We start from the raw sequence: 57,671 nt of genomic DNA on the forward strand, positions 1-57,671 counted from the left end.
GACAGCGGGGAAGTCGTTACGCCATTCGTGCAGGTCGGAACTTACCCGACAAGGAATTTCGCTACCTTAGGACCGTTATAGTTACGGCCGCCGTTTACCAGAGCTTCAATTCAGTGCTTGCACACCTCCTCTTAACTTTCCGGCACCGGGCAGGCGTCAGACCCTATACGTCATCAATTGATTTTGCAGAGTCCTGTGTTTTTGATAAACAGTCGCCACCCCCTGGCCTGTGCCACCCTCTTCTGGTTGCCCAAAAAAGGGTACCCCTTCTTCCGAAGTTACGGGGTCAATTTGCCGAGTTCCTTCAACATCATTCGCTCATTCACCTACGTATGCTCTACGAATCCACCTGTGTCGGTTTCGGGTACGGTCTTAAATGTCAGGGCTATTTCCTGGAAGTTCTTCGCTGCTTGCAAAATCCAATAATAACAAACAACTTACGACCTTCGTCACCACTGACAGGTCAAGGAATATTAACCTTGTTTCCATCGACTACGACTTTCGTCCTCGCCTTAGGGGCCGACTCACCCTGCGCGGATTATCCTTGCGCAGGAACCCTTAGATTTTCGGTGGGCATGGTTCTCACATGCCTTATTGTTACTTATGTCAGCATTCTCACTTCTGATACCTCCAGCAAACCTCGCGATTTACCTTCAACGGCTTACAGAACGCTCCGCTACCGCATCTTACGATGCCCACGTCTTCGGTACACTGTTTGAGCCCCGGTACATTTTCGGTGCAAGATGGCTTAACTAGACCAGTGAGCTATTACGCTTTCTTTAAAGGATGGCTGCTTCTAAGCCAACCTCCTGGCTGTCTTGGCCTTCTCACTTCCTTTTCCACTTAACAGTGATTTGGGGACCTTAGACGGTGGTCAGGGCTGTTTCCCTTTTGACCATGGACCTTAGCACCCATGGTCTGTCTGCCAAGATAAGCATACTGGTATTCGGAGTTTGATTAGGTTTGGTAAGGATCGCTCCCCCCTAGCCTATTCAGTGCTCTACCCCCAGTAGCCATCTCTTGACGCACTACCTAAATAGTTTTCGCGGAGAACCAGCTATTTCCGAGTTTGATTGGCCTTTCACCCCTAGCCACAAGTCATCCCCGCATATTGCAACATGCGTGGGTTCGGTCCTCCATTACGTATTACCGCAACTTCAACCTGCTCATGGCTAGATCACCCGGTTTCGGGTCTCATCCAAGTAACTTAGCGCTCTATTAAAACTTGCTTTCGCTACGCCTACACCTATCGGCTTAAGCTTGCTACTCAGACGAACTCGCTGACCCATTATACAAAAGGTACGCCGTCGCGCCTCAAGGACGCTTCGACTGCTTGTAGACATTCGGTTTCAGATTCTATTTCACTCCCTTGCTCAGGGTTCTTTTCACCTTTCCCTCACGGTACTTGTTCGCTATCGGTCATCAAGGAGTACTTAGGCTTGGAGGGTGGTCCCCCCATGTTCAGACAGGATTTCTCGTGTCCCGCCCTACTCGAAGATCGACTTAACATTTACCCTTACAGGACTATCACCTTCTTTAGTTAAGCTTTCCAGCTTATTCAGGTTTTGTTAAGCCAACCATTGGCCTGGTCCGCTTTCGTTCGCCACTACTCGCGGAGTCTCGGTTGATTTCTTTTCCTCTGGCTACTTAGATGTTTCAGTTCGCCAGGTTCGCCTCTTAAACCTATGTATTCAGTTTAAGATACCACTAAAAGTGGTGGGTTTCCCCATTCGGACATTCACGGGTTAACGGTTATTCGCACCTTACCGTGACTTTTCGCAGCGTATCGCGTCCTTCATCGCCTCTTGATGCCAAGGCATCCACCAAATGCCCTTTAATACTTATTCGCATTGTACACACATAGTGTGAAATCTTTTTCTTCTTAAAAGATTTGGTTCCCTCTTTTTAACTTTTTCAATCAACTGGTTGAGACATGTTGTCTCGTGATGTCTTATATAGCTATTCGTATTTGACCTGTCAACACAATTTGCTGGTTTTTTTTGGATAAAGTGGAATTATTTTTCAACGCCTTAATTCATAAAAAAAACCACGCCCTTAAAGCGTGGTTTTAAAGAGTATAAAAGCTGCCTAAATGGGCTAATGCCTCATCAAATCCTGCAGCCCCGCAATAAGCTCATCCTTAGCAAGAGGATTTTCCTGAAAATCCCTTTCCTCTTCAACAAGGCCAACCATTTTTAGAATTTCGCCATAATCGCTAAAGTTCCGTAAAACATAGTTTCTGGTAAAAATAAAATCACTCATCATAAAATTGTCATTGTTTTTATTAATAGCTCGAAAGTCTAAACTTTTTAGAGAGTCACTTTGTTTGTACTGGCTAAAAAGAACCAAAGGGATATCTTTTTTATCCATGAGACCCTCAGCGATTATGTGCCCTTCAACATGCCAAAATTGATCAAACTCAATTCTTTTATACAAGTCTTTGTATTCATCATCTGGATGCGGTTGACGACTCTCCCTTTTAATTTCTTTACCGTCCACATAGATATGCGCAACCCTCGATTTCAAGTATTCTTTGGGAAAATCAGCTTTTGACCATTCTTTAGGCAATTCTTTCTTAACCTTATCCACTAAGTCTCGCATCATGGCTTCCTCTAGCTTTGCATCATCACTGTCATAAATTTGGCCCATCTGGGTAAGATTTTTCTGGATAAAATCATCCAAAGATGAGGGCCTTGAAAAACGGTTCTTTTCTGTATAGGACCCAACTGTCTTAAAAGCATCATTGGTGGAAAACTCGTGAAAAATAACAAAAAGTTTCATCAAAGACCGTTGACCTTCAAGCGTTGTAAGATTTAACTCATGAAGAGCCCTTAACGCTTGAGGGCCTATCTGATCAGCCCCTGACAACCGACCCAAAAGCTTTGAAAAGCTGAATCCCGTCGGCTGCAGCTCTGGCCCATACAATCCATTTGCCAAGTATGATTGAATAATCAAGGCATGTGCAAAATCGTGCGCAACCATTTCCAACGGCGATTGAACGATGCCGCCATGAACACTTGCTTCTCCTGGAGGTGTTAAAATAAACGGAATGTATCCTTTTAGGGTGTTTTCTAATAAAGGTTTAACACCCAAGTTTCCTTCCTCTTGGGAAGAAGCATACATCGGCAATAAAACCAAAGAGCTCAGAACTTTGGGGGTAAGGCCGTATTCAGCAGCATTATATCCTATGGCCCTATTCATGTATTCATCATAAAGATCCAAACTTGCTTTGTCCTCAGAGACAAGGTTTTTCCAAGCGGTACTAAAATCTTTTAGGCGATCAACAAAAATACCAATATCCGTTTCTTTGGGAGAAATTAAAGACGCCAAGTACATGTGCATTGATGAATAGGCAAACCAATCAAACTTCGCATTCTCAGTTAAAAAACTAACTTTTTCATGCGTTTTGTGAACGAGCTCCCGCGTATCTCCTGCTACTTTGCCGCCTAAATCATCGATGATTGCGGAGGCAGCTTGCGCTAACTCACCAGAATGAACATCGGGCTTTCTCTCTCTAGACAGATAGGGCTTCATCGCGTCTGTCCCTTCAAATCGTTCCGCGCCTGCGTTTACCCAAGCGGGTATTTCTGCCTCGTGCCCCTCAGCTGGATCAGCGGCCATCACCGTCAAAGGCAGCACCATATATAGAATAGCGTTAAATATTTTTTTCATTTTGATAAACCTCAGTTGTTATATGTCACATAAGTACTTTTATTTTTTAGTCAACCTCTCCAAATTAAAGGCCGCATATTAAAGATAGTTTTTATTATTAATATTTTTTATCTATTTTGTTAAATTTATATAAATATTTATTATCTTATTCAAGTTGATTTAAAAAAAAATAGAAATCGTTGCTCACTAACGGCAAAGTATTGTGCGGATTTTTACATAAGAAGTAAGGAATGAAATAAAAAGAAAGAAAGATCCCGGATTGGTGGAGGTGAACGGACTTGAACCGATGACCTCCTGCGTGCAAAGCAGGCGCTCTCCCAACTGAGCTACACCCCCAAACACGGATATCTGCTTCTTAGCATTGCCCAGGCCTGTTTGTCAACACACTTAAAGCAAAGGTTTTAAAACCAACCTGATTGCAGGCCCGCCTCTAAAACTTCAATTATTTTTATAAATGCTATTGACTATAGGAAAACCCCGCCCCTCAAGCGCGGTTTTAAAAGCCAAAAGCTGTAAGAATCAAGCGGCCACATTAAGCGCTTTAACCCCTCAATGATGTGATGTCCCTCTAACTGCTCAGGGTTAAGTTTTGGGTCAATCAATCCCACCATCTGCAAAATTTTTCCATAATCCTCAAAGTTTTTGAGTATATATTCTTTCTTTAAAAAAGAGTGGGATATTGTTGTGACAGTAATTCCCTCTTCATCAGTTCCTGTCGTCTCTTTTGAAGATATGACAAGTTCTATTCTTGAAGTTGACTGACTAAGGGGCTTGTCATCACGTGTAACAATAACATGACCGCCTTTAGAACATTTCGACTCGCAATCCTTCTCATTATTAGTACTCAGCGCCTCTAAACCCTCTGGCGTAATTTCAAAACCCAATGGATGATCTTTCAAAAAAGCCATCATATAGTCTAAATTTTGATTTTTGATATAGCTTTCAAGATGTTGTCGAGTGAAGATTTCATATGCCTGTTCAAGGCCTCCCTTATCTTGATCATAAAGACGGGCTATATGGTCAATGTTTTTCTGAAAGAAATCCCCAAAGTCTGACCCGCGCTTAATTTTAGCTTCCTTTCCCTCTATATGATCAGCATATGTTTTAAAAAGATCATTGGTTGGAAACTCATGAAAAGCCACAAAAAACTTCATTAACTTACGTTGTCCGCCTTCTGTTGCCAAATCTAACGTTGAGAGCCTATTCAAAGCCTCTTCTTTAATATAATTAAATCCAAAAAAACCATCAAAAAGTGACCGCCCAATGGATAAAAAATCATAAGATTTCAGGCTGTAAGAAAGTGCATTGAAGCGAGGAAAAAAGAGGCGATGATAAAGATATGATTGAATAATAAGGGCATGAGCTAAATCATGCGCATTCATTTCCAACGGCGATTGGACAAGGCCACCGTGCACACCACCTTTACCTGGAGGTGTTAAAATAAAGGGGATGTATCCTTCCAGGGTATTTTCTAATAAAGGTTTAACACCCAAATTTCCCTCCTCCTGGGAAGAAGCATACATCGAAAACATGGCTATAGAATCTAAACCATCGCCTGGCAGGTGATATTTTTAACGACTCTTAAAGGCCTGGCATCCTTTTTCATCCCTCTTCTTTTCGCGTGAACGGCACAAATGAAACAGGGCAGATTGTTTGAGTTTGGAGCCCTTCTTTTGTTTTCGTAATAGCAATCAACTCTTGTTGAAAGGGACCTTTTTCAAAGGGCATGATTAATCGACCATCAAGAGAAAGCTGATCCAAAAGAGGCTGCGGTACTTCCCTTGAGGCGGCTGTTATTAAAATAACATCAAAGGGAGCAAATTCAGGCCATCCAAAATAACCGTCTCCATTTTTTACTTTTACATTTTTATAGCCCAGGTTTTTCAATCGCCTTCTAGCTATTTCTCCCAGATCATCAACCACTTCAATGGTATAAACTTCTTGAGCAAGCAAGCTTAAAATTGCTGCTTGATAGCCCGATCCTGTGCCTATCTCTAAAACTTTATCGTCATCCTTAATTTGAGCACTTTCAACCATAAGCGCCACAATATAAGGTTGAGAAATAGTTTGGCCATAACCAATAGCAAGGGGGAAATCCCCATAAGCTTCACTTTGAGACTCAGGAGAAACAAAGTGATGCCTTGGAACCTTCGTCATGGCGGTTAAAACTTTTTCGTCTTTAATTCCTCTTTGTATTAATTGAGCTTGAATCATTTCATTTGATGATTCCTTTGTTGAACTAAAAAAGGCCATGATTCCTCCAATGAATATGAAAACAAAACTAAATTGCATCATTCTCGTTTAATCTGAATTTTATGATCATTTTCCTTAATAGAATTAAATCTAGGAAGAATGATCATTAAGAGACTCTTAGCAAGAGGCGCTGAAGCATTCTTTAAATACTGGCAAGCTCCTCCAAGCACGGGGTATAATAGGCCATGAAAATTCTGAAATTTTATTGTATTTTGAGGAACTGCGCGAGAAAGATTTATCATTTTTTCCCCTTTTATACTCTCTAGTATACTTATCCCAATAAATAACGTGACATTAAAGTTGAAAAAAAGAACAACTTACTTATTAACTTCCCCGTAATTCAGAGTCGCCCTGTGGCGCGCAACAGAGCGACCAAATTTTTCTGGTAGTTATCAGGTCCACCGGCAAACAAGCTTGATCCCGCAACAAGTCCTGCGGCTCCTAACTCAACAGCTCTTGGCGCTGTTTTGGGGGAGATCCCTCCGTCAACAATAATATCTATAGAAGGGTCATGAGCTAAAATTTCAGGAATTTTATCCAAAGCTTTGGCCACAAACTGGCCACCCGCAAATCCCGGCTCAACTGTCATCACCAGGACAAAGTCAATCATCGGTAAATAAGATGCTAGTTTCTCAACGGATGTTTCAGGGTTCAGGGCAAGCCCTACTTTTTTATCATGATTTTTCACTTGAGCGATCAGGGGGGTCAAATCGCCATCAAGCTCAACATGAAAACTGATCCGATCTGCCCCTGCCGCGATGAATGGCTCAATGAACATATCTGGATTTGTCACCATAAGATGCACATCAAAGGTTTTAAGAGTACAAGGTCGTATGCTTTTGATCAGACTTGGCCCCATGGTCAGATTCGGCACAAAGTGCCCATCCATCACATCAAGGTGAAAGCCATCAATACCTAACGCATCCCAACGCTGGATCTCCGCACCCAAATGGGCAAAGTCAGCGCTTAATAAGGAAGGGTAAATTTTTGTCATTGTCCTGTGTCTTCTGACTGTTGATCTTGCACTTCCGCCGCTAAATCAAGAGGCGGCTCTGTGGGTAGTGGCTTGACTGGTGCATTACCTCTAGCACTCAACAAATCACATGTCTCAACTGAAATATATCCGTTATGAACCGTTAAATCAAATAAGCTGTTCGCAAAGTCAACATGCCCTTTAACCCAAAATGTTCGAGCATCATGGGGCCCAACTTCACGATCAGGCCGCTGATCTGTATATGAAAAATGCGCCGGCGCAATGGTTAATTGTCTAATCACACACATCAAATGCGTGGGACATCGCAACGTCAGCTCCTGATCAAGCCTAAAAAATACGCCTCCAAAACTCACACGTGGATGCTCCACATCAACAGCCACAGCAGCATAAGATTTAATTTGTTCAAAGCTCATAGGCTGATAGGGGTTTTTATAAACATCACACGGCAAGGTAGATGCCTCGCCCTCATGATGATCCCGAACATAAGCATCAAAGAATAAGCCTTGCATCCTATAATCTTCTGGCTTTCTGTAACTTGCTTGAACCTTAATCTCATCCATAGGACAATGCATCTCAAGGCTGTTGCCAGGAAAACGAAAAGTGGGTCGGCGGAACCGCCAGTATAAACTTTTCTGAGTGCCTTCAGGTGTCAACAAAGAAACCTCTTCTGAGGAAATCGCTGAAAATTGACTTATTGAACTATTGAACAGGTCAACGCTTTCACCATTAACCTCAAGATAAATACCTTCAACTTTTACAAAATAAAGAAAAAGAACAGCAAAATAAAAAAGTATGGCTTTCAATTTTTGAACTCCAAAGAGACTTTATGATAGTTATCATAAGTCTCTAAGTCTCTAAGTCTCTACATGCTAGTCTGGCACATAAAGATCTTTTGTTTTTAAAGTTACCGTAGCATTTGAAATAGCGAGATTCATCATATTATCTTGAAAATTAAGAGATCCATTCACCCAAAAAATTTTAGCCGTTAAGTAGCGTGGAGCCTCTCCACCATCTATCTGCGTGGTAAAATCCATGCATTCTTCAAACTGATTAGGGGTAATAATCACTTCCTGGATAAAGCAGTTAATAAAACGTGGACATCCTATTTTTATTACTTCATCAACTCTAAAAAAGTTATTGGCAAAATTAACCCCGCTGGTCAATAATTCAATCCGAGGCGCCTGAAAGCAATGTACACGCTCAAAACTAAATATTGATCTCTCCTCATGGTGAATAAAATCTACCTGAGTTCGATAGGACCTCACGCCATCCTTTAAGCGAATTTCGGCATCAAAATAATCGTCAAAAGGCAAGCTTTGACATTGGTAGCTTAACGGTGGATAAGAAGAGGCCTGTACAATAATTTCTTCTTCCCTCTCATCTCCCCACACCAACGATACATCATTACCCGGGACTGTATAAGCAGGCTACTGCACACAAAAAGCGTGTGAACTCAAGCCACCATTTTGCAAGTAAACATGGGCTGTTCCTGCATTACTCCATTGCTTCGATGGATATTCAACCGGTATACCATTAAGAGAGATATAAACCCCGCTTGTATCAACGCTTGCAAAAACAAGTAACAGAACATAGAAAAAGAAGATTTTCATTTAAGGCACCCAGCTTAATACTGGTCATATAAGAGAAAAAAATATAAAAACAAGAGGAAACGATCTTTTATTTATCTATCAAATTTATTGAGAAATAATTAAAAGCCTTGTTTTCTGCGCATTTATGCAAAAAGAGTTATTGACAGCCAATCACAGGACTCATACCATTGCTCATGTGTTCAACCAATAAACATGAGGAAACAATGAATAAAAATGAACTAATCGCTGCCGTTGCAGAACGCGCAGGACTAAGCAAGACTGATGGAACTAAAGCTGTAGATGCATTTGTTGACGTTATAACAGCCGCTTTGAAAAAAGGGGATGAAATTCGCTTGGTTGGTTTCGGTACATTTGCCGTTACACAAAGAAAAGCAACTGAAGGTCGTAACCCACGCACAGGGGAAAAAATCAATATTCCTGCGTCAAAAGTACCTAAATTTAAGCCAGGAAAAGCTCTTAAAGAAGCTGTTTCTTAAGCCTTTAAGTCAAAAACGATATGAAAAAGGGGCTTTATAAGCCTCTTTTTTTTTTGATCTCCGGTATTTAATTCCAATCAGGCTTGCCTTTTCTCTTGATCCCATTCGCACGAATTGGTATAGCATCAATGTGCTTGTGGGCGGTTAGCTCAGCGGTAGAGCGTCTCGTTTACACCGAGAGGGTCAGCGGTTCAAATCCGTTACCGCCCACCACATATATCTTTACCTTGGCTTAAAACCATGGTAATGATCCCAACCACGGGGGTGTAGCTCAGTTGGTTAGAGCGCTGGCCTGTCACGCCAGAGGTCGCGGGTTCAAGTCCCGTCACTCCCGCCACTTAAACTCTATGACTCAAATTTTAAATCCTGATAAATTTGCAGCTTTCATTCAAGATCAAGCGCCCTCGATCTTGAGTATAGACTATGGCTCAAAAAATCTAGGGCTTGCTTATGCATCCTCACCCACATACGTCACAACGCCTTTGAATGTCCTCAAACGCACCACGCTTAAAAAAGATTTCAAAGCTTTAGAAGAAACGAGAAAAGACTTCCCCTTTCACTGCGTTGTGGTGGGGCTCCCTTTAAACATGGATGGCAGCGAAGGAGCCATGGCCCAAGCCGCCAAACAATTTGGATTTTATCTCAGCACGACTTGTCATTGGCCCGTTTGTTTTTGGGATGAACGCCTTAGCTCTGTTGAAGCAGCAGAGAGGTCTTTCCAGCGCAAACAAAAACGCCTAGATCATGTAGCAGCACATATTATTTTGGAAAGCTTTCTCAATCTTTATTTAAAACGATAGAGAAAGAATCTGTTCTTTCTTGCTCGTCTCGCTTTGTTCCTCTATTATTTTAATCGGAGGCATCATGAACGCATCTTCAACGAAACATCTTATTATTGGCCTGATTGTTATTATCGGCTTTGCCACGCTTGCCTTCACAGCGCTTAAGTTCATGCAAAAAAACCAAAGCACAGAACAAAAGATCTATCTTATCTATCTTCAAGAAACCGCGGGGGGTCTCTCTCCTGGAAGCCCCGTTAAATTTAAGGGCATTACAATTGGGCAAGTTGATCAGATTCAAATTGCCCAAGAAGATAATACTCAAATCAAAGTCACCGTTAAGATCGTGAATACCTTTGTGGTTAAAGAGGGGATGGTTGCAACCCTTGAAGTTGCTGGTATTACAGGAGAGTCGTTGATTGCCATCCGCTCTCACACATCAAGTTCAAAAGATTTAGTCCCGGCAAAAGGCCAACCGTATCCGGTTATTCCCTCTGAATCTTCATCTCTGCAAAAACTGTTTCACGCTGCGCCGGAACTTCTGACAGACACACAAATGTTGGTCACACGGCTCTCGTCTTTTCTCGATGAAAAAACGCAAAAAAATTTCCACCATCTGATTCAAAACATGCGGGCGTTTTCAGATGTATTAGATCAAAACAAACACCAATTGGGCCAGGTTTTTGAAAACACAAATCGCACCCTTGGGACTCTTGAACAGACCAGCCACAAACTTGATAAAATGCTCGATCATGGCTTCATTGATTTAAGCCAATCTCTGATTCAACTCACCCAAACATTGTCCGCGCTCGATTCTTTCATTGAAAGCCTCAATCAAAGAGTCAATCAACTGGTTCCCGATCAAAGAGGCCCATATGAACTTCAATCTTAAGCGTCAATTTTTCTTTCTTTTAGGACTCTGTTTTTTAATAAGCGGCTGTGTCCAGGTTTTTCCACCAGCCAAAAAAGTAGACGCGCTTCTTATCACCCCTCTTTCCATCAAAGAGGCGCAACAACTCAAAATGCTCCCAGCTGTGACATGGCAGCTCATTGTTTCAGAACCTTCGCTGAATGCCTACCTTGATAAAAATCTGGTGATGGTTGAAGATCAATCCGGCGTGGTCAAATATCTGGCACACGTTGAATGGCCTGAATCTTTGCCTGATTTTTTAAAGTCTCTCATTGTAGATGGTTTCATCGACAGTCAAAAGATCATGGGTGTTTCTGGTTCTCACAGCCACATTCAACCCAACTATCTTCTTCAATTGGATGTTAACAAGTGTCACATTCAGAAAACCGCGAATGGCTACCGAACAGTATTGGAAGCAACCGCCTTTCTAATAGACTTTAAGACGCGAAAAACCATTGGTGTGCAGCCATTTAGCGGTCATGTGAAGCTCAAAAGCCCTGAGAAAAAAGAGATCAAAGCTGCCTTTGAACAGTTGCTAACTCAATATATGCTGAAGCTAATTCCATGGACGCTGACAGCGCCTAAACACCAGAACAGGCTCTAATCAACAAGACTATTTACGCTTCTTACCCTTCTTTTTCCCAGAGCCTGAAGCTATCGAGGGAACTGGGTCTTTTTTAGATTCTTGATCATCCATTTGTTGTCTGGCAGATGAAGATTTCTTAGAATCTTTGTCACGCCTCTTACCATTCTTTTTCCCAGAGCCTGAAGCTGTCGAGGAAACTGAGTCTTCTTTAGATTCTTTATTATCATCCGCTGGTGGTCCGTCAGATGCAGGTTTCTCAGAACCTTCCTGACGAGTAAGGTCAAGGCGGGGTTCTCCATTCCGCCGAACACGCGGATAGTCAAAATACCCTGGATCAAACTGACCATGCGAGGCATCCATTAACATTTTTTCCTGACCTGATTCAACATGATCTGCCCAGCAGTCTGCAATTTCACGCTGATCTTTGTTACCTTTGCGGCGAGAAGGCACCAATGCCACTAATGGGCCAGACCGACTGCCATTCACACCTTCTATTATCTCTGGCTCATCTGGCAGAAGGCTAATTTTCAAAAGCTCTCCGCCATATAAAACCTCATTCTCAATCACACCATTCTTCTTGTAAGGAATCTGCTTTAAGATAGAGACTGTCAACTTACCATCTTGGGTCACCCGTATTTGCAAAGGCATCTGTGGATGGATCCAGACGTGCTGGGTTTTTCCTTTTTCCTTTGCATTTCGATTGCGCTGATCCAAAATACAAAGGTCAAACTTGTGTTGACGCAACAGATGCTCCAAATCAAAAGGCCGATTCCCAAATCCATAGGTAGTGCATTGCAAGAGCCGGGCACCAAAATTCATCACCCGATCGGTTATATAATAATAACGATCTAAATTTAAATCTTCTGGAGAAACTAAAACTTCTTGAGGGAGCTTTGGATGATTGAGGTTATAAGTTCGGAAATCAAATAAGATTTTTCTAACAGCTTCATCAATGTAATAGAGAACGTGCTCAAAGTCATCTATCCCTGGGTGATTATAAGGCACACAATCAGAACAGCGCTGTGCTAGTTGATGCATACTATTCACGTCAGGTGCTTCTTCAGATTGAACGTGGCGGTTATACAAATCAATATAATAATGAAAGAGCGATGTTTGGGCCGATGTAACTGGCATGCCATCTTGATGCCAAAAAGGATAGTCATGATGAGCCGCCAATAAATGTAACAATTTCAAGTGTCGCCTAAAAGTTTGAACATCTGTCTGCTCATTTCCTGGAAAGTTTTTGGTTAAAGAAACTAAAAAGGTTGAGGGCGCTTTGTTTTGAGTTTTTACTTTATAAATGATGTCTAAATATTCTGGATCCGTGATGAGTTTTTGTTCTTTTGCTTTTTCAAGAAGCGCTCGCTCTTCCCTAACAAATCTCTCAAACAATTGTTTTTCCCGCTCATTTTCACGGGCACGTCTCTCTTGCTCTTTTCTGCGTTCCTCTGGTGTTGTCTCTCGAGCAGGAGCAACATCAAAAATATCATAAAATTTAATAGGCCCGACACGATCTGACGATATCAAATCGCCCCCACGTGCAGCATACTCTGCTTCATCTGCCACACGAATAGCAGCAGTAACAGAGGCTGCTTCCTCGTGACACCCATCTAAACAATATTCACTATTGGGCCTATGGCCTTTGCAGGATGGTTTATAATGCCCATAAGCAGGGCATTGACAAAAATAAGAGTTATTAAATTTTTTGTTATCATAATATTCATACTTATCCTTACTTTTAAAAAAAACTCAAGTTTTTTAAGAGGCTTATCAGATAAAGTAAAAAGGGAGGCTGGCTGAACCACACCCCCCAAAAACAAATTTACAGAAGCACCTGAATTATTTTTAACTCCATCACAATAAAACACCATTCATCAGACGGGTAGGCTGTTGGACTGTTCTTTATTAAGTATTATCACTCTCTGATAGACAATAAGCAGCGATTTGTCTAAATTAAGATCAATCTATTTTTGGATGACAAAAATGACAAACCATTCTCCCGACACCATCCATATTATTACCATCAAATGGGGTCCTAAATATGAATCGGAGGAGGTAAATTCTCTTTTTAAGAGCATTCAAAACCACACCTCTTTACCCGTTTCTTTCCATTGTTTCACTGATAACCCCTCAGGCCTTGATGCCCACATCCAAAAACACCCCTTGCCTAAAATTGATCTGATCCCAACTATTTCCAAAACCTATCAAAAAGAGGCGGGGCTCACGAACATCCCAGCTCTCAAAGGGAAGCGCGTTTTCTTCTTTGATATTGATGTGGCAATCGTTGGCACGCTTGATTCTTTATTCACCCTACCTCAAAAAGATGAATTCTGGATTACTCGCGATTGGAATCACCGCTTTAAAAAAGTAGGACAAGCCTCTTTTTTCTCATATGTTGTGGGGTCAAACACCTTTGTTTATGATCATTTCATCAAAAACCAAGCAGCGATTAAAAAGAAGTATGGCACCGCCTGTCAAGAGTACCTCACAGATCAAATGGCACAACATCACAATCTTCACTTTTTTCCCAAAGACGCGATCGTGTCCTTCAAACATCACTGTCTACCCATATGGCCGCTTCGCTTTTTTAAAACGGCCGACATTCCCCCCAAAGCTAAAATTGTCTGCTTTCATGGCGATCCCAAAATAGGTCATGCCGCGCGCGGCGAATGGTCAACGCCCAGACCTCCTTTATTAAAAAGAATTTATAAATCATTTAAGCCTGTTCCTTGGCTAGCCAAATAAAGATAAAATTGATATAAGTATAAAGAGACTTTAAGAATTGACAACCCATGAATGATAAAACCCAAACCTATGAACAAAAAAATGCAGACCGGCTGGCAAAAGTCATGCGTGAGAATTTGTTAAAGCGCAAAAAGCAACAGCAACTCAAGCGTGAGCAAACAAGCCAGCAGAAAGGTGAACAATGAGCATATTATCGGATAAATGGATTCGCACCCAAGCCAAAGAAAAAGGAATGATCGACCCGTTCGTCGAACGTCAAGTAGCAGCAGGCCAAATTTCATATGGGGTTTCCTCTTATGGCTACGATGCCCGGGTGGCGCCAGAATTCAAAATTTTCACCAATGTTGATAACGCCCTTATTGATCCGAAAAATCTTCAAGAAAGCGCTTTCGTCAATCGCACCAGTGATGTTTGCATTTTACCACCGAACAGTTTTGCTCTTGGACGAACAGTCGAATATTTCCGCATTCCCAAAGATGTGCTGGTCATTTGCCTGGGCAAATCAACCTATGCCAGATGCGGCATTATCGTCAATGTCACACCCTTAGAACCTGGTTGGGAAGGGCACGTTACCCTCGAATTTTCAAACACCACGCCCCTACCCGCCAAACTCTATGCCAATGAAGGTATTTGCCAGTTTCTCTTCTTCAAGGGGAATGAACCCTGCGAAGTGGCTTATTCTGATCGTGAAGGTAAATACATGAAACAAACCGGCATCACGCTTCCCAAAATTAAAGGCTAAAAATGGATAAACTTCAAATCATCGGCGGAATCCCGCTGCACGGGCAAATAGAAATCAGCGGCGCCAAAAACGCCATTCTCCCGCTGCTTGCAGCAGCGCTGTTAACCAAAGAAAAGGTAACCCTCACCAATGTCAGTCATTTGGCAGATGTTGCAACCATGATCAAACTGATCAGCGCCATGGGATGCACCGTCTCCATGGAGGGTGGCAACAGTGATGGCGCTCAAGGTAAACAATTTTCCATCTCCACACCCGACACCCTAAGCACCTTGGCTCCTTATGAAATGGTCAATAAGATGCGGGCCTCTGTTTTGGTTTTGGGTCCTCTGCTTACTCGATTTGGTCACGCAGAAATTTCTTTGCCTGGGGGATGCGCGATTGGCACCAGACCCATTGATCTCCATCTTAAAGCTCTCAAAGCCCTGGGTGCCTCCATTGATATTGAAAATGGCTACGTAAAAGCAACCGCGCCTCAAGGATTAAAAGGCGCTGAGTTTACCTTTCCAATTGTCTCCGTGACTGGCACGGGCAATCTTTTGATGGCAGCAGCTCTGGCTGAGGGGACCACGCGTATCATCAACGCCGCCCTTGAACCTGAAATCACAGATCTGGGGAATTTGCTCAATGCCATGGGCGCTCGCATCACGGGTCACGGAACAAACACCATCACCATCGATGGGGTAACAAGCTTAAACGGCACAACCTACCGCGCCATGCCCGATCGGATTGAAGCCGGTACCTACGCTATGGCAGCAGCCATCACCAAAGGATCCATCGAAATTATCAATGCCGATTTTGACCACCTTCCGGCCACCGTTCAAGCCATGAAGCAAGCCGGCGTTGTGTTCACACCAACAGAAAAAGGCATCCGGGTTGTAGGCCCCGAAACCATTCTCCCTGTTGATATTTCAACCCAGCCATATCCAGGTTTTGCCACAGATTTGCAAGCGCAATTCTTAGCGCTCATGTGCGTCGCAAAGGGCCGTTCTGTGATTGAAGAAAAAATCTTTGAAAATCGATTCATGCATGTCGCTGAACTCAAACGTCTCGGAGCCGAGATTCGTTTAAGCAATGACCAAGCCATTGTCACCGGCGTTGATCACCTCACAGGCGCTGACGTTATGGCAACTGATTTGCGGGCCTCTGTTGCGCTGGTCTTAGCCGGCCTTGCAGCTCAAGGAACCACCACCATTCATCGGATTTATCACTTGGATCGTGGTTATGAAAACATCGAACAAAAACTCAGCCAGTGCGGGGCTCAAATCAAACGTATTGCTTAGGCGCTCTCATCCGATAAACTTTCTAGCACTCCTTTAAGGCTTGCTAGATCTTCTGGTAGATCCACTTTAAAGCGCATGGTTTTCAGTGTGATCGGGTGGATCAGTTCCAGCCAATAGGCATGCAAGGCTTGTCGGCCCTCGCGCCATGCCATTTCTGGATTTTCATCAAGCAATCGTTTTAAAATCTGGCGTTTATGACTGCGGGTAATATAGGTCAAATCTCCCAAAACACCATGCCCCTGCGCCAACATATGAACACGGATCTGATGGGTGCGCCCCGTTTCAAGGCGGCATTCAACCAAACTGGCGAACGGGTCTGCTGTATTCAGATTATACGTCTCCAGAACCGTGTAGTGGGTGATTGCTTCTTTGCCGCCAAATTGCCGAACCGCCATCCGCTGACGTTGATTGGAATCTCTTCCTATGTTGCCTTCAATGGTGCCAACCAAGGGCCAGGGTTGGCCATAAACCAAAGCCTGATAGCGCCGCTTTAAGGTTCGATCTTGGAATTGGGCACTCAACCCTTGATGGCTGGCATCATTTTTAGCCACAACCATTAAGCCACTGGTTTCTTTATCCAGGCGATGGACAATCCCCGGACGTTCAACGCCCCCAATCCCTGAAAGCTGCCCTGCACAATGGGCCAGCAATCCATGCACCAATGTTGGCTCATGGGTGCCCGCGCCAGGATGCACGACCAAGCCAGCCGGTTTATTCAGAATAATCAAATGTTCATCTTCAAAAACAACATCAAGGTCCATCTGGGCGGGGGTCAAATCCATAGGCTGAGAAGCCATGATTTCACAGGTTATCTCTGCATCCTCAGATACTTTGACCGATGGATCCATCATCACCGCACCATCAACACACACACATCCCTCGACGATATGTTTCTTAGCTTGTGTCCGTGAAAGGGCGGGAAAGCGGCTCACCACAGCTTGATCGAGTCTTTTTTTAGGCGCCGGACTCAGATCATCCATCACACTTCCTTTATTATTTTCAAACGAAGCCTAGGTGAGTTTTTTCTTCCGCACAAGAAAAATGCATCGCCCGGAAGTTGCAGACATAAAAAACTCGGCTGTGCACCTTCAAATGCCAGCTCTAAAAAAATCAAAAATACTTGCTTTTTGTTGGGGCGTCAGGTATTGATTCCTTAACGCACTCGTAGCTCAATTGGATAGAGCACCTGACTACGGATCAGGAGGTTAGGGGTTCGAATCCTCTCGAGTGCGCCATTTCCCAAAGCCAAGATCCCCTTCACAAAACCAAGCCCTTATTTCTTTCATTTCAGGATTTCATACGAATGATATCAAGTCAATAAAGTGCCTTCTATCATATCTTTGAACCCCTATAAAATTTATTGACAGAGCAGACATAGTTAGACACTGTTAATCCATTATTAACAAATTAAGGTTAACCAATGTTTAAAAAAATCTTTATCTTAGCGCTGAGCATCATAGCCGGGGGTACTTATGCTGTCCTGCCAGAGCTTCCATTTAATCCAGTCCAGGTTCAAAAAGTAAAAAGTGGGATAGAAAACCATTTTGATACTTTACCTTCCGCCGAAGAAAAGCAAAGTTTTGTGACCACGGCCTTGAATCATGAGTATATTGAAAATTTCACGAATGCAAGAAACGCTCACTTAGGTGAAGGTTTCTCAATCAATACTGCTTTACGCACATCACCCACAAACTTTGTAGAGCACTTCCGTCGACACCAAGCCCCCGTGCCTTATCTAACCCCTGCTTCAGTGGCAATCCTCTTGGGGGATAAAGACCTAACAACAAAATTTTTGTCCATTCTTCCCGATGTTAATTCACTCCAAACCCTGGTGGCGGGATATCGTCAGGTAATTAATTTAGCACAAATAGCTGTGGATCCTCATTATCCTTACTCATTGGCGTGTAATCCCCATGAGACATGGAAAGAAAACATCACAAACCTTGCTCTTCTAGGTGTTGACCTCCACTTCAATAGTCGAGATCACTACGACAACCCCCCGTTGGTTATGGTTTATGCTAATCTTTACGGACAAAGTGATAGCTATCTAGAAGAACAAAGAACAAGACCTCAAGACACTTCTAAGCTTCGGGAAGATATCCAAACTCATTTGCTTCTGCTGGGCGCCAAGCCTGAAGGTGGGTCAGCAATTTTTTTCTCTATTAATCATTTTTTAGGCCTAAATCCAGATGAAATATTAGATGACAAACCTGGTAGAATCAGAAAAAGGGTATTAGAAAATCATTATTGGCTACTCACCCACCACAAAGACTTGATCAACCCTGACAATGAAATCACAGATCTTCACTGGAAAACCCAGGCTCCTACCAGTCCTACCTTTTCAGAAGCATTAGAAAAACTCCTTGAAGGCAGCCGGCAACATATAAAGTTAAAAATAGCTCTCTTTCTCAACAACAACTTGTATAGTGACAAGATAGAGAGCTTTAAACAAAGCCTTCCACGTAAATAAAAAGCGTCATAAATTTCATCAACCTACTAAAAAAGCCCCATTCCGGGGCTTTTTTATGGAAGGGTACCCAAATCTTTCTATGCCTGATGGGGTGGCCAAACTTTGTCAAACGCCGCAAGTTTTGCTTCTCGTAATGTTCTGTGCCATCCATCTAAACGCTCCCCACTAACGCTACCCGAATAGCCACCATACCTACCTTTATAGAAAGCAAAATTGTAGCCATCTTTATTCAGGTACGGATTCCCATTCTTAGATGTTTTCCAACTTTGCAAATCTGGAAAAGCTGTTCGCCTACGCGTCCGATTTTCTAATAACTGTGCTCGCTGTTTTGCTGCTGCCACATTGGCCGCAATTGAGGCAGGGTCATCATTCTCACCCATCATGTGCCCAGCGCATATACAACCCACATCTAAAGTCAGGGGCGCCTGATTCCCATGCACCATGTGATGAATGTAACGCACCTGCTCTCGCTCACACATTTGGCATTCAGTCATGCCATCAGATCCTAAATCTTCAGCCGTTGTACATGTCCACCCCCGTTTAGGCGTCACATTATCGATCCATCGTCCACTGGCACCTTTTGATCCCGCGCGGGCCTCAAGGCAATCTTGCCGCATCCCATCACAATGAGGGCATACAGCTTGAACGCCTATCGCTAAAACAGCGACAAACAGTCCAATTAAAGTTTGATACGTCATTTATTCTCCTTTTATTCATATATTTCAAAGGTATACCACACATTTTTCAAAGCCCTATCCCGTATTTTCACGGGGCTTTTTTATGGTTTGGCATACCCATTCGTCTCAAAAAACGTTGCTTCAAATTGAATTTTTTAAAAATGAAAAATTTTTCTTGGCGCGAGCTGCTGAAAACGGTATAGATAATTTCAGAGCCGGATTAGCTCAGTTGGTAGAGCAACTGATTTGTAATCAGTAGGTCGTCTGTTCGAGTCAGACATCCGGCACCACTCCCTCCAGTTCAACCCTTTTGCTCCAAAACTTCTTTCAATGATGTGTGTCCTTGACCTGGACGTAATTGTTTTGTTTTAAGGTCACCTGGCACCCAGCCCTGTCCCCACAACAAATCAAGGGTCACCTCTCCCTTAAAACGTTTTTGCCATACGTCCTCCAGAATAACGGCAAATCGTTTGGACATCAGGCCCTTTTGCTGCCCACCATTTCTCTGCACAAAGCTCTGCTCTGCCATGCTCTTAATGTCTTGCCAAAAACAAGCCAAATCAGGGTAGTGAACTTTTTTATGATCCACATAAATCACAGGCAGAATAAATCCAGACTGCTGCATCATCTGGGCAAAATGGGCAGCTGAAACAAAAGAGATAACGCGTGCGTGCGCTCCCCTCAAAAATCTGGATCCGTTTCAAGGGCGGCTTGCTTTATTTCCTGAAGGGTCTCTTGCCCTGGAAACACACCTAAAAATAAACCATCTGCTCTCAATGCGGCCCGATACTGAAACAACAGTTCATCCCATTTCGGCACACCGTGCATGTGCATCACGGAGATAACCAAATCATAGCTACCTGGGTTGATGGGTAAAATATCATCAAAGCAAGCTGTCCATGATGAAGGTAGATGTCTCAAATCACCGCCATTCATCAGAACATCCACAACGCCCAAACGTTTCAAATACGCAATGAGCTTTCTCAAGGGAGGTCCTTGGTACAAGATTGTGTTAAAAGTCCGTTTAACGATTGAAAGCCGTGCGTGGAGTTCGTCTAAAAAATAAGTTTCCAATGCAGCAGGATAGTCAATCTGCCGTCCTTGGCGATGGGCTTGACGACGCGAGGCTGACAGCCTTAGATGCGGCGCCATTTTGTCCCGGTCACCCCATCTTCCAAAGCAATCCCCTGAGCTTGAAGCGTGGCGCGAATCTCATCAGCGCGCTGATAGTCCTTTAACTTTTTTGCCTCTGATCGCTGCAACATCTGCTGCTCAATTTGCTCAGCAGTCAGATCAACACCGGTCAAGTCATGAAACCACTGGTCTGGTGAATAGGTCAAAAATCCCAAAAAACTTGCGGTGTTGACAAAGTTTTTTTGCACCGCCGCACGCTTCTCATCCTTTGCCGCGAGCACCTCTTGCGCCATGTCTTGCAATCGCTGCAGCGCCGAAACCGTGTTCAGATCATCCAATAACGCCCGCCCGAAAGCGTGATCCAGATCACTGATCGATACCTCAGAAGCACCATCTGTAGCATCATATCCCTCAGCCGCCTGATAAAAGCGATTCAGTGTTTGGCGGCATTGGTGAACCCGGCTTTCTGTCCAGTCCAGAGGTTGTCGATAGTGGCTGCTCAACAACACCAACCGGATCAATTCTCCTGGCATGTCTTTCAGCTTATCGTTGAGGGTGAAAAAATTCCCCAGCGACTTGGACATTTTTGTTGAATTCACTTGAAGCAACCCATTATGAACCCAAAACGTTGCCAGGTCTTGATAGGAGTGGGCACATCGACTTTGAGCACTTTCGTTTTCATGATGGGGAAACAGTAAATCAATCCCTCCCCCATGGATATCAATGGGGCCTTGAAAAACCCGCTCAATCATGGCCGAACATTCAATGTGCCATCCTGGTCGGCCATATCCCCATGGGCTTTGCCAGCCCACTTCACCTGCGGCTGCAGGTTTCCACAAAACAAAATCATGAACGCTTCGCTTATACGACTCAACATCGATCCGTGCCCCGGCTTTCATATCCTCAAGGCATCGGTGCGATAAGCGCCCATAGTCTTTATCTTGGCTCACATCAAAGAGAACATGTCCCTCAGCAAGATAAGCAGCTTGGTTCTGCACCAACCGCTCAATCATGGCAATTATATCTTGAATGTGATCCGTTGCCTTTGGTTCAATGTCGGGCGCTAACACGTTTAAGGCCGTAATATGATCATGAAAGGCTGCAATCATCTCTCGGGTCAACGCCGTAATCTCTATATTCTTTTCAGCTGCGCGATCAATGATTTTATCATCAACATCGGTCAGGTTACGCGCATAGGTCACTCTTGGATACAGCGCCTGCAACAAGCGATAGAGCACATCAAAAACAACCACGGGCCGGGCATTGCCAATGTGAATGTAATCATAAACCGTTGGTCCACAGACATACATTTTCACATGCTGTGGATCCATTGGTTTAAAGATCTCTTTTAACTGCGTTTTGCTGTTATAGAGCGATAGAGTTGGCATCGAAATCAGTCATCCGTTTCTAGAAGCTTTTGCCACCAACCTTTTTTCTGATGACGGCCTTTTTGCGGTCCATTTTTGGCAGACTCATTGGCAAAAATACCCATCTCTGTTTTGTTTTCTGGCTGGGAGACGGGCGCCGCCTTTTTCTTTTCAGCAGGTTGGTGGTCTGCTTTAGGAGGCTGTTTCTCTAAATTTGGCTGACTCTCCGTGTTTCCATTCAGCTCGGTATTTTCTCTCGTGCCGGGTTTTTTATTTCTTCTTGGGCGTCGGCGGGACTTTTTAGCAGGACCCTCTCCTTGGGGCATTGCTGAATCGTCTCTATTTCCCTCATCATCACGGCGGACATTTTGATTTTGCTGAGGTTTTTCTTCCTTTGGCTGCGGCGGCTGCACAGTCTCATCGCTTTGCACGGCTTTTGGCTCTTTTCGTGGCCCCCTATCCCGGCCTTTGCGGGCCTCGCGTTGACCAGAATCAGGTGTCTTTTTGCGGTCTTTTCCACCGCTAGGCTGTGATTTAGAAGACGCAGAATCCAGCGCATCTTGACTGGTTGAGAACACCACTTCACCTTCAGTTCCTAGAATTTCAAAACCATTCCCAATGGTTGCAGAGGGCTCTAGAATAATAGATGCTTTGGTTTTCTCCTCGATGAGGCTCAGGTAATTTCGCTTGTTATTCAGGAGATAAAATCCAACCTCCTGAGGCAATTTCACCGTAATGCGATCTCGCTTGTTCAGGATAGCCTCTTCTTCAATTAAGCGCAGAAGTTGCAACCCCATGGATTCTGGCGAGCGCACATATCCTGTTCCCAAACAGCTTTGGCATTGAATGCCACTCCGCTCATGTAGGCTGGGTCGGATACGCTGACGTGAAAGCTCTAGCAATCCAAATTGGCTGATACGTCCAATTTGAACACGGGCCCGGTCATCATTTAGAGATTCGCGCATCACGCGTTCAACAGCCTGGTTGTGTTTCATTTCTGGCATATCGATGAAATCAACCACAATCAACCCTGCTAGATCACGGAGTTTGATTTGGCGGCACACTTCTGCTGCAGCTTCCATATTGGTGTTGAACGCCGTTGATTGAATGTGTCGTTCCCGGGTTGCGCGGCCCGAGTTAACATCCACAGATACAAGCGCCTCCGTTTGTTGAATAACCAGGTATCCCCCCGATTTCAACAAAACCTGACTGTAGAAAATCTGATTAATTTGTTTTGCAATCCCATACTTAAAAAACAACGGTGTGTCAGGATCATCATATTTCTGTACTCGTTTTGCGTGGCTGGGCAAAACTTTTTTCATAATGTTTTTGGCTTTCTTGTAGGCTTCGTTACCTTCAATCAGCACCTCATCCACATCGCGGGTGTACATGTCCCGCAGCGTCCGCTGAATCAGATCGGCTTCGGTATGAATCAAACTTGGCGCCACCGCCTGCATGGTCATATCGCGGATATCAGACCACAAGCTCAACAAGTATTTACAATCGCGCTTCAGCTCCGTTTTATTCCGATCCATCCCAGCGGTCCGAATGATCAACGACATTCCCTCCGGCACCTCAAAGGATGACAAGATTTTTTTCAAACGCTTGCGATCAGCAACCTTATTGATTCGCCGTGAAACGCCGCCTGTAGCATTGGTGTTTGGCATCAAAACACAATAACGTCCTGCCAATGAGACATAAGTCGTCATCGCCGCACCTTTATTATTGCGCTCTTCTTTCACCGCTTGCACAAGAACAATCTGACGGCTCTTGATAACCTCTTGAATCTTGTAGCGTCGAATAAATTCACGAACGCTTCTCGGACGTTTTGCGGAAGAAGGAGAAGGCTCTTCTGTTACCTCAGCTTCCGCTACCTCAACTTCTGCTTCTTCACTTTCCTCTGGTGGCTTTTGCTCGTCTTCACTCTCAGCATCGTCAGTACTTTCATCAGAGCTCTCTTCATCAATCAGGTCAAGATCTTGCTGTTTTTTAAATTCTTCTTTACGCAACTCTTCAAAAAGCTTCCGGTCCTCAACAGGGATGCGAAAGTAATCGGGGTGAATTTCATCAAAAGCCAAGAACCCGTGGCGATTGCCACCAAAGTCAACGAAAGCAGCCTGCAGAGAGGGCTCTACCCGAATAACTTTGGCAAGGCATAGGTTTCCTTTGATGGTTCTCTTTTCAGCATGCTCGTGATCAAAATCCACAAGTTTTGAATTTTCAATAATGGCAACTCGAGTTTCCTCTTGATGCACGGCTTCAATAAGTATTTTTCTAGGCACTGTTTTCTAAACTCCATGATAGTCGGTACACGCACAAATAATATCGTGAATAAAATTTTCTGAATATTTATGTGTTTGACCATACTTTTTTATTAATTAATGTTTAATCTTTTTTGTTTTGCCGAAATCCTTTTAAATTCTTAAAAGTCTCGTCTATGATAATGGCATAGTAAATTAAGCAAGAAATAACATAAAATGATCTGGTTGTCATGATCAACAACATTGTTTTCTAGAAATTATGTACGTTTGTAATCGGATGCTTAGAATAAATCTTTTTACAGTCCTGGCTCTTTTGTGCAGTGCCTTCTCTTGGTTCTGTTCAGCTGGAGATTCAATCGATGTTCGTTTTGGGGCTCAACCCAAAGGGTTTCGAATCGTTTTGGAATCACGCCAACCCCTAACGCCGGTCACCTATCAAGGCAACCAAGACAAAGATGTCCTGATTCACATTAACAACGGAGCGCCGATTACCCTGCCATCTACACGCCCCGCCTATGTCCGGTCAGCAGAGCAGCAAAAAGTCAATGGCACCAAAAGGCAGTTAATTCTCTCTTTAAATGGCCCGATGGCCATCAAAAACAAATTTCGCATCGCCCCCAATCCAACCTGTAAAAACCATCGATACGTCATTGATTTCCAAGAAACCGTGGCCAATCCACCACCACACACCTTAAAGCTTAGCAGTCCGCCGCCAACGCAGAAAAGCCTTCCAACACCACCGCCGGCCCCGCAGAAAAAAATCATCATCATTGATGCGGGTCATGGCGGCGCCGATCCAGGCACCATTGGCAGAGGCGGCACCTATGAAAAAAACGTCACGCTAAGGGCGGCTAAAATCTTGGCGGACGTGTTAAAAAAAACAAATCGCTATGATGTCCGCCTCACACGCAGTACCGATGTTTTCATTCCGCTTGCCAAAAGAGTCCAGTTTAGCCGTGAAAACCAGGGAAATCTCTTCATATCCTTACATGCCGACAGCTCCCCCAGAGGCTCAGCCCAAGGGCTCTCTGTTTACACTCTCTCCCGTGTGGCGTCAGATAAAGAAGCTGCAAAGTTGGCCCAAAAAGAGAACAAGGCCGATTTGTTTATGGGAATTGACTTCGATTCAGAGATTCCAGAAGTTGCCAATATCCTCATTGATCTCACCAAACGGGAAACCATGAATTTGTCCATTTCCTGCGCTCAAATGATTCAAAATGCTATTGATAAAAAATATCTTTTATCAAGCAACAATCATCGCTTTGCAAACTTTGCCGTTCTGCGCACACCCGATATTCCGGCGGTTTTGGTAGAGCTGGGTTTTCTCTCTAACCCTGAAGATGAAAAAAAACTTAATTCCGATTTTTATTTGCGCATCATTGCCTCAAAACTGGTAAGCGCCATTGACCTTTTTTTCATGGATAAAAAAGCCCTATGACATCCTGGATTAAAAATCTTTTTTATTTTTTATTGATTGCAGGGCTGTGTGCAGCTTTATCCATCTTGGCCCTCTTTTATTTTTTTGGCCACGATCTTCCTGATTACACGCAGCTCAAAAAATATGATCCCCCTGTCCTAACCCGTCTTTTTTCTAAAGAGGGGGACGTTTTTGCAGAATACGCCATAGAAAAAAGAATCTTTGTCCCCATAGAGTCCCTTCCCGATCATGTGATCAAAACTTTTCTCGTGGTTGAGGATGAGCATTTTTACAGCCATTTCGGGCTTAGCATCCTCGGTATTTTCAGAGCGTCCTTCAACAACATCAAAAACAAACTCACCGGTCAAAAAGGGTTGATGGGCGGCTCGACCATTACCCAACAGGTGGCAAAGAATTTTCTGCTTACCAGTGATCGCACCCTTCTGCGCAAAATTAAAGAAGCCATTTTATCGATTCGCATTGAGCGGGCCCTGTCAAAAAGCAAGATTTTAGAACTTTATCTCAATGAAATTTATTTTGGTGCCAGTAATTATGGGATCGCCGCGGCGGCTCTCAATTACTTTGACAAGCCGCTCAATCAACTGTCTGTCGCTGAAACTGCCTATTTAGCAGCGTTGCCAAAAGCCCCTAATAATTATCACCCGATACGAAACAAGGAAGCCGCCCTTGCTCGGCGTAATTGGGTGATTGGCCGTATGTATGAAGAAAATCTGATCACAGCTGATCAAGCCCGCAGCGCCATACAAGAAGACATTGTTCTCCGACAGCACAAGACAAAAGATATTATTGATGCCAAATTCTTTGCCGAAGATGTTCGGCGGTTTATTGCCAATAAATATGGCACGCAAACACTCTATGAAGAAGGATTGGTTGTCCATACAACCTTAAATTCTTTTTATCAACGTCTTGCAGATGAGGCTCTACGAAACGGCATCATCAAATTTGACCGGAAAAAAGGTTGGCGCGGCCCGATTGGCTCCCTTTCCCTGAAAACCTGGGTTCATTCTCTGGCAAAGATCGATACGCCCATATATCTCGACACCTGGCGTTTGGCCGTTGTCCTTGATATTAAACCCGATCACGCCATCATCGGATTTAAAGATCAAACTTCGGGAACCATTCCTCTCCACCTCCTCAAATGGGCCCGGAAACACATACGTCTTAAAAATGGTAAAACAGCGCTGGGCAAAGAAATAACCAGCCCCCATGATGTGTTGACCCCAGGGGATGTCATTCTCGTTTCTAAAGAGGGCGGGTTAGAAACAGATCATTATCAACTCCAACAAACGCCAGAAATAGAAGGGGCCTTGGTGGCAATGGATCCCCACACAGGTAAAGTGCTGGCAATGTCGGGCGGCTTTAGTTTTGACCGCAGCCAATTTAACCGGGCTAGCCAAGCTTTGCGTCAAACGGGTTCGGCCTTTAAACCGTTCACCTATTTAGCAGCGTTTGAAAAAGGCTACAGCCCCACCTCTCTCATTCTGGATGCGCCCTTTGTTTATGAAAGCGCGCCTGGTCAACCTTTGTGGACGCCGCAAAATATTGAAAAACGCTTTTTCGGGATCAACACTCTTCGAGCTGCTCTGGAACGCTCGATGAACACAACTGTGGTTCGATTGGCACATGCCATTGGCATGAAACAGATTATCTCTGTTGCCCGGCGTTTTGGCATTTATGAAAACTTACCGCCCTATCTATCTGCTGTTTTAGGCAGTGAAGCAACAACCCTGCTTCAATTCACCGCTGCCTATGGCATGCTTGCCAACGGCGGCTATCACATCCGTCCCTATTTGATTGAACACATTCAAAATCGTCATGGGAAAACTATTTATCGCCAAGACAATCGAACCTGTCCTTCTTGTGATCTCACGCCACCAACCACCGACTTTGCCCCCACCTTAGACAGCAAAAAAGTCACCATTGCTGATCCCATCAGCACCTATCAAATCGTCTCGATTCTTGAAGGCGTTGGTGTCCGGGGGACCGGCCGCCGCGCAAAACCAAAAGATCAAATCATTGCCCTTAAAACAGGAACCAGTAATGACTACAAAGATGTCTGGACCTTGGGATTCAGCAAGGACCTGGTTGTTGGTGTTTATCTTGGCTATGACCACCCGCGCTCTCTGGGGCGCTTTAATACCGGGGGATCTGTGGCGGGCCCTATTTTCAAAGAGTTCATGGAAAAGGCGCTTGCTGCTCAACAACCCCAACCGTTTAAAGTGCCACCTCAAACGAAGTTCATGCGCATCAATCGGTTGACTGGGCAGCGCGCCGAAGCAACTGATAAAAATAGCATCATCGAGGTTTTTAAACCCCATCAAAACCCCAATCCCAGTGGTAGTACGTCAAGTTCTTCCTTGTCAAATTCAGCTGTCAGTGGCATTTATTAAACAAAAAGTCCAATGAAAGCAGAAATAGAGTCTATTAAAAGCGAAATCGAGACCATTCTCTCCCTGCTCAGGAGGCATCTTTGACTGGGATAGCGCTCAAAAACGCTTAACCGAGCTGGCAGACATCATTCAAGCCGATGGCTTTTGGGATGATGCTCAAAAAGCACAATCTATCATGCAAGAGCGGTCGCAACTCGAATCGCATGTCAACGATATTTTAGCCCTTGAAAATAAGCTTGCCGAACTCGTCGATATGATTGAAATCGCTGAAAGTGAAAACGAGTCCGAGCTGGTGGCAGAATCGGAAAAAGAACTTGCTCAATTGCTGAAGGCAGCAGAGCGTCACCAATTGAAAAGCTTTCTCTCCGGGGAGGCCGATAACAACAACGCGTTCCTTGAAGTCAATGCCGGCGCCGGCGGAACAGAAGCTCAAGACTGGGCTGAAATGCTGTTCCGGATGTATTCTCGTTGGGCAGAGAAAGAAAAATACAAGCTTGAAATTATTCAAGAAAATAGTGGTGAGGTTGCCGGCATCAAATCAGCGACCCTTAAAATTTCAGGACCCAAAGCCTTTGGTTGGTTGCGCACAGAATCCGGCGTTCATCGACTGGTGCGTATTTCTCCCTTTGACTCTAACGCGCGTCGGCATACAAGTTTCTCAGCGGTGCGTGTTTATCCAGAACTGGATGAATCCATCGAAATTGCCATTGAAGATAAAGATTTAAAAGTTGATACCTTCCGGGCCTCGGGTGCCGGTGGCCAACACGTTAACACCACCGACAGCGCCATCCGCATCACCCATATGCCAACAGGTATTGTTGTTCAGTGTCAAAATGATCGTTCACAACACCGTAATCGGGCGCAAGCCATGCAGATGCTCAAATCCCGGCTCTACGAATTGGAATTGCGCAAGCAAGAAGAAAAGGCCATGTCAACCCATGCTCAAAAAAGCGATAATGCGTGGGGAAATCAAATCCGCTCTTATGTTCTTCAGCCCTATCAAATGGTGAAAGATCTTAGAACTGGTGTTGAAACCAGCAACACCCAAGGTGTCCTCGATGGCGATATCAATGCATTCCTCGAAGCTGCCTTAGCCCATCGCGCCACCAACCAGCGTTAGCTTATTTGCAGCACAACATTTACCATCGGTATTTTGCTGTCGCACCAGGCAGGCCATGAGAGGGATAGGGAGAAGCTGTCCCATAATAATACGCAGGAGAAGGTACAAAAACAACCTGTCTATTTTGGTCTACTACTCCAGTTGAATAAACAGCTTGCACCCCCATCATTGGCTGCCCACAGCTTTGATATGCAGCCCCTGCCATAGGAGTGGCGGCGAAAGCTCTCATTACGGGTTGACTATTTATGGGAGCTAGCGCCATACGCTGACCATTCGGTTTTTGTTTTGGTAGCAACGGAGAAACAATAGGTCCTAATGGTTCAGGATTTGGGAAATACTCGTTAATATTGTCAATAAATTTTCTAATTTCTTCCAATCGACGTTCTAATTCATAGTATTTCGATGAATTTCTAGAGTTATCAGGGATTCTATCAAGCTCTCTTTGAATCCGAACACATGCTTCTCGAGCTGCTAACAAGCTATTTTTTTTCGCTAATGTATTACGCTTCTTCTCTCTCCTGCGCGCTCGTGCGACAGCACTCCTCTGTCGCCGACCTGTCCTCTCTTGATGAGTTTCTGTTTCTTGCACTGACGTTTGAGCTAAATGATTATCAGTAGAACTTTCTGTATCTGGATGAGATAATGATGATGACTGTTGGGCGAAAGGGTCAAAAAGCGTAACCGCAGCCAAAGGCCCTGTCATCTCTTGCTCAGCAGTTAAGGCTCTGCTTTGAGAATGGTCTAACCTGCCCCTCAAAGATAACAGCCCTTCAACCCAACTTCGATCGGCCTCTGCTTGTGTGTTTTTCATATCTTCCTTAAGATCAAAAAAACCAGTTGGTTCAGATTTATCCATAAGGGCGTTATGGGCTTTCCGGGCTTTTTCTTCTGAACTGAAATTATTAGGAATTATTCCTAAAAAATGGCACGATCTCTCACTCAGCCATACTAGTCTTTCTGTTGGATAGATAGTGGTTCTTATAGCCTCACTTCCTTGCGTAAAAGAACTCACCCGATCAGGATTCGCGTCTAAGCATAAGTCAGGCCAAGCTGATTTCACCTGCAGGGACAATAAACAAATAATAAAAAGATTTTTCACAACACAAAACAACTAATTTATAATAAATATAATTAAAAAAATTAAAAGTTCAAGTATTAAATTAAATAAAAAAATTATTTATTTTTGTTGGATCAGATTTTTTAACTTTCACAGGTGAATGATAGATTGCTTTTAAATCCACCGTCAAGCGACTAAGCTTACTTTTTTAGATAAAAAGATTTGTCTTTTTTCATAAATTAACCCATATTTAAAAAGATCTAATACTTTAAATGGGGCAGGGTTCCACACATGATGACAGACATTCAAAAGTTACTTTCATTTTCATTCATTCTTCTTTTAACCCATTGCACCAAAGATGCCACATCAGAACTGTCAAATTTGCAGGGGTGGGCCGGTCAATACCGCAGCCTCAGCAGCACAGTGCGAGGCATCACCAATAATGCAAACAGCATTCAAATGGCGCAAATGAATAGCAACAACTTAATTAATGCCCTCAATCAGCTCAATGGTCAGCTCTCCTTTGTCACATCCTGGCAGAAAGGTCGGGATTTTTTGCAAGACTCATTGATGTCACTAACGTAATCGCCCAACCCAAGTTAAAAGCCAGCATTTCTAACCTCTCCGGTGCTTATCCCACCGTTGATGCCGTGCGCACCCAGATCAGCACCATTAAGGCTTTTGTCAATGGGATGACCAATCAGCTCGAAACCATGACCCCAGACAAGCTCGAGGAATACAATACCCGCCTCGCCCAAGCCACTGAAATTATTGCCAACATCGACACCTTCCGTGGCTCGCGCCCCAATACCAATGTCAACAATGATTCCAGCCTGGGTCAACTCAGCTAAATGATATCCAAAGAAATAACGCTGATTGAAGGGGATGGCGTCGGGCCTGAAATTGTTCAAAGTGTCTGTGATATTTTTTCGGCGGCCCAGGCGCCCATTATCTGGGATCTAAAAACAGCGGGCAAAAAAGCTTTTGAAGCCGGCATCGAAACAGGACTTCCGCCGGAAACAATTGCCTCTATCCAACAAACGGGTGTTGCCCTCAAAGGCCCTTTGGAAACACCCGTTGGGTATGGTGGCAAAAGTGCCAATGTTACTTTGCGGAAACTCTTTGATACGTTTGCAAGTATTCGCCCGGCCCGCATTATGCCGGGGCTTCAAACGCGCTATTCAAAAGATCCCATTGATCTTGTTTTAATTCGTGAAAATGTTGAGGGTCTCTATACCGGGATTGAACATTGGACCTCGCCGGAAACAGCTCAAAGCCTCAAAGCCGTATCGCGGGCTGGGTGTGAAAGAATTGCCCGGTTTGCTTTTGAATGCGCCCGTACCCGCGCCAGAAAAAAAGTAACCTGCGCTACCAAAGCCAATATCATGAAAATCACAGAAGGCCTGCTTAAAAGCGTCTGTGACCAAGTCGCTGCCGACTATCCTGATATCACTTACGAGCATATGATTGTTGATAATTGTGCGCATCAACTGGTGGTCAACCCCAGTCAGTTTGATGTGCTGGTCATGACCAATCTCAATGGTGACATCCTCAGCGATCTTTGCTCGGGTCTTGTGGGCGGCTTGGGATTTGCGCCCAGCGCAAACATTGGTATGAACGCCGCTATTTTCGAAGCTGTTCACGGCTCTGCGCCCGCTCTTGTGGGCAAAAATAGTGTCAACCCAACCTCCTTGATTTTAAGTTCTGTTCTCATGCTGGAACACATAGGCGCTTTTGCGGTGGCTCAGCGCATCACACGCGCGTTAGAGCAAACGTTTGTTGAAGGTGTTTTTACCTCAGATGTTCCCTATGCGCGCCATCCTGTCTCAACCTCTGAATTCACACAAACCATTATCCACAATCTCAAAAACGCATCGGCATCTGATCTTGATGATCCTCTCAAAAAACCTCTCAATCTTGCCGCGGTTAAACCCCGTTTTCCTAAGCCTCCCGAAGCGCTAACAGAAACAGGGGTTGATCTCACCCTTCTCTACAATGGAAGTCCAGAAGCGCTTGGCACGCACCTAAAAACAATTTTAGAGCCCATGCCTTTTGATTTGATCAATGTTGCCAATCGTGGCTATCAAGTTTATCCCGTGCCCGTTGTTGTCCCCAGTTTAACCGACGCTTGGCAGTGCCGTCTTTTCTATACTGAAAACGGGCCGATTCAGCAAAAACACCTGGCGCAGCTGTTAGACGTTCTCACGCCCCATTACGCCTGGTCAAAAATCGTTAAGCTCTACGTAAATGGTCCAGATCTATGTTACTCAACCGTTCAAGGCGGCTCTCATTAGTCTAAGCGTTCCAACAGATACATGCCAAAAAAATCCCTGCCAAGGCCGCCGCCACCAATTTAAAAATATTTCGTCGACGGTGTGCCTGCTCTCTAATCCGATCTTTGTCTTTCAGCATCCGATTCTTAAGATCTAGTCTCAAGCTCTGCTCAGCGATATTCACATCCAAGTCGCCAGGAATGCGGATTGCTTGATACGCCCGTGGCAGCCCCATTTTATACCATCGCTCCTGAAGCACCGGGGGATGTGATCTCTTTGATGTAAATCCGCCTCCTGATAGCGACCATCTACATACATAAAAATAAGGCGTCCCTGATTGAGCCCCACACAAAGCAGGCCTTCCGGTAGGTTTTGTATCAAAACAACACCCTGGCTCGCCCCGCGATGCTTCTCTATAAAAGTCATCATTTTTTCAAGGGGCATTTTGGAGATAGAGATGCTCCCTTGCCACTGGTCGTAAATCAAAGAAATAATGTTAGAAACGTCATCAGAGCCCCCAACCGTCACAAACCAGTGTCCCTGGTCAGGCACTGGAAGCTCGGCATGTAAATCCACCACGGGTTCAGGTTTGCTCTGGCTAAAAAAAACGGGATGCCCCGCTAAATCGATCACCATTGGCAAATGGTTGATTGATTTTTGAGACGCCAAAGAATGCTCAAATTCCTGAAGGCTCCCGGAAAAAAGAACCTTGTTCTTCCCCAAAGGCCGCCCCATCTCCATAGAAACATGGGTCTTATCAAGGCGCAGAAAAACCTTGGTTGAATTGATCAATTTCATATCTGGTCTCCTGAAACGGCAATCGTGTCATAAAGAGGCAGGATCACCTGACTCAAAATAAAGATCAAAACAAGCCCAACCATCATCAAAATAAGGGTTGGCAGCAGTCGTAAAAGTGCATCAATTTTTCGCTTAAACGCTTGGTCAAAATAATGAGACGCTTGCTTCATTGCTTGCACTAAATTTCCAGACACTTCTCCCGCCAGCAACATTTGATAAAACAAAGGATCAAAAAGGGACACCTTGGCAAACGCCTGGGACAGACTTTCTCCGCGCGTCATATCTTCGTGCAACTTCTGATAAGAGTGCCGACATACGGCCAAAGGATGGGTACAGGCCATTTGTTTGATGCCCTCAATCAAGCGGACATCATGGGCCAACAGCAAATGTATCACGCGACAAAACTGCACTGTCTCACCATATTTTATCAATGTGGAAAGAAGCGGCACCTGAAACAGGGTTTTTTGCATCATTAACTGCATGCGGGTGCTCATAAAACCGAACAGTCCTAAAATCAAAACAGGCCCAAGAATAACACCGACCATAAGCAAGCCATGATTCTGGCACCACACCACAAAAGCATAAATACCGTCCAACCGCGTGGACTGTTGATTAACCATTTCTTTCAAAATAGGTTGAAGCTCGGGCACCAAAATAAAAAGAGTGGCACCCAGCAAAGCACATCCAACCAAGAACAGGAAAAAAGGGTAATACAACAATCGTGCAATTTTATCAGTCATGTCAATTTTCCAAGCTTGATAGTGAGCCAAGCCCGAGAAGATCTGCGCATACTGTCCCGAGGCCTCAGCCGCTTTCAAAAGCGATATCACCATCGAGCGATCCTGGAGCGTCTGTTTATCAAAAGCAAAAGAGAGAAGAGCGCCATGTTGATAGTGTTTCAAAATGCCATCTAATTCGCGCCGGAACACTGTGCTTAGCCCTCGGTTCAAAAAGGCCCGGATATCGCTTGCCCGGCGTCCAAACCAGCACTGAGACAATAGTGTAAATGCCAGTAAAAGCTCATCAGGCTTTTTCTCGGTATTTTCGCTTTTAACACACGGGCCGCCCAACTTTCATTTTATCCAGATCCATGCCAAGTTGCTGAAAAACTTCAGCAAAATCAGCCTGTCCCTCGGCAACTTTTTCAAGCCCTTCCTTTAAAAAAGGCCTTTCTTCCCGAATCGATGTTGGGGGCTCTTTTGCCCCCACCGCTAAAATCGCCTGTCGCGTCAAGACATCCCCCACGGCAAAGCGCCCTTGATATCCTGTGTTAAAGCACGCAGAACAGCCTGTAGATTGATAGGTTGAACCAGGAAGCTTGACCTTCATAGCCTGTCCTAAATTCACCAGTGTCTCGGGCGTTTGAACTTTCTGCCGACAATGTTGACAGAGCTTACGAATCAACCGCTGGGCAACAATGATGGTAATAAATTCTTGAATGTGATGGCGGGGCACACCCAGCTCTTCCAGCCTTGAAATAACCCCCCATGCATCGCGGGTATGAACTGTCGTCAACACAAAATGACCCGTCATGGCCGCCCGCAAAGCCATAGCGGCTGTTTCAGAATCTCTGATTTCACCAATCAGAATCACATCCGGATCTTGGCGTAAAATGGACCGAATACCAGAGGCAAAAGACATCCCAGCACCTTCGCGTATTTCAGTTTGGCGAATACTCGGCATGAAATATTCAATGGGCTGCTCAAGTGTCATCACATTTTTTTCAGCCAGGCCCATTTGATGAAGCAAGCTATAAAGCGTTGTTGTTTTTCCAGACCCCGTAGGCCCTGTCAGAACAATCAGTCCTGCTGGTGATTTTCCAGCCGATTGAAGCTGTTTTAAAATCGAGGCAGAGAATCTCCAAGGTCCTCTAACTTTTGTTGATACGGAGACTTGGTTAACAGTCTTAAGACCGTACTTTCACCGAATAAAGTTGGATGGGTTGAGACCCGAATTTCATATCCTGTTCCATCAGACGTATGGCGAAAACTACCTGATTGTGGCTGTCGCCCTTCAGCCACATCCATCAATGCCCTGACTTTCACAGCATTGATCAATTGAAGGCCATACTGCTTGTCCAAATCTTTAAACGGCAACAAATGCCCATCACAGCGAAACAGAACCGCTATGCAAGATTCGCGTACCACAAGGTGAATGTCCGAGGCTTGGCGCTGCAAACCACCTCGCACAAGATCCGCCAATGTCTCCAGCGGCGTTAAAGGTATTTCTCTCTTTTGAAGCAGGCCATGCCGATCGAACAACCGATTCAACTCATCAAGACCCACAACAATATAACTAGGATGACACGCTGAATGGTAGGTCTCGATCAAGCTTTGCATTTCTTGATTATCTGCGTTCAAGCAATAGACATCCAACTGCATCGAACCTGTGGCCAAAGGTAAAAACCCAATCGATCGAAGCACATCAACAGGAATCGGGGATTTCAAAGCATCAGCAGTCATTGAAATATAGGCAAAATGTTTCAAAAGTCATTCAATTATGAACAAAGTGTTAATTTTGGGGATAATGCGTCAGCGTGCTTCAAAAATCAAGCTTTCTCGTCACCCCTCGGCAAGTTTTAGAGATCTAATCCTTGTGCTGGGGCACAATCATATGCACATGAAAATGAAACACTTCCTGACCGGCTTTTGCACCATGATTGGTCACCAATCGATACCCCGATTCAGCAATCCCAAGATCCTCTGCAATCTTTTGAATGGTTCGATAAAAGCTACTGATCTCTGTCTCAGAAGCCTCTTGAACAAAATCATTAAAAGAGACGTACTTCTTTTTGGGAATGATCAATACGTGCACATCTGCCTTAGGCTCGATATCATGAAAAGCGAGCACGTGATCATCTTCATACACTTTTCTTGAAGGGATGGTGCCTTCAATAATTTTGGAAAATACCGTTTCTCCGTGATACATGGCTTTGGCCTTTGGTTTGTTTTATGTGATATTATCAAAAAAAACGAACAACAATCATCATGAAAAAACTTTTTAAATATCTCTTTATCTCTGTTGTCATCCTGGCCCTTGCTTATTGCGCTGCGTGGTACTATGGGAAGAATCTCCTATCATCCGCTTTGAATGATCGCCATCAAGGGAAAAACTTTACCATCAAAAATCTATCTAAAGATAAACCCAACTTTATAGTTTCTGGATTTCCTTTTGGGTACACCATCACCAGCACCACGCCCGCTAATTTCCAATATCAAAAATTGAATCAAGCCCCAGTTATGCTTCATCTTTCTGGTTTGAATCTTCAGATTCGCTTCTCTCTCCAACCCACAGCACATCTGAATTTAAGTGCATTAAAAGCGTATGATAATCAGCTCAAGTTTGGGGAGTCTGGGGTTTTAGAATTAAACATGAGTAATATCAATGCCCATGGGACTGTCAGCAATATTTTTGCATCGCCAGCCCTTAAAGCAGAGGCAACCATGGCAGATGCCAGCATTGGAGGGGCCAACAACCCTTGCCTAACCATCAAAGACGGTAAACTCACCTACACCATGACAAAACAAAACGCTGTCATCAATCAAAACATCACACTGAATGCAAACCCCAGCTTTCAAACAGGGTGTCAAAAGCTATTTGCTCAACAATTCCAGCCTGTGATGAAACTTATCCCTTTCAAAAAAGCAGATTCAAATTTAAAGGGGCACGCCACCATCAAAAAGGACGAGCTCAGCAGAAAACAAACCATCCAAATGAATTTGACCGCCCAAGATAAAAAAGGCAAAGATGTGTTCACAGTCAAATCTGATCTTTTGAATGATCCAATGCTTAACAAAAAAGGGGCATATGATGGGTCTATAACAATTATGATCAAACGGGCATCAGCAGCTCTTTCCCAGAAAAAGCTCTCCACAAAATCAAAGCCTGGTGATTTCTTCAAAGCTCTTGCGTCAGAGGTTCTCAAGCCACTCAATAAAGGCAAAGTTAAAGAAGGCCATGTTTTAGAGTTTGTCATCCGAAACAATATCGTAGACTTGGATCCAAAAACACTTCAAAACTTAGCAACTTCTTTTCTTGATCGATAGACACCCATTCATATGACTCACAAAATTGGTATATGCGGTATTCCCTCTAGTCTTGGATGTGCGCTTCCCGGCACAAAGTACGGCCCAAATGCACTTCGACAGTTTGGCCTTATCGAAAGCATTCAGCGGCCCAAAAAAGATTTCGGTGACATCGAAGAACCGCTTTCGTATCCCCACTATCCTCTTAAAGAAAATGCCAAACATCTTGATCCCTTAACCGCATGGAACAAAGCTTTATATACCCAAGTTGCCGAAATTTTGGCCGCGGGCTATGCGCCCCTTGTTCTTGGTGGTGATCACTCCTATGCCATTGGCTCATTGGGTGCCGTTGGCCACTATTGCGCAAAACACGGCAAAAATCTTTTGGTCGTTTGGTTTGATGCCCACACAGATTTCAATACGCCAGCTACCAGCCCGACAGGAAACATCCATGGAATGCCTGTTCGCGTTCTCACTGGTCAAGGCCCTCAACCGTTGGTTGATTTCATCAACAGCAACGGCGGCTTTCTTAAGGAAGAGGTCTTTAATATGATTGGCATTCGATCGGTCGATGAAGGAGAGCAAATCGCTGTCAATCAAAGTAAGATGTCTGTTTATACCATGCCCCTCATTCATCAGGCAGGCATTGAAAAGGTCCTCGAAGAAATTTTTGCAAAAGTTGATGATAATACCCATATTCACTTTAGCTTTGATATCGATGGTATTGATCCAGAACTAGCGCCTGGCGTCGGCACTCCTGTTGAACAAGGTCTCTCTCTTGACCAAACACAAAAGGTGTTCCAAGCCATCAAACAGTCTGGAAAACTAGGATCTATGGATGTGGTAGAGCTCAATCCAGAGGTCGATAACAACCATCAAACAGCAAAGCTTGCCGTAGAGCTGGTATCAAGCCTTTTTACAGAATGATTTAAAGATCCGCTCCACTGGCATGATCAGTTGATCGTTGGTGGCAATTAGGGTCTCGCCACTAAAAATATCCTGCCGGGGATCGAACGGGCTTAAGCTTCCGCCCGCTTCTTGAATGATTAAATTCCCAGCAGCCACATCCCAGGCCTTTAATCCAAATCCCACAAAAATATCTGCGCGCGCCGCTGCAATATACGCCAAATTCAAAGCAGCCGATCCAAAGATCCGAAACCGTGTTTGTTTGAACAACTCATCAAAGCAAGCCCGTTCATGGGGGGGGCGTGAGGGTGTATATACATTGTGCAACGTCGCCATCACAAGAGATCCACGTAATTCTTTTCTTAGCGAAACCCGCAAGCGCCGATTGTTCAGAAAACTTCCTCGGCCTCTTTCCGTCCAGAACAATTCATCTCGGATGGGATCATAAATAATTCCTGCGTGCGGTTGGCCATTTTTTATCAGCGCAATGGAGATACAAAAATGCGGAATACTGTGAAGAAAGTTATAGGTCCCGTCCAAAGGGTCAATCACCCAATAGGTATTCTGGTTGCCGACTTCCCCTTGCTCTTCCATCAAGAACCCATAATTGGGATAGCTTTTTTGCAGTTCCTTGAAAATAATTGTTTCAGCGCGTGTATCCGCCGTTGAGACGAAATCCCCAGCGCCTTTATCTGAAACAACTAAGTTTTCAACTTCATTAAAATCACGAATAAGGGCGCGGGCGGCTTTAAAAGCTGCTTGCGCCATGACATTAACAATGGGAACAGTGGTTAATCTTTGTGTAACAGTTGCCATTAATTTTCCTTTGCTCGATCAACGTAAGAGCCATCTTGTGTGTTGATAACAATGCGTGTGTCCACTTCAATATGCGGCGGCACTAAAACCCGGACGCCATTTTCCAAAACAGCGGGTTTGTAAGAGGAAGAAGCCGTTTGCCCCTTAACCACTGGCTCAGCCTCCACCACGGTCATTACAACCGTATCAGGCAAGCGCACACTCAAGGCATGTCCGTCATGATAAACAATTGTCACGGTCATCCCTTCTTGAATAAAGCGAACCGACTCTCCCAACAATCCTTGATCCAGCGTCACTTGCTCAAAGGTTTCAGGATCCATAAATGTTAAATGAGCACCATCTTGATACAGGAATTGGCGCTCTTCTTCATCCAGGCGTGCTTTTTCTATGGTCTCACTTGACCGAAACCGTTCATTCAGTTTTGTGCCTACTTTGATATCCTTAAGCTCTGTTTGAACATAAGCGCCCCCTTTTCCAGGTTGCGTATGTTGTATTTTCAAAACCACCCACAGCCTATTTTTATACTCGAGGACGTTACCCGGTCTGATTTCATTTGCGGTAATCTTCATGATATTTTTCTCATTTCGAACAATAAATGGCGGTTAATTTCTGAACCAATGCTTTGGCTTCCGTTTCGGGACGTTGGAAAATATTCCGGCCAATAATCGATCCATCTCCCCCGCCCGCGTGAATGGCTTGAACTTCACTGATCAGATCAGCATCACTTTTGATTGCGCCGCCGGAAAAAATAACAAGCCGGCGATTGGCAAAACAGGCCCGTTTGACAAAGGCAATCCGTTCATCCAACTGGGTCAGGTCTGCTTTTGATTTTGATAAGAGCTCTTTTGATTTTTGGGTTGCGACAGCACTTGATGGAATTTTTACTTTCACAATGTGGGCACCGAGAAGACAGGCCATATGGGCGCCATAGCTCACCGTATCAATGCTGGTTTCTCCTTCTGTCGATAAATTACCGCGGGGGTAAGACCAGACAATCACGGCCAGTCCACAAGAACGGGCTTCTGCGCTTAATTCTTGCAATTCCTGGAATTGACTGAGAGACGCATTGGATCCAGGATAAATCGTAAAACCAATGGCAGCACAGCCCAAATGCAATGCATCCTCGATGCACGCGGTCACCGCTTGATCAGGGTCATCCATATCAACTAACTTGTTGGAGCTATTCATTTTCAAGATAAGTGGTAACTGACCGGGGTATAAATCAACCCCAGCTTGAAGAAATCCTAAGGGGCCTGAGAGCCCTGATAAACGATTTTCATAAGCAAAACGGAAATGAAAACAAGGATCATAAGCCTCGGGCTGCATCTCAAAACTATCAATCGGGCCATGCTCAAATCCTTGATCAACCGCAGAGATCATCAACCGTCCGGTTCCGCCCAACACCCCTTGATATAAAAGCTGAGCAAGCCGCGCACGAACAGCCGGACTTTCATAGGAATAATGAGACAGGATTTTTTGAACAGCAGCGGTCATTTAAGAATCTCCTTTATCACGCCCTCTCTTAAATAACAGGTTTCAGCCAGAAAGCTCAACAAAATTCCTTCGTTGTTACGGTTTCTTTGCCATCTCAGCTGCAACGACCCACATAAAAATCGGCATGTTTTGTCTATGAAACTTCTTGATAACGCGTCATAATTTTAACCAGTTCATCCCCCTGATGGGCAACAGGGGAAGCGGTTACCGTTAAAGGAATAAAGGTGTCCTCATAAGCAATGGGAAGACTTGCCTCTTGTCCTGGGAAGGTATGCAAAACCCCAATGTCTTCTTTTTCCAGATGTACTTTGCCCAGTTCACAGGAAAGTTCAAAGATACCTCCCCGGGGCGCTCTCAATCGATGATAATCATCTTCTGTGCACCACCACGCTTGGCTGACTGGATTGTGCGCGTTGGTGACATAGTTCAAGATGCCGTCAAGGGTTGTCTTTGCGGTTTCAGAGCAATAGCTCTCTTTTGAGCCCAGCTCATAAGTGAATGCCTTTTTAGGAGACACGTTTGTTTCACCCGTGTGCCTATTCCATTGCTCGGTGAAATGCCAGAAAGGATAGAAAACCGCCTGATTGAAGCATGGGCTAAAGCGGCAGGGGGTTGTAATAAAATGCTGGGCTGTAAAGTTTAACAACCGTTTATTCAGCAAATATTGGGGGGTGTAAAGATAAGGCTTAGAAATTGAATCACAATGCAAATCAAAAATATAATCAGCGTCCAAGGCCTCTTGATGCAAAATCAAAGCCAACTGTGTTTCTGGCGGCTGACCAGCTGAAGCGTTTACCAAGATATCCAATCGTTCTTTGAGGGCGTGTTCAAAAACGTGAATGGCCTGATCATATCCAAGGTGCGCATGTGTATTGATAAAGCGTTCACACTCAAAAGCTTCAAAAAAATCAGAGGCAGAAAGCAAATTCACAAAGCCGCGATTCCAATTCATCCCGGTTCGGGGATCAAATCGCCCATAGCCATATTCACCCATTTTAGTATCAAAAGCTGCTGGATTCGCCAATGGCAGCAGCTTGAAATCAAAGGGCAAATCAGATTGGGCCAGTCGCTCTTGCAAGTGGCGAATAACAGCAATTCCCTGAATCTCAGCGCCATGTAAAGCTGCTTGCATATAAACCCGCGCCTTGGGTTTGGAAACTGAACTTTGATAAAAGGTCAACTCATAAGCATTGCCAGAGGCTAGGGTTTTCAGCGCACGCTGATAAGATTTCATGGTTGACACTTCATACATCCATCATAAACTGTTGCCACACGCCCGGTTAAATAATAGCCATCTGAACGCTTTTCAACGTACATTTCTTCAACGGCTGTCCGGACTAAAATTTCATCTTCTAAAAAGCCTCTTTGATGACCGGCAAACACAGCCGCTACTGAGCCACTGCCGCATGATTGGGTAATCCCCACTCCTAATTCCCAATGGCGGATACAAATTTCACACTCATTAATGCGGTGCACAAAATGAACATTAATACCCATCGGATACTGCTTTTGAACCTCTTGTCCAATACGATCAATATCCAATTCTGTCACGTTCTCTGTCCAAAGAACCAAGTGGTGATTACCTGTGGAAACATGCAGGGGGTTCTTCAATTTTTCAGGACAGGGGTTAGAAAACACTGTGTTGTAAAGAGCAGGCCATCCCAGTTGAGCCATGAACACATCACCACTAAGCTTTTGACACTTGTGAATGGAATCATGACCTGTTTGAATATAAAGCTGGGTTAAGCCAAAATTATTACCATTAAGAATATATTTGGTGACCGCCCGCAATCCATTGCCACACTGAAGAGCGGTTGACCCATCGGCATTATAGACAATCATTTTAGCATCAGCTTTTGATGACTGTCGAATGATCAAAAGTTGATCAGCGCCAACACCGTTATGCCGATCACATAGGCGCTGAGCACTTTCTTTGCTCCATTTATGTTCAGCCACCCGTTCATCCACAACGATAAAATCGTTCCCTGAGGCAGTCATCTTTCGAAAGAAAAACATCGCCTACCTTAACAAAGTTTCTAGGGTGGTAGCAGCCGAGGACTTCTCATCACGATACTTGACAATCAGCGCACAATACTTAGAAAGGCCTCTTTCGTTTGCCCATCCAGAAGACAGCGCTCGTGAACCTGGAATCACAACCGCATTTTCTGGAATATCGGCCCCCTTCTCTAATTGCTTTTCATTGACCAAATCATAGACATCAACAGATTTTGTTAGAGTCACAGCCGGTGCAATCACAGCCCGTTTGCCAACACGAACACCATCAAGAATCTGGGATCCAGCGCCAATAAAGGCCCCATCTTCAACAATCACAGGCTGGGCTGATATCGGCTCCAGGACACCTCCAATTTGAACATTGGTGGAAAGGTGAATATTTTCACCAATCTGGGCACACGACCCCACCAAAACGTGGCTATCAATCATGGTTCCGGCGCCAACATACGCACCAATATTAACATAGCTTGGCGGCATAATGACAACCTGCGGGCCAATATAACAACCGGGACGAACCGTTGTTCCTGTGGGCACAACTCGGACTTTATCTGCCAGAGAAAAAGCGCGCGGACGCAAAAAATCCTTATCAACATAGCCCGGCCATTCATGAATTTCTGTCATTTCCGACTGCTTAAAGATCGATAAAATACCTTCTTTAACCCACCCATTAACTTGCCACCCATTTCCCTTGGGTTCGGCGGCCCGGATGTCACCTGTTTCAAGCTTCCCTAAAAAATCTAAAAAATCTTCTGGCTTTAAATCGTGGCGCACAATTTTCCTCTTTTATCTAAATAAACCAATTTTCCATACCATGAATGGAATTTTCAATTTTTTCAATACTTGATAAATCCTTCAAAGATAGGGGCAACCTAACATCCGGCCTGATTTCAAAGAGATGTGATAAAACCACCTTGATGGGAATTGGATTCACGGTTTGCTCCAACCCCTCAAAGATGTCCAAGGGATCCGTCACCGAACCGGCCATACATCCTCTCACATAGGCTTTTGTTTTTTCAGGCCAGGCGTTTGCCATCACAGAGATCAACCCAACAACACCCTCTTTGGCATAGGCATGAAAAAGGGAATCATCCCCTAAGTAAATCGGCACTTGGGGGGCTTTTTTCTTAATCTCTTGAAGCACATCAAGGCCTGGAGCTGAGTGTTTTAACGCTAACAAGTTCGGATGCGATGCCAAAGCAGAAATCACCTCCGCCGCAATCGCAACCCCCGCGCGGCCCGGATGATTATACAAAATCACTGGATGGTTGGAGGCGTTAAGAACAGAGTCAAAGAATTCTTTTTGCCCTTCAGGCCCGGGTCGGAAATAGGGTGGTAGAGAAATCAATATGGCTTGAACCTGGCGATCATTCACTTGCCGGATGTTTTCTAACACCCGGTCATGGGAACAGTCCGTCACCCCAACAACAAGAGGGACTGTCAAATCCATCTTCTGAGCTATATCCAGCACAGCAACTCGTTCTTGCGGGGTTAGGGAAAAGGCTTCTCCAGTACTTCCCAAAACCAACACCCCACATCCTTGGTCTTGCTGCTGTTTCACCAAAAATTTCAGGGCGTCATCGTCAACACCTGTCTCTGAAAAAGGCGTAACCATCGCGGTAATGACGGGCCAGTCTTTTAAATTATCACGATGTAATGTGATCGAATTTTTCATACATCAATTCCTCATAATCAATCAATCCTACCCAGCTAGGCTCGCCCATTAAAAGGCGCGCAGCGCCAACAGCTCCCTGGGCATACATGGCACGGGAACGGCTTTCATGTTCAACGGTAAGTTTTTCTCGAGCATTTTCCAAGGTCAGCCGGTGAATGCCCGCATAATCCTCTTTCCGATCCGCTGTAATCTCAACATTGGGCCAGTTTAAATCATGCGCCAATCGCAAAGCCGTTCCGCTTGGTTTATCTTTTTTGGTCACATGATGCACTTCATAAACAGACGCTTCCGGGCTTCCCAAAAGCTCGCGCGCACCGGCTAACTTTCGCGTGACATAGAAAAAGAAATTCATCATGGGACTAAAGTTTGCCGCTCGAATCCACCCCACGTTTTGCTGCCGCAACAGGTGATCAAGATCGGCGGGCCACTGCACCGCTGTGCTCCCAGTCACCACTGGTTTTCCGGCTTCAAGCAAAAGAGGAATAAGATCCGTCATCGTTGCGCCATCGACAAAAATAATCGAGGCATCTGCCTCCCTCACCCGTTCAAGCGTTGGGGGATTTTTGCTCGAGAACACATGGGCGATTTCTTCTTGTTTTAGATGTTCTTGAACATACTGACCTGTTTTTCCTGGACCAATAACATTAAAGCGCATGTTTTCTCTCCTTTTTCAAATCACACCAGCCATCATGAATTTTTTTCAAGGTGATCTCAAACGATTCACATGAATGACACGCAACCGACGCCAATGAATACGGAAACGTCTCTAAAGCTATTTCGATGGGAAAACGGTCCGCCAACAGGCGCAGCGTTACTTGGTCAAAATGATGCAACCATACTTTAGACTGGTGATAGGTAATCACAGAATGCTGATCATCATGATGCTCTGAAATTAACGTACCTGATTGGCCAGGATCCAACGAAGATTGAACCCACAAAGGAATACCAGATCGCTTTAAAGGCTCCAATGTTCTAGGGTGCAAAACCCGGGCACCGTAGTGTGAAATGCGCTCGGCAAATGCATAACTCATTTTTTCAATGGGGGGCGCTTCAGGGACATAGCGGGGATCAACTGTGTAGATGCCGGTTACATCTGTCCAAATGGTTAAGGCCGGCACCTGCATTGCCTCAGCAACAAGCGCGGCCGAAAAATCACTCCCTTCAAACCCAAGGGTGGTGGTATGGCCCTGTTCATCACTGCCCACAAATCCCTGCGTCAAAAGAGGCGTCACTGAAAAATCACGGGCCTGAACCAAATGATCCATATTCTGTTTAATGGCAGATATATTAGGCTCTGCTGCTCCAAACAGGCTGTTGGTTTTGATAAGTTGAGCCGCGGGGACAAAATGAAAGGCGCCCAACTCATTTAAAATGAAAGCCGATAAATATTCACCATAGGCCAAAACACGATCCCGAAATGCATCGGAATAATCCGCCACAGTGAACTCTGCTTTTAACGCCTTCAAAATGTGAATAAAACGGGTCGTTTTGATCGAATTAAAGGCCAATTCTGTTAAAATTTCGTCATAAATAGCCCATATTTTTGACCAAATTTGGTCAAAAGCTGGGGCATTTGATTGGCGATGATATAAAACCAAAAGGTCTAAGATTTGGGTGATTTTCCCATTCGCGCTCACGATAACAGCTTGATATTTATGTTTTTTTATAAGATCCAAGCATCTTAGAATACCAGAAGCTGTGGCCAGCGACGATCCCCCAAATTTTGCAACAGCACTCCGCATCATCTCCTCAAATGATGGTAAAGGTTCATGTTCGCAATAGCCGCGCCCGCCGCGCCCCGCGTTAGGTTATCTCCCAAAGCACAGAAACGAATATGGCGATCCGTCAACCCGGTCTGCAAGCGCCCCACATGTACCCGCATATCATTGGCTGATAGGCTTTTAAGGGGTTGCGGTGCTGTTGGATCATCATGGAATATCAGCATACCATCATGGCTTTGGCCCCACTGAGTGATGATCTTTTGTGCGTCCACCACTGATAAAGGCTCTGTTAACTCAAGCTCAATAGAAGCCATATGCCCCACCCGGACCGGCACACGGTTACACTGCACAGAGATAGGCTGGTTCGGCACCTGAAACAACTGTCTCAATTCAGCGATGATTTTACATTCTTCATCCTGGATATAAGGCACCACATTCCCAAGCAAGTCCATGCTCGAAACCCCTGGATAACCTGCACCACTGGCAGATTGAAGCGTTGTCATTGAAAGCGTCTTCACAAGACCTGCTTCATAAAAAGGCGCAAGCGCCAACGATACAATTGCCACCACACAATTAGGATTGGTCACAATCATGCCTTTGTTCTGCGCTGGCAGGGCTTTTTTGAGCACTTCACGATTAATTTCAGGAACAATCATCACCGCTTTGTCACTCAATCGATGGGCTGCCGCATTGCTAAACACAATGTGCCCTTTGTCAGCCAGAGCTGGCTCCATTGTTTCCGCAGCGTCCGCCGGCAAAGCCGAAATCACATAAGGGCTTTCAAGGTCTTCAAGCGATTTAAATGTGAGCGCCTTTATTTTTTCAGGACAGGGCGCCAGCAAAAGCCAGTTGGTTTCTGCTTCATACACTTTTCCCTGCCGTTTTTCAGAGCTGATCACTTCCACAATTTCAAAGGTTGGATCATCCGCCAACGCTGTAATAATTGATTGACCAACCATGCCAGAGGCTCCCATAAGCGCAACTGAAGTTTTCATGTTAAACCCTGCCTTCATTCAAAAAGTTTTGCGCCAAATCCACCGCCCGCCCATCTATCGCATGATCAAGGCCCGGAACCATTTCAAGCCGCACATCACCGCCAGCCTGCTTTAATCGAACACACGCTTCTGTGCCCCGCGCTGGAACAACAACTGCATCTGCTGTGCCGTGAATCAATAAGTACCGAACGGCTGGATCACATTTTTCGGGCACAAAGGGCAACCCGCCTGAAAATCCAATAACCGTCTGGGCCAATGTATCTCCCCAATGATTCAGGGCCAGCGCAATCATGGCCCCCTGGGAAAATCCCATAACCACTGTCTTTTCAGCCGGCACCTGATAGAGCTCTTGATAGTATTTAATTTCATCGCGCAAAAGCGGGATGGATTCTTCCAATCCTGCGTGTAGCACAGGCTCAGACAGTTCCATAATTTCAAACCACATCGCACCTGCTGTATCTAGTGGATGGGGATGAGGGGCGTTCGGCACCATAAAAAGAGCTCGGTGATACTGGTCTATAAAAGCGCTCGCGAGGGGCGCTATATTTTCTGCAGTGGCGCCATAACCATGGATGATAAAAAAAAGCATGTCAGGATGGTCGCAACAACCGACTTTTATGTAACGTAGGTGAGCCATTAAATTCTCAAATATTTGGGCTTTAACTAGTTGTATAGTTAGAAATTTGATAATATCTTAATTGATAGTGAAGTTAAAATGTTAAATACCGTTAATCGCAAGTTTTTTTTGTGCCTGGCCTTGTTTTTCCCTCTGCAAGAAACCCTGTGTGATGCCCCTAAAGATTGGCAAATAGGATTTCAACCGGCGGCAAGTCCTGTTATGGAGCAACTGACGTCGTTCCATAACCTTATGTTAATCATCACTGGTTGCATTGGTGGGTTTGTTATTTTCCTTATTGGCTGGGTCTCCTGGCGATACCGAGCCAGTAAAAACCCCACACCAGAAACCTGGTCACATAACACCCTGCTAGAAGTTGTGTGGACAGCCATCCCTGTGGTGATTCTGCTGTTTATGGCGTATCCCTCTTTCAAACTTCTCTATTACATGGATGCAGCGCCCAAAGCAGACATGACCATCAAAGCCATCGGCAAACAATGGTACTGGACCTATGAATATCCTGATCATGGTAATTTTAGTTTTGACAGCTACATGATTCCCGATAAAGATTTAAAGCCGCATCATCTCCGCCTCCTCTCCGTTGACAATCCTGTTTATGTGCCTGTTGGCAAAAAGATTCGTGTTTTGACAACTGCCAATGATGTCATTCATAGTTGGGCCCTACCAGCGATGGGCGTTAAAAAAGATTGCGTGCCAGGGCGCATTAATGAAACCTGGTTCATGGCCACCAAGCCTGGTATTTACTATGGTCAATGTTCCGAGCTATGTGGCCCTCAACATGGCATGATGCCCATTGAAGTACATGTCGTTTCTGAAAAAGAATTTGATGCTTGGATCACTGAGGCCCGTAAAAAATATGAATAAATGCAAGGAATAAACCATGTCTAGCACACATCCCAAAGGTTTGACGCGTTGGCTCTGTTCAACCAATCACAAAGATATCGGCACGCTCTACATTATCTTTGCGATTTTTGCCGGTCTCTTAGGTGGCATCTTATCGATGATGATCCGCATACAACTCATGTCACCCGGGAATGGTTTCATCTCTCCAGACAACTATCAATTTTATAATGTTGTTATTACTCTGCACGGGCTGTTGATGATCTTTTTTATGGTGATGCCAGCTTTAATTGGCGGCTTTGGCAATTGGTTTGTACCACTGATGATTGGCGCGCCGGACATGGCTTTTCCCCGCCTTAACAACATCAGTTTTTGGCTACTAATCCCTGCGCTTCTCATGATGTTTGGCGCCTTTTTTGCTCAAGGCGGGGCCGGCACTGGCTGGACATTTTATCCCCCTTTGAGCGGTAAATCCTTTGGTCACAGCAGCGCTGCCACAGATTTTATGCTGGTCGGCCTTCATATTGCAGGGGCTTCCTCTATTCTAGGAGCCATCAATTTTGTTGTAACCATTCTCAACATGCGCACCCCAAAAATGACTCTCCACAAAATGCCGTTGTTTATCTGGGCCATGCTCATCACCTCTTTTCTATTAATCATTTCTGTGCCCGTCTTGGCCGGGGCCATTACCATGCTGTTAACAGATCGAGGGTTTGCCACCTCCTTTTTTGATCCTGCAGGTGGCGGTGATCCTGTTCTCTTTCAACATTTATTCTGGTTTTTTGGTCATCCTGAAGTTTACATCATGATCCTTCCAGGTTTTGGGATCATCAGCCATGTCATTGCCACTTTTTCCAGAAAGCCCGTCTTTGGCTATTTGGGCATGGTGTATGCCAGTGTAGGGATTGGTGCGGTTGGCCTCCTTGTCTGGGCACACCACATGTTCACTGTAGGCATGAGTGTCGACGTCAATGCCTACTTCACAGCCGCAACCATGATCATTGCTGTTCCCACTGGCGTTAAAATTTTCAGCTGGATCGCCACCATGTGGGGTGGATCCATCTCTTTCAAAACACCGATGCTCTTTGCCATTGGCTTTCTAGTGCTGTTCACCATCGGGGGACTAACCGGGGTTATTCTCGCCAACAGTTCACTCGATATCGCGCTTCACGACACCTATTATGTCGTTGCCCACTTTCATTATGTTCTGTCGATGGGATCATTGTTTGCTATTTTTGCAGGCATTTACTATTGGATTGGTAAAATGTCTGGCCGACAATATCCAGAGATCCTGGGAAAGATACACTTTTAGCTCACCTTCATTGGCGTTAACCTTGTGTTTTTCCCCATGCATTTTCTAGGGCTCTCCGGCATGCCCAGACGCGTGGCTGATTATCCCGATGCCTTCAAAGGATGGAATTACGTTTCAAGTCTTGGGGCTTGCCTCTCTTTCAGCGCGGCCCTGTTTTTTATTTTTGTGATGATTTACACTTTATGCCGCGGCAAGAAATGCCCGGCCAATCCATGGGGACCTGGCGCTGACACTCTAGAGTGGACCGTCTCTTCACCGCCGCCATACCATAGCTTTGATCACCAACCCGACATAAAATAAGCACAGATGACTCCTTTGACACCCCCAAAAATAAACACATCTGCCTTAGATCAAGATCTTTTTAAATCTTATTGGCACCTTCTGAAACCACGGGTGATGGTTTTGTCTATTTTCACCGCCCTGATTGGCATGGTGGCTGCTTCCCATGCAGGCCTCTCATCTCTCAATGGCATTGCTCTCATTCTCATTGCCATGGGCGCCGGCGGCGCGGCTGCCCTAAACATGAGTCTTGAACCTCACATCGACACGATGATGAAACGAACGCAGGAAAGACCCATCCCCGCAGGCCTTGTTTCTGCAAATGAAGCATTTATGTTGGGGATGCTTCTTTCAATCAGTGCTGTTTTTCTGATGGCGCTTTTAATTGGGTATATGCCCGCCTTTTTACTTGGCTTAACCATCCTGTTTTATGGCTATTTTTATACCCTTATTTTAAAGCCAAACACTCCCTATAACATTGTTTGGGGCGGCATCTCTGGAGCTCTTCCGCCTGTCATTGGTTGGTTTTGCATCACTGAACAGGTTTCCTGGATCCCGCTTTATTTATTTGGGTTGATTTTTTTATGGACCTTGCCCCATTTTTGGGCGCTGGCTATTCAGTTTAAAGCAGATTATCAAAGGGCAAACATCCCCATGCTCCCCAGTACCCATGGTATCCCGCACACAAAAAATCAAATTTATCTTTATTCATGGATAACGGCGATCTTTGGGGTTTTACCTTATGTGCTTGCGCCCCAGGAATGGATCCTAAGCGCGATGGCTTTGTATTTAGCCGTGAAATTGATTCACATGTCTCATCAGCTTAAGGCGGAAAAGATCTCTCCCATGTCCCTGTTAAGTATAGTATTTTATACTTATTTGCCATGCATCTCCTTCTTGTGGTTTACTTAAAAATAGATTTCCAAGGAATATAGATGCGTAAAAATTCACCCCAACAACGATCCAAGAATATATTTATTGGGGCTATCATTGGGTTCTTCATAGCTCTGATTTATGTGGCAACGCTCCTCAAACTAAAGTCGTGAATCAAAGACAAAACACAAAAACGCTCATCCTTTTATTAAGTCTTGTGTTAGCCATGATTGGCCTGTCGTTTGCAGCGGTTCCCCTCTATCGGATTTTTTGTCAACAAACTGGTTATGGCGGCACCACCCAAGTTGCCACAACTTTTGCCAAAGAAATAAAAAACCGGCGCTTTATCATCCGTTTTACGGGCACTGTCAATGGAAGTTTGCCCTGGAAATTTCAACCTTTGCAAAAAGAAATTTCCATTCGTGCGGGTGAAAGCGCGTTTGCCGTTTATCATGTCGTCAACACCAGTGATCAACCTGTGGTGGGGATGGCCACCTACAATGTAACGCCCGATAAAGCGGGTGGGTATTTTAATAAAGTGGAATGTTTTTGTTTTCTAGAACAACGTCTTGAACCTCATCAATCCGTTGATATGCCGCTGCTATTTTACATTGATCCTGAGATTACCGAAGACCCATCTATGAATGATGTTGAAACCATCACCCTTTCCTACACTTTCTTCAAGTTTAAAGGCATACCTTCACAACATGTCAAAGGGGTTCAAACCCATCGCCTGATGCCAGCTCCAACCTAAGCGTAGCTAACGCGCTCACTCACCTGGTAGGGTTCAATATTTAAGTTTTGATAGGCTTGTCGCCAGAGGTTTTGCGCAGGGGTATTAAAAATTAGATTGCTTTCAGCCGGGATCGAAAGCCAATCACCTGCCTTAATTTCATTTTCCAATTGACCTTCAGACCATCCAGCATACCCAATGGCAACAATCATTTTATCAGCTGAAATGGACTCTGGCGCGTTTTGCGCTAATTTAAAATAATCAATGCTGGATGACAGCGCAATATCTGACGTGATTGTTGTTTCTTTCACTTTGGGTGCTGTTTTCATCAAAGGTTCATGCAAAATAAACCCCCGATTGACATCCATTGGCCCCCCAAAATAGAGCCGTTTATCAGCAAAACTAGGGGCACTTTTCAAATCCAACTGAGCCATTAACTCCATGAAAGTCACTGTCTCTAGCGGCCGATTGATCATCAAACCAAGGGCGCCCTCATCATCGTGGCTACACACGAAAATGACCGAACTGCCAAAAACATCATCCGCAACATGGGGGGTGGCGATCAAAAGATGGCCTTTCAGCGAGGTTTTTTTGATACTTTTCTTGAGTTTTTCAATCATTGATTTTATTGGTGGAGCCAAGCGGGCTCGAACCGCTGACCTCTACAATGCCATTGTAGCGCTCTCCCAACTGAGCTATGGCCCCATCTCAAAGGTTAGTCACAAAATAGCATGATTTTATCTTGGTGCAATTAAATTATCGCACACCCCAAGAAAATCACCTGAGATGTGCGATATCGTTATCATTATAGCTGCTATTTCTTAAGCTGATTTTCTGCTGAAGCAGGCGCCACATCGCTAGAAACGTCTTCTGAAATGGCGATGGTGCGCGGCTTGCGCTCTTCTGGAACTTCCCGCTGCAGAGAAACGGTTAGCAACCCATTACGAAGAATCACATCCTTAACTTTAATAAAGTCTGCAAGTTGAAAACTTTTCTCAAACCCCCGCATGGCGATGCCTTTGTGCAGGTATTCAATTTTATCTTCAGCCGTATTTGTTGTCGCTGCTTCGACCTTAAGGGTATTATCATGCAAAGTCAGTTGGATTTGGTCTTTGGTAAACCCAGCAACTGCCATCACAATTTCATACTGGTTTTCACCAATTTTTGCAATGTTGTAGGGGGGATATCCTGTGGGTTTGTCTTGGGCTTGCAATGTTCCTGGATCAAACATGTCAGCCAGCCTGTCAAAGCCAATGGTAGAGTGAAAAAGGGGTTTTAAATCAAATGAAGTCATTATTATTCTCCTTAAAGCAATAATTGTTATTTCACCACGCCCGAAGCACGTAGCTTAATAATAATTTAATAAAGTCGATTTAAAATTTCAAGGGGAAAATGCCGACTCATTAAGAGAGCAAACATCATGTTATACGCCTTCGAAGGCGCCACAACATTTGGCTTGCCTCCTTGAGTGATGATGGATTAAGCAGTGCCATTTGTTGTCTAAATTGATCCCAATAAACATAGTGTGATAGCCAATTAACATTAAAGATAATACTCTGAAAATCCTGAAAATCGATTGGCCCAGCCTCAATAACAAGAAATTTTTAAAAAGCCCTCAACCGCCGCTGAAGGTGGTGCTTTCCTTCCATGTTCAGGATAATATGATTGTGAAAAAAAATATATCGATAAAGCTCAAAATCGGTATGGCTGTCCAGTCCATAGACAGGAGAAAATTTTTGATGAAAAAGAAGATTTAAACTATCAATGTGTTTCTTCAAGTCCATCACGCGAGCCATTCGTAAGAGCCCCACCAAAAAACTTTGTTGTCCAGGAAGCGGAAATCCATAAGTGTGAATAGCTTCTATTCGCCATTGATCCGAAAAAATGTATGGCAGAACATTAAGAACGGTCTGCTTCTGGTCATCAGTAACCCGGGAATCATCCAAAACCATCTGGCCATGACCGTCTTTCAAGGCATCAAACTCTTCAAGGACAGCCTCCCTAAGAGAGGGTGGTACAGGATATTCATATTCCAGCCCTTGGACTGACAGCTCTTGATAGCCCTTTGCCAGCACACCATCCCAAACCATCAGCGCAATCCACAGCATCCACTTCATAATTTTCTCTTTCTTTGAATAATTTAGCATAAGTCCAATACAAAATGAATCATGTCACCCGGAGGAGCAGCGCGACATGAGGATCTAGAGAAGCTGCCACAGCCAAGGCGCTCCTGCGCAAGGACGATTAAAAATAAAAATACCGGCTCTCACTAACAAAAAAAGCCCCAAAATCGGGGCTTTCTTCAAAAAGTGCATTTAAGGATTGAGCGCTTAAACAGCCACTTCATCTTCAGTTGGTTCTGTCGCTTGATCGTGCTGTTGATCACCCTCAGCAGGCTCTTCTACTACAGCTGGCTCTACTACAACCTCTTCTACTACAGCCTCTTCTACCACTGGTTCACAGCTGGCTCTTCTGCTACAGCTACCACCTCAGGCGCATTCCCAGGCGTCCAGTTTTTGTCAAAGCCAGGAAACCGAATCGTCAAGATAGACTCACCTTTAGCATCAACACTGGCTGATCCAAAGGAAATAGCCCCCGTCTCTGGGTCAAGCGTTACTCTGGCAACCTTAGCAAAAACATCTACCAATGACGTAAGAGTATGCTTCAATTTAGCGCCCACGCCTACTTGGGCTTTGTTCATCTCAGCAACCCAGCCACGATACACATCCAGGTCATTCCCCTGGAAGCCAATCCAATCATGTTCAGTTTTATTTTCATAATCCGTTTTCAAAAGATTAAGGATCTGCATATCAAAAGTTAGTTGCAAAGTGGGGTCTGTCAATTCCCTCTTAGCATAAAAGGCAAAATGATTAGCTTCATCACCAAAAACAAATGACCCATTTCTAGCATCCGATGCATAGGCGATTACTGTTGGCAACAGCCCCCTTAAATCAGCATAAAAGGCCTTTCCATCAACAAAATCAAATCCATTCATCACTGTCGACATTTGCTTTAACAAAACTGTGCTGTTCTCAGCCACCTGCAGCCACTTCCTGGCTTTATCAGCGTATTCACCGCCTGCTTTACTAATCTTTTCAAGCTGTTTAGCCAATTTCTCATTACCAAACATCGCCGCAATATCCTGCGACCACATCATGGCATTTTCAGCATGCCCTCGCATGGTAGGATACAGCTCTTCCAATCGATCAAGGAAATACTCGGTCGCCGAAACCCCTTTTTTAAAAAACCGCTTAAAATCAAACCAGCACTGGCCGCAACAATCTCTTTTAACCTTTGCAGCTGATGCTATTGGCTCTTCAGTGTTCAACAAAGCCAAAGCAGGAACCTGTGCTTCAGAATCTTCTGCATGCGTGTTTTGAACCGCCGTCACCACACTCTTCGCCTGTCTCGGTACGGCTGCGCCAATAAGATCACTATCGACGCCTTTCATCGCATCTGTTAAGTCAGCCCGCCCCCCAAATGCTAATAAAAGCACCGGTAAAAAAAGAAAATATTTTAAATTAAATTTTGTCATTATTTGCCTCATTCATGTTAGATGGTTAATGCCCCTCGGCATGTTAAAAGTATGGCGGATCGCCTCCTACTTTTCAGTTAATTTATGGGATATTTTTAAAAAAATATCGTGTTACCCCCTAAATCTAAGGACTTTGGATATTGATGCAGTTACGCTATAGTTACTAAAAAAAACAAATGGCACCCATGGCTCAAAATCCGATTGTCTTATGCATTCTTGATGGTTGGGGCGAAGCAACTGCAGCTCCAGACAATGCCATATCCTCCGCCCATACCCCAACTTGGAATCGAATCAAATCAACATATCCCTTCAGAACGCTGGGTGCTAGTGGTCCAGCCGTGGGCCTACCTGAAGGTCAGATGGGCAATTCAGAAGTGGGGCATATGACCATTGGCTCAGGTCAAATCATGTTTCAAGACTTGCCGCGCATCAGCAAAACCATCGATGATGGCACGCTCCCCCTGAATCCCGCTCTGCAGGACTTGATCTCAACGCTCAAAAAAACAGGAGGGGCCTGCCATATCATGGGCCTTGTTTCCAACGGCGGTGTTCACAGTCACATTAATCATATTAAAGCGCTGATGGGAGAACTGCATAAAAACGGTATCCCGGTATACCTTCATGCCTTCCTGGATGGCAGAGATACCCCTCCCGCCAGTGCCAAAATATTTCTCCAAGAATTGATCCACTTCTGTCACCAAAAGCCGAATGTTGACATCGCCACCATCAGTGGACGCTATGATGCCATGGACCGTGATCAAAACTGGCAGCGCACTGAAAAAGCATATAACGCCATCGTTAGTGCACAGGGACCTATTTTTCAAGATCCGCTGACAATGATTGATCACCTGTATCAACAGGGCATCACTGACGAATTCATCCCCCCTCATGTAAATCAAAACTACCCCGGCGTTGGGGCTCATGATGCCTTCCTCATGGCTAATTTTAGGGCGGATCGGGTCCGTCAACTTCTCACCGCCCTTACGGCTGAAGACTTCAAAGATTTTAAGCGCGTGCAAACAGTTTTTGATCACCGCTTTTATGGCATGACGGAATATGCCAGTTGGCTAACCCCTCTTATCACCGCCCTTTTCCCCTCCCAGATGCTCCAGCAAACCCTTGGTGAAGTACTGGAAGAGCAGCAGATGACACAATACCGCCTTGCCGAAACAGAAAAATATGCTCATGTTACCTACTTTTTTAATGGCGGTCGAGAAGACCCATTTGTCGGGGAAGAGCGCTTGGTCATCCCCACCCCTAAAGTTGCCACTTACGATGAAAAGCCAGAAATGGCGGCCTTAGAGCTAACAGACCACCTGTGCAAAGCCATCGAAAGTCAGCGGTATGATTTAATCGTCGTCAACTATGCCAATGCTGATATGGTCGGGCACACCGGCAATCTTCAAGCGTCCATCAAAGCCGTTGAGGTTCTTGATACTTGTCTCAACAAGATAGAAGCCAGCGTTCTTACAGCAAGGGGGAAACTTCTCATCACGGCAGATCATGGCAATATTGAACAAATGCTCAGTGAAAAAAATGGCAAGCCTCATACAGCTCATACGTGCTCGCCGGTTCCAGCGGTTTTGATCGGTGCTGATCGAACCTTTCATGATTTGCCGGCAGGCCTTGCAGATATTGCCCCAACTATTTTAGACTTACTCAATATCAAAAAGCCATCTCACTGGGATGGTCAATCCCTTTTAACGCCGGGCAATTCATGAAAAGACCGTTATTTCTTCTCCTCTCCCTATATTTAACATCCCCCCCTCTCCAGGCCGAGGTCATTCCAACCCTGAATCAAGCCATCAAAACAGATGCTTCCTATAAAAAAATCAATCAACAGCTGGTGGAGCTGTCAAAACAAAACCGGTTAACGGAAAGACAGCTCAGCCAAAATGAAACGAAACTGTCTGAACTTGATAAAATCAGGCGCCTCAAAACAGCCACACTCAAGAAGATGCATGAACAAATGCAAGAGCTGATCAGCGCCATTGGCCGCCTCTCACGGCATGGGCCAGATAATCTTCTGCAGGCATCCATTTCTCCTGATGAATTGATCCGGGGCATTATTCTGATGCGGTCACTCATGAAATGGGCCCATCAAAACAATTTAGTCTTACAGCATGAGCTTGGAAATTGTACGTCTCTTCGCCAAGAAATGGACACAGAAAAGACCAAGCTGGAGCAAAACCACCTTGTCTTACAAAAACAATCCCAGAAAATGAAAAAGCTTTTAACGCAGCGGCGATCTCTTCTTCACAAAGAGCTTGAGAAACGTCGAAAAATTGCTGAGCAGGTCAAAAGGATGGCACAAAAAGCGAAAAACATTCGAGACTTGGTCGGCAAAATTTCCAACAAACAGCAGCATCAAACCCTGACTACCATTAGCCCAGACACCACCGGTCGCTATGAAATTCTCCCTGTGCAGGGATCTATTATTAAAAAATTTGGGGAGGTTTCCCCAGAGAATCTAGATGGTCTTGGCGTTCTCTTTAACACACGCCCAGGTGCTTGGGTGATTGCTCCCACCACAGGTCAAATTGTTTTCGCAGGTCCATTCCGCCAATATCAAAATATGATTATTATCAGACACCAACGGCAAGGATATTTCACCATACTTGCTGGTCTGGGAACTTTATCTGCCGATGCAGGCCAAACCGTTGACACAGGGGAGCCCCTCGGCAATATGCCCGCTGGGCCAACAGCACACCTTTATCTTGAGCTGCGCAAGAACGATCAAACACTCAATCCCATGAAGTGGATTGAAGGCGTTCACTAAGATGAAAAG

The 57,671-nt window shown here is 44.7% G+C and carries 59 protein-coding genes, 6 tRNA genes, 1 rRNA gene and 1 pseudogene (1 of these 67 running past the window's edge); 26 read left to right on the forward strand and 41 right to left on the reverse strand.

Translation table 11 applies throughout. The features are described 5' to 3' along the window. The 10 genes from C0582_04740 to C0582_04785 form a co-directional block, all read right to left on the reverse strand. Positions 1-1,847: ribosomal RNA gene (locus C0582_04740) — 23S ribosomal RNA — on the reverse strand; the annotation flags it as partial. A 250-nt stretch (positions 1,848-2,097) separates the two neighbouring features. Beyond that, complete coding sequence (locus tag C0582_04745; protein PLX29196.1) at positions 2,098-3,642, reverse strand: hypothetical protein; 1,545 nt, start codon at positions 3,640-3,642, stop codon at positions 2,098-2,100. Positions 3,643-3,932: 290 nt separating this feature from the next. Beyond that, positions 3,933-4,008: transfer RNA gene (locus tag C0582_04750), tRNA-Ala, on the reverse strand. A gap of 128 nt (positions 4,009-4,136) precedes the next feature. Beyond that, a complete protein-coding gene (locus C0582_04755) occupies positions 4,137-5,195 on the reverse strand; it encodes a hypothetical protein (protein PLX29197.1) in 1,059 nt (352 codons plus the stop codon). Positions 5,196-5,274: 79 nt separating this feature from the next. Further along, positions 5,275-5,925, reverse strand: coding sequence for a protein-L-isoaspartate O-methyltransferase (locus C0582_04760; GenBank protein ID PLX29423.1), 651 nt, complete (start codon positions 5,923-5,925; stop codon positions 5,275-5,277). Between the two features lie 38 nt (positions 5,926-5,963). Continuing rightward, complete coding sequence (locus tag C0582_04765) at positions 5,964-6,167, reverse strand: hypothetical protein (protein ID PLX29198.1); 204 nt, start codon at positions 6,165-6,167, stop codon at positions 5,964-5,966. A 98-nt stretch (positions 6,168-6,265) separates the two neighbouring features. Beyond that, positions 6,266-6,919 (reverse strand): ribulose-phosphate 3-epimerase, encoded by a 654-nt coding sequence (rpe, locus tag C0582_04770; GenBank protein PLX29199.1) that lies wholly within the window; start codon positions 6,917-6,919, stop codon positions 6,266-6,268. After that, positions 6,916-7,722: a hypothetical protein gene (locus tag C0582_04775; protein PLX29200.1), complete on the reverse strand. Its 807-nt coding sequence runs from the start codon at positions 7,720-7,722 to the stop codon at positions 6,916-6,918. The genes rpe and C0582_04775 overlap by 4 nt, the downstream gene beginning before the upstream one ends. 66 nt (positions 7,723-7,788) lie before the next feature. Next, positions 7,789-8,310, reverse strand: a complete 522-nt coding sequence (locus C0582_04780) for a hypothetical protein (protein PLX29201.1) — start codon at positions 8,308-8,310, stop codon at positions 7,789-7,791. Positions 8,311-8,346: 36 nt separating this feature from the next. After that, on the reverse strand, positions 8,347-8,529 hold the full coding sequence (locus tag C0582_04785) for a hypothetical protein (GenBank protein ID PLX29202.1): 183 nt from the start codon (positions 8,527-8,529) through the stop codon (positions 8,347-8,349). Between the two features lie 203 nt (positions 8,530-8,732). Between C0582_04785 and C0582_04790 the strand changes: the two genes are divergently transcribed. From C0582_04790 to C0582_04815, 6 genes are all read left to right on the forward strand, one after another. After that, the gene (locus C0582_04790; GenBank protein ID PLX29203.1) at positions 8,733-9,005 is read left to right on the forward strand and encodes a DNA-binding protein HU; all 273 of its coding nucleotides are present in this window, start codon (positions 8,733-8,735) and stop codon (positions 9,003-9,005) included. 138 nt (positions 9,006-9,143) lie between these two features. Continuing rightward, positions 9,144-9,218, forward strand: a tRNA-Val gene (locus C0582_04795). A gap of 47 nt (positions 9,219-9,265) precedes the next feature. Continuing rightward, positions 9,266-9,342: transfer RNA gene (locus tag C0582_04800), tRNA-Asp, on the forward strand. Positions 9,343-9,352: 10 nt separating this feature from the next. Further along, entirely contained in the window at positions 9,353-9,805 is a 453-nt protein-coding gene (locus C0582_04805; GenBank protein ID PLX29204.1) for a Holliday junction resolvase RuvX, read from the forward strand. 19 nt (positions 9,806-9,824) lie between these two features. Beyond that, on the forward strand, positions 9,825-10,676 hold the full coding sequence (locus C0582_04810) for a hypothetical protein (protein PLX29205.1): 852 nt from the start codon (positions 9,825-9,827) through the stop codon (positions 10,674-10,676). After that, positions 10,660-11,298: a hypothetical protein gene (locus C0582_04815; protein PLX29206.1), complete on the forward strand. Its 639-nt coding sequence runs from the start codon at positions 10,660-10,662 to the stop codon at positions 11,296-11,298. The genes C0582_04810 and C0582_04815 overlap by 17 nt, the downstream gene beginning before the upstream one ends. Before the next feature lie 9 nt (positions 11,299-11,307). On the opposite strand, the gene C0582_04820 is transcribed toward C0582_04815, so the two are convergent. Then, positions 11,308-12,846 (reverse strand): hypothetical protein, encoded by a 1,539-nt coding sequence (locus C0582_04820; protein PLX29207.1) that lies wholly within the window; start codon positions 12,844-12,846, stop codon positions 11,308-11,310. A 44-nt stretch (positions 12,847-12,890) separates the two neighbouring features. Further along, positions 12,891-13,151, reverse strand: a complete 261-nt coding sequence (locus C0582_04825; GenBank protein ID PLX29208.1) for a hypothetical protein — start codon at positions 13,149-13,151, stop codon at positions 12,891-12,893. 103 nt (positions 13,152-13,254) lie between these two features. Here C0582_04825 and C0582_04830 point away from each other — a divergent pair, with 103 nt between their 5' ends. The 3 genes from C0582_04830 to murA all read left to right on the forward strand — a co-directional run bounded on the left by C0582_04830 (position 13,255) and on the right by murA (position 16,047). After that, complete coding sequence (locus tag C0582_04830; GenBank protein PLX29209.1) at positions 13,255-14,025, forward strand: hypothetical protein; 771 nt, start codon at positions 13,255-13,257, stop codon at positions 14,023-14,025. Positions 14,026-14,206: 181 nt separating this feature from the next. Then, the gene (locus C0582_04835; GenBank protein PLX29210.1) at positions 14,207-14,767 is read left to right on the forward strand and encodes a dCTP deaminase; all 561 of its coding nucleotides are present in this window, start codon (positions 14,207-14,209) and stop codon (positions 14,765-14,767) included. Positions 14,768-14,769: 2 nt separating this feature from the next. Beyond that, positions 14,770-16,047: a UDP-N-acetylglucosamine 1-carboxyvinyltransferase gene (gene murA / locus C0582_04840; GenBank protein ID PLX29211.1), complete on the forward strand. Its 1,278-nt coding sequence runs from the start codon at positions 14,770-14,772 to the stop codon at positions 16,045-16,047. Here murA and C0582_04845 read toward each other — a convergent pair. Next, positions 16,044-17,027 (reverse strand): RNA pseudouridine synthase, encoded by a 984-nt coding sequence (locus C0582_04845; GenBank protein ID PLX29212.1) that lies wholly within the window; start codon positions 17,025-17,027, stop codon positions 16,044-16,046. The genes murA and C0582_04845 overlap by 4 nt on opposite strands. A 178-nt stretch (positions 17,028-17,205) precedes the next feature. Between C0582_04845 and C0582_04850 the strand changes: the two genes are divergently transcribed. Together C0582_04850 and C0582_04855 are read left to right on the forward strand one after the other, a co-directional pair. Beyond that, a tRNA-Arg gene (locus C0582_04850) sits at positions 17,206-17,282 on the forward strand. A gap of 185 nt (positions 17,283-17,467) precedes the next feature. Further along, complete coding sequence (locus tag C0582_04855) at positions 17,468-18,517, forward strand: hypothetical protein (protein ID PLX29213.1); 1,050 nt, start codon at positions 17,468-17,470, stop codon at positions 18,515-18,517. A 77-nt stretch (positions 18,518-18,594) separates the two neighbouring features. On the opposite strand, the gene C0582_04860 is transcribed toward C0582_04855, so the two are convergent. Next, complete coding sequence (locus tag C0582_04860; protein ID PLX29214.1) at positions 18,595-19,215, reverse strand: hypothetical protein; 621 nt, start codon at positions 19,213-19,215, stop codon at positions 18,595-18,597. A gap of 193 nt (positions 19,216-19,408) precedes the next feature. Between C0582_04860 and C0582_04865 the strand changes: the two genes are divergently transcribed. Continuing rightward, positions 19,409-19,484, forward strand: a tRNA-Thr gene (locus C0582_04865). Positions 19,485-19,495: 11 nt separating this feature from the next. On the opposite strand, the gene C0582_04870 is transcribed toward C0582_04865, so the two are convergent. Genes C0582_04870 through C0582_04885 form a run of 4 tightly spaced genes read right to left on the reverse strand, consistent with a single transcriptional unit; the run spans position 19,496 to position 23,977 of the window. Then, the gene (locus tag C0582_04870) at positions 19,496-19,879 is read right to left on the reverse strand and encodes a hypothetical protein (protein PLX29215.1); all 384 of its coding nucleotides are present in this window, start codon (positions 19,877-19,879) and stop codon (positions 19,496-19,498) included. Then, positions 19,876-20,346: a hypothetical protein gene (locus C0582_04875; protein PLX29216.1), complete on the reverse strand. Its 471-nt coding sequence runs from the start codon at positions 20,344-20,346 to the stop codon at positions 19,876-19,878. Before C0582_04875 ends, C0582_04870 begins: the two co-directional genes overlap by 4 nt. Further along, entirely contained in the window at positions 20,331-21,716 is a 1,386-nt protein-coding gene (locus C0582_04880) for a cysteine--tRNA ligase (protein ID PLX29217.1), read from the reverse strand. Before C0582_04880 ends, C0582_04875 begins: the two co-directional genes overlap by 16 nt. Positions 21,717-21,721: 5 nt before the next feature. Continuing rightward, on the reverse strand, positions 21,722-23,977 hold the full coding sequence (locus C0582_04885; protein PLX29218.1) for a ribonuclease E/G: 2,256 nt from the start codon (positions 23,975-23,977) through the stop codon (positions 21,722-21,724). A gap of 238 nt (positions 23,978-24,215) precedes the next feature. On the opposite strand from C0582_04885, the gene C0582_04890 reads away from it, so the two are divergent. The 3 genes from C0582_04890 (at position 24,216) to C0582_04900 (ending at position 28,904) form a co-directional block, all read left to right on the forward strand. Then, positions 24,216-25,394 (forward strand): hypothetical protein, encoded by a 1,179-nt coding sequence (locus C0582_04890; protein PLX29219.1) that lies wholly within the window; start codon positions 24,216-24,218, stop codon positions 25,392-25,394. Then, positions 25,391-27,784 (forward strand): penicillin-binding protein, encoded by a 2,394-nt coding sequence (locus tag C0582_04895; GenBank protein ID PLX29220.1) that lies wholly within the window; start codon positions 25,391-25,393, stop codon positions 27,782-27,784. Before C0582_04890 ends, C0582_04895 begins: the two co-directional genes overlap by 4 nt. A 12-nt stretch (positions 27,785-27,796) precedes the next feature. Next, positions 27,797-28,904 (forward strand): peptide chain release factor 2 gene (locus tag C0582_04900; GenBank protein ID PLX29221.1). Its coding sequence is split into 2 segments (ribosomal slippage): positions 27,797-27,865 and positions 27,867-28,904, totalling 1,107 coding nucleotides; the frame shifts between segments, so codons are not numbered across the junction. Positions 28,905-28,923: 19 nt separating this feature from the next. Here the strand turns inward: C0582_04900 and C0582_04905 are convergent. Beyond that, positions 28,924-30,003 carry a hypothetical protein gene (locus C0582_04905; GenBank protein ID PLX29222.1) on the reverse strand — a complete coding sequence of 360 codons (1,080 nt, stop codon included), beginning with the start codon at positions 30,001-30,003 and terminating at the stop codon, positions 28,924-28,926. Between the two features lie 249 nt (positions 30,004-30,252). Between C0582_04905 and C0582_04910 the strand changes: the two genes are divergently transcribed. Beyond that, complete coding sequence (locus C0582_04910) at positions 30,253-30,546, forward strand: hypothetical protein (protein PLX29223.1); 294 nt, start codon at positions 30,253-30,255, stop codon at positions 30,544-30,546. 14 nt (positions 30,547-30,560) lie between these two features. Here C0582_04910 and C0582_04915 read toward each other — a convergent pair whose 3' ends face one another. Then, positions 30,561-30,803 carry a hypothetical protein gene (locus C0582_04915; protein ID PLX29224.1) on the reverse strand — a complete coding sequence of 81 codons (243 nt, stop codon included), beginning with the start codon at positions 30,801-30,803 and terminating at the stop codon, positions 30,561-30,563. A gap of 9 nt (positions 30,804-30,812) precedes the next feature. Between C0582_04915 and C0582_04920 the strand changes: the two genes are divergently transcribed. Beyond that, positions 30,813-32,255: an isocitrate dehydrogenase gene (locus tag C0582_04920; protein PLX29225.1), complete on the forward strand. Its 1,443-nt coding sequence runs from the start codon at positions 30,813-30,815 to the stop codon at positions 32,253-32,255. A gap of 159 nt (positions 32,256-32,414) precedes the next feature. Here the strand turns inward: C0582_04920 and C0582_04925 are convergent, their stop codons facing one another. The 5 genes from C0582_04925 to C0582_04945 all read right to left on the reverse strand — a co-directional run bounded on the left by C0582_04925 (position 32,415) and on the right by C0582_04945 (position 35,960). Further along, the gene (locus C0582_04925; protein PLX29226.1) at positions 32,415-33,032 is read right to left on the reverse strand and encodes a hypothetical protein; all 618 of its coding nucleotides are present in this window, start codon (positions 33,030-33,032) and stop codon (positions 32,415-32,417) included. After that, a complete protein-coding gene (locus C0582_04930; protein ID PLX29227.1) occupies positions 33,029-34,102 on the reverse strand; it encodes a hypothetical protein in 1,074 nt (357 codons plus the stop codon). Before C0582_04930 ends, C0582_04925 begins: the two co-directional genes overlap by 4 nt. After that, complete coding sequence (locus C0582_04935; GenBank protein ID PLX29228.1) at positions 34,083-34,877, reverse strand: hypothetical protein; 795 nt, start codon at positions 34,875-34,877, stop codon at positions 34,083-34,085. The genes C0582_04930 and C0582_04935 overlap by 20 nt, the downstream gene beginning before the upstream one ends. Beyond that, positions 34,871-35,518, reverse strand: coding sequence for a hypothetical protein (locus C0582_04940; protein ID PLX29229.1), 648 nt, complete (start codon positions 35,516-35,518; stop codon positions 34,871-34,873). The genes C0582_04935 and C0582_04940 overlap by 7 nt, the downstream gene beginning before the upstream one ends. A gap of 100 nt (positions 35,519-35,618) precedes the next feature. Beyond that, positions 35,619-35,960 (reverse strand): histidine triad nucleotide-binding protein, encoded by a 342-nt coding sequence (locus tag C0582_04945; GenBank protein ID PLX29230.1) that lies wholly within the window; start codon positions 35,958-35,960, stop codon positions 35,619-35,621. Positions 35,961-36,019: 59 nt separating this feature from the next. Here C0582_04945 and C0582_04950 point away from each other — a divergent pair, with 59 nt between their 5' ends. Together C0582_04950 and rocF are read left to right on the forward strand one after the other, a co-directional pair. Continuing rightward, a complete protein-coding gene (locus tag C0582_04950) occupies positions 36,020-37,078 on the forward strand; it encodes a hypothetical protein (protein PLX29231.1) in 1,059 nt (352 codons plus the stop codon). Between the two features lie 12 nt (positions 37,079-37,090). After that, positions 37,091-37,984, forward strand: coding sequence for an arginase (gene rocF, locus C0582_04955; protein PLX29232.1), 894 nt, complete (start codon positions 37,091-37,093; stop codon positions 37,982-37,984). Here rocF and C0582_04960 read toward each other — a convergent pair. From C0582_04960 to C0582_05010, 11 genes are all read right to left on the reverse strand, one after another. Next, positions 37,964-38,779, reverse strand: coding sequence for an inositol monophosphatase (locus C0582_04960; GenBank protein ID PLX29233.1), 816 nt, complete (start codon positions 38,777-38,779; stop codon positions 37,964-37,966). The two genes, rocF and C0582_04960, sit on opposite strands and share 21 nt — an antisense overlap. Beyond that, positions 38,779-39,348 (reverse strand): elongation factor P, encoded by a 570-nt coding sequence (gene efp / locus C0582_04965; protein PLX29234.1) that lies wholly within the window; start codon positions 39,346-39,348, stop codon positions 38,779-38,781. The genes C0582_04960 and efp overlap by 1 nt, the downstream gene beginning before the upstream one ends. 10 nt (positions 39,349-39,358) lie before the next feature. Continuing rightward, the gene (locus C0582_04970) at positions 39,359-40,273 is read right to left on the reverse strand and encodes a fructose-bisphosphate aldolase (GenBank protein PLX29235.1); all 915 of its coding nucleotides are present in this window, start codon (positions 40,271-40,273) and stop codon (positions 39,359-39,361) included. Between the two features lie 133 nt (positions 40,274-40,406). Beyond that, positions 40,407-41,525, reverse strand: a complete 1,119-nt coding sequence (locus C0582_04975) for a hypothetical protein (GenBank protein ID PLX29236.1) — start codon at positions 41,523-41,525, stop codon at positions 40,407-40,409. Beyond that, positions 41,504-42,289 carry a diaminopimelate epimerase gene (gene dapF, locus C0582_04980; GenBank protein ID PLX29237.1) on the reverse strand — a complete coding sequence of 262 codons (786 nt, stop codon included), beginning with the start codon at positions 42,287-42,289 and terminating at the stop codon, positions 41,504-41,506. Before dapF ends, C0582_04975 begins: the two co-directional genes overlap by 22 nt. A 3-nt stretch (positions 42,290-42,292) precedes the next feature. After that, on the reverse strand, positions 42,293-43,057 hold the full coding sequence (locus C0582_04985) for a 2,3,4,5-tetrahydropyridine-2,6-dicarboxylate N-succinyltransferase (protein PLX29238.1): 765 nt from the start codon (positions 43,055-43,057) through the stop codon (positions 42,293-42,295). A 16-nt stretch (positions 43,058-43,073) separates the two neighbouring features. Beyond that, a complete protein-coding gene (gene dapA / locus C0582_04990) occupies positions 43,074-43,958 on the reverse strand; it encodes a 4-hydroxy-tetrahydrodipicolinate synthase (GenBank protein ID PLX29239.1) in 885 nt (294 codons plus the stop codon). Beyond that, a complete protein-coding gene (locus C0582_04995; GenBank protein PLX29240.1) occupies positions 43,930-44,613 on the reverse strand; it encodes a hypothetical protein in 684 nt (227 codons plus the stop codon). Before C0582_04995 ends, dapA begins: the two co-directional genes overlap by 29 nt. Continuing rightward, entirely contained in the window at positions 44,603-45,703 is a 1,101-nt protein-coding gene (locus C0582_05000; protein ID PLX29241.1) for a hypothetical protein, read from the reverse strand. The genes C0582_04995 and C0582_05000 overlap by 11 nt, the downstream gene beginning before the upstream one ends. Next, positions 45,700-46,692, reverse strand: coding sequence for an aspartate-semialdehyde dehydrogenase (locus tag C0582_05005; protein ID PLX29242.1), 993 nt, complete (start codon positions 46,690-46,692; stop codon positions 45,700-45,702). Before C0582_05005 ends, C0582_05000 begins: the two co-directional genes overlap by 4 nt. Beyond that, positions 46,676-47,311: a hypothetical protein gene (locus C0582_05010; protein PLX29243.1), complete on the reverse strand. Its 636-nt coding sequence runs from the start codon at positions 47,309-47,311 to the stop codon at positions 46,676-46,678. Before C0582_05010 ends, C0582_05005 begins: the two co-directional genes overlap by 17 nt. 78 nt (positions 47,312-47,389) lie before the next feature. On the opposite strand from C0582_05010, the gene coxB reads away from it, so the two are divergent. The 4 genes and pseudogenes from coxB to C0582_05030 all read left to right on the forward strand — a co-directional run bounded on the left by coxB (position 47,390) and on the right by C0582_05030 (position 51,369). Further along, positions 47,390-48,175 carry a cytochrome c oxidase subunit II gene (coxB, locus tag C0582_05015; GenBank protein PLX29244.1) on the forward strand — a complete coding sequence of 262 codons (786 nt, stop codon included), beginning with the start codon at positions 47,390-47,392 and terminating at the stop codon, positions 48,173-48,175. A gap of 16 nt (positions 48,176-48,191) precedes the next feature. Beyond that, a pseudogene (gene ctaD / locus C0582_05020) lies at positions 48,192-49,763 on the forward strand (cytochrome c oxidase subunit I). A gap of 6 nt (positions 49,764-49,769) precedes the next feature. Next, positions 49,770-50,654 (forward strand): protoheme IX farnesyltransferase, encoded by an 885-nt coding sequence (locus tag C0582_05025; GenBank protein PLX29245.1) that lies wholly within the window; start codon positions 49,770-49,772, stop codon positions 50,652-50,654. Between the two features lie 130 nt (positions 50,655-50,784). Further along, entirely contained in the window at positions 50,785-51,369 is a 585-nt protein-coding gene (locus C0582_05030) for a cytochrome c oxidase assembly protein (protein ID PLX29246.1), read from the forward strand. Here C0582_05030 and C0582_05035 read toward each other — a convergent pair. The 5 genes from C0582_05035 to C0582_05055 form a co-directional block, all read right to left on the reverse strand. Further along, the gene (locus C0582_05035; GenBank protein PLX29247.1) at positions 51,366-51,968 is read right to left on the reverse strand and encodes a hypothetical protein; all 603 of its coding nucleotides are present in this window, start codon (positions 51,966-51,968) and stop codon (positions 51,366-51,368) included. The two genes, C0582_05030 and C0582_05035, sit on opposite strands and share 4 nt — an antisense overlap. Positions 51,969-51,977: 9 nt before the next feature. Beyond that, a tRNA-Ala gene (locus tag C0582_05040) sits at positions 51,978-52,053 on the reverse strand. Between the two features lie 109 nt (positions 52,054-52,162). Beyond that, the gene (locus C0582_05045) at positions 52,163-52,642 is read right to left on the reverse strand and encodes a hypothetical protein (GenBank protein PLX29248.1); all 480 of its coding nucleotides are present in this window, start codon (positions 52,640-52,642) and stop codon (positions 52,163-52,165) included. 310 nt (positions 52,643-52,952) lie between these two features. Continuing rightward, positions 52,953-53,465, reverse strand: coding sequence for a hypothetical protein (locus C0582_05050; protein ID PLX29249.1), 513 nt, complete (start codon positions 53,463-53,465; stop codon positions 52,953-52,955). A 329-nt stretch (positions 53,466-53,794) separates the two neighbouring features. Next, positions 53,795-54,883 (reverse strand): hypothetical protein, encoded by a 1,089-nt coding sequence (locus C0582_05055; GenBank protein ID PLX29250.1) that lies wholly within the window; start codon positions 54,881-54,883, stop codon positions 53,795-53,797. A 176-nt stretch (positions 54,884-55,059) separates the two neighbouring features. Here C0582_05055 and C0582_05060 point away from each other — a divergent pair, with 176 nt between their 5' ends. The 3 genes in view from C0582_05060 to C0582_05070 are tightly spaced (at most 1 nt apart) and all read left to right on the forward strand, a layout consistent with a single transcriptional unit that may run on beyond the window. Beyond that, entirely contained in the window at positions 55,060-56,604 is a 1,545-nt protein-coding gene (locus tag C0582_05060; GenBank protein PLX29251.1) for a 2,3-bisphosphoglycerate-independent phosphoglycerate mutase, read from the forward strand. Next, complete coding sequence (locus C0582_05065; GenBank protein ID PLX29252.1) at positions 56,601-57,662, forward strand: hypothetical protein; 1,062 nt, start codon at positions 56,601-56,603, stop codon at positions 57,660-57,662. The genes C0582_05060 and C0582_05065 overlap by 4 nt, the downstream gene beginning before the upstream one ends. Before the next feature lies 1 nt (position 57,663). Next, positions 57,664-57,671 carry the start of a hypothetical protein gene (locus C0582_05070; GenBank protein PLX29253.1) on the forward strand. 1,177 nt of this gene lie beyond the right edge of the window, so only the first 8 of its 1,185 coding nucleotides appear in the window; the start codon lies at positions 57,664-57,666; its stop codon lies beyond the right edge, outside the window.

The sequence above is a fragment of the Alphaproteobacteria bacterium genome (genome assembly GCA_002869105.1).
In the GTDB taxonomy this organism is placed as follows: domain Bacteria; phylum Pseudomonadota; class Alphaproteobacteria; order UBA7879; family UBA7879; genus UBA7879.

What these genes read in the sequence shown, in the direction of transcription:
- rocF (PLX29232.1), top strand. Translation starts at nt 37,091, where the DNA reads ATGACTCACAAAATTGGTATATGCGGTATTCCCTCTAGTCTTGGATGT.
- C0582_05000 (PLX29241.1), bottom strand. Translation starts at nt 45,703, where the DNA reads ATGATGCGGAGTGCTGTTGCAAAATTTGGGGGATCGTCGCTGGCCACA.
- C0582_04760 (PLX29423.1), bottom strand. Translation starts at nt 5,925, where the DNA reads ATGGCCTTTTTTAGTTCAACAAAGGAATCATCAAATGAAATGATTCAA.
- efp (PLX29234.1), bottom strand. Translation starts at nt 39,348, where the DNA reads ATGAAGATTACCGCAAATGAAATCAGACCGGGTAACGTCCTCGAGTAT.
- C0582_04830 (PLX29209.1), top strand. Translation starts at nt 13,255, where the DNA reads ATGACAAAAATGACAAACCATTCTCCCGACACCATCCATATTATTACC.
- C0582_05010 (PLX29243.1), bottom strand. Translation starts at nt 47,311, where the DNA reads ATGGCTCACCTACGTTACATAAAAGTCGGTTGTTGCGACCATCCTGAC.
- coxB (PLX29244.1), top strand. Translation starts at nt 47,390, where the DNA reads ATGTTAAATACCGTTAATCGCAAGTTTTTTTTGTGCCTGGCCTTGTTT.
- C0582_04920 (PLX29225.1), top strand. Translation starts at nt 30,813, where the DNA reads ATGATATCCAAAGAAATAACGCTGATTGAAGGGGATGGCGTCGGGCCT.
- C0582_04835 (PLX29210.1), top strand. Translation starts at nt 14,207, where the DNA reads ATGAGCATATTATCGGATAAATGGATTCGCACCCAAGCCAAAGAAAAA.
- C0582_04755 (PLX29197.1), bottom strand. Translation starts at nt 5,195, where the DNA reads ATGTATGCTTCTTCCCAGGAGGAGGGAAATTTGGGTGTTAAACCTTTA.
- C0582_04910 (PLX29223.1), top strand. Translation starts at nt 30,253, where the DNA reads ATGATGACAGACATTCAAAAGTTACTTTCATTTTCATTCATTCTTCTT.
- dapF (PLX29237.1), bottom strand. Translation starts at nt 42,289, where the DNA reads ATGTTTTTCTTTCGAAAGATGACTGCCTCAGGGAACGATTTTATCGTT.
- C0582_05025 (PLX29245.1), top strand. Translation starts at nt 49,770, where the DNA reads ATGACTCCTTTGACACCCCCAAAAATAAACACATCTGCCTTAGATCAA.
- dapA (PLX29239.1), bottom strand. Translation starts at nt 43,958, where the DNA reads ATGAAAAATTCGATCACATTACATCGTGATAATTTAAAAGACTGGCCC.
- C0582_04825 (PLX29208.1), bottom strand. Translation starts at nt 13,151, where the DNA reads ATGGTGTTTTATTGTGATGGAGTTAAAAATAATTCAGGTGCTTCTGTA.
- C0582_04765 (PLX29198.1), bottom strand. Translation starts at nt 6,167, where the DNA reads ATGATAAATCTTTCTCGCGCAGTTCCTCAAAATACAATAAAATTTCAG.
- C0582_04845 (PLX29212.1), bottom strand. Translation starts at nt 17,027, where the DNA reads ATGGATGATCTGAGTCCGGCGCCTAAAAAAAGACTCGATCAAGCTGTG.
- C0582_04995 (PLX29240.1), bottom strand. Translation starts at nt 44,613, where the DNA reads ATGCGCTTTAATGTTATTGGTCCAGGAAAAACAGGTCAGTATGTTCAA.
- C0582_05060 (PLX29251.1), top strand. Translation starts at nt 55,060, where the DNA reads ATGGCACCCATGGCTCAAAATCCGATTGTCTTATGCATTCTTGATGGT.
- C0582_04925 (PLX29226.1), bottom strand. Translation starts at nt 33,032, where the DNA reads ATGAAATTGATCAATTCAACCAAGGTTTTTCTGCGCCTTGATAAGACC.
- C0582_04895 (PLX29220.1), top strand. Translation starts at nt 25,391, where the DNA reads ATGACATCCTGGATTAAAAATCTTTTTTATTTTTTATTGATTGCAGGG.
- C0582_05055 (PLX29250.1), bottom strand. Translation starts at nt 54,883, where the DNA reads ATGACAAAATTTAATTTAAAATATTTTCTTTTTTTACCGGTGCTTTTA.
- C0582_05035 (PLX29247.1), bottom strand. Translation starts at nt 51,968, where the DNA reads ATGATTGAAAAACTCAAGAAAAGTATCAAAAAAACCTCGCTGAAAGGC.
- C0582_04950 (PLX29231.1), top strand. Translation starts at nt 36,020, where the DNA reads ATGAAAAAACTTTTTAAATATCTCTTTATCTCTGTTGTCATCCTGGCC.
- C0582_05050 (PLX29249.1), bottom strand. Translation starts at nt 53,465, where the DNA reads ATGAAGTGGATGCTGTGGATTGCGCTGATGGTTTGGGATGGTGTGCTG.
- C0582_04970 (PLX29235.1), bottom strand. Translation starts at nt 40,273, where the DNA reads ATGACCGCTGCTGTTCAAAAAATCCTGTCTCATTATTCCTATGAAAGT.
- C0582_04875 (PLX29216.1), bottom strand. Translation starts at nt 20,346, where the DNA reads ATGGCGCCGCATCTAAGGCTGTCAGCCTCGCGTCGTCAAGCCCATCGC.
- C0582_05045 (PLX29248.1), bottom strand. Translation starts at nt 52,642, where the DNA reads ATGACTTCATTTGATTTAAAACCCCTTTTTCACTCTACCATTGGCTTT.
- C0582_04960 (PLX29233.1), bottom strand. Translation starts at nt 38,779, where the DNA reads ATGGCAACTGTTACACAAAGATTAACCACTGTTCCCATTGTTAATGTC.
- C0582_05005 (PLX29242.1), bottom strand. Translation starts at nt 46,692, where the DNA reads ATGAAGGCAGGGTTTAACATGAAAACTTCAGTTGCGCTTATGGGAGCC.
- C0582_04855 (PLX29213.1), top strand. Translation starts at nt 17,468, where the DNA reads ATGTTTAAAAAAATCTTTATCTTAGCGCTGAGCATCATAGCCGGGGGT.
- C0582_04785 (PLX29202.1), bottom strand. Translation starts at nt 8,529, where the DNA reads ATGAAAATCTTCTTTTTCTATGTTCTGTTACTTGTTTTTGCAAGCGTT.
- C0582_04860 (PLX29214.1), bottom strand. Translation starts at nt 19,215, where the DNA reads ATGACGTATCAAACTTTAATTGGACTGTTTGTCGCTGTTTTAGCGATA.
- C0582_04890 (PLX29219.1), top strand. Translation starts at nt 24,216, where the DNA reads ATGTACGTTTGTAATCGGATGCTTAGAATAAATCTTTTTACAGTCCTG.
- C0582_04880 (PLX29217.1), bottom strand. Translation starts at nt 21,716, where the DNA reads ATGCCAACTCTATCGCTCTATAACAGCAAAACGCAGTTAAAAGAGATC.
- C0582_05065 (PLX29252.1), top strand. Translation starts at nt 56,601, where the DNA reads ATGAAAAGACCGTTATTTCTTCTCCTCTCCCTATATTTAACATCCCCC.
- C0582_04805 (PLX29204.1), top strand. Translation starts at nt 9,353, where the DNA reads ATGACTCAAATTTTAAATCCTGATAAATTTGCAGCTTTCATTCAAGAT.
- C0582_04815 (PLX29206.1), top strand. Translation starts at nt 10,660, where the DNA reads ATGAACTTCAATCTTAAGCGTCAATTTTTCTTTCTTTTAGGACTCTGT.
- C0582_04975 (PLX29236.1), bottom strand. Translation starts at nt 41,525, where the DNA reads ATGTATGAAGTGTCAACCATGAAATCTTATCAGCGTGCGCTGAAAACC.
- C0582_04745 (PLX29196.1), bottom strand. Translation starts at nt 3,642, where the DNA reads ATGGTGCTGCCTTTGACGGTGATGGCCGCTGATCCAGCTGAGGGGCAC.
- C0582_04945 (PLX29230.1), bottom strand. Translation starts at nt 35,960, where the DNA reads ATGTATCACGGAGAAACGGTATTTTCCAAAATTATTGAAGGCACCATC.
- murA (PLX29211.1), top strand. Translation starts at nt 14,770, where the DNA reads ATGGATAAACTTCAAATCATCGGCGGAATCCCGCTGCACGGGCAAATA.
- C0582_04790 (PLX29203.1), top strand. Translation starts at nt 8,733, where the DNA reads ATGAATAAAAATGAACTAATCGCTGCCGTTGCAGAACGCGCAGGACTA.
- rpe (PLX29199.1), bottom strand. Translation starts at nt 6,919, where the DNA reads ATGACAAAAATTTACCCTTCCTTATTAAGCGCTGACTTTGCCCATTTG.